This is a genomic window from Pedobacter sp. BG31 (genome assembly GCF_042464845.1).
Taxonomy (GTDB): domain Bacteria; phylum Bacteroidota; class Bacteroidia; order Sphingobacteriales; family Sphingobacteriaceae; genus Pedobacter; species Pedobacter suwonensis.
This window is the reverse complement of record NZ_JBHNZK010000030.1, coordinates 1-40,439: the sequence shown is the minus strand read 5'-3', so window position 1 is coordinate 40,439 and position 40,439 is coordinate 1. Positions and strand designations below refer to the sequence as shown.

At 38.7% G+C, this 40,439-nt stretch carries 24 protein-coding genes and 2 tRNA genes; 22 read left to right on the top strand and 4 right to left on the bottom strand.

Annotation, left to right across the window (positions count from 1 at the left end; genetic code table 11):
* Positions 1–1,013 precede the first annotated feature (1,013 nt).
* The 3 genes from ACFE6N_RS22470 to ACFE6N_RS22460 all read left to right on the top strand — a co-directional run bounded on the left by ACFE6N_RS22470 (position 1,014) and on the right by ACFE6N_RS22460 (position 5,666).
* The gene (locus ACFE6N_RS22470; RefSeq protein ID WP_378940093.1) at positions 1,014–2,426 is read left to right on the top strand and encodes a glycogen synthase; all 1,413 of its coding nucleotides are present in this window, start codon (positions 1,014–1,016) and stop codon (positions 2,424–2,426) included.
* An 8-nt stretch (positions 2,427–2,434) separates the two neighbouring features.
* The gene (locus ACFE6N_RS22465; RefSeq protein WP_378940092.1) at positions 2,435–3,703 is read left to right on the top strand and encodes a glucose-1-phosphate adenylyltransferase; all 1,269 of its coding nucleotides are present in this window, start codon (positions 2,435–2,437) and stop codon (positions 3,701–3,703) included.
* A 175-nt stretch (positions 3,704–3,878) separates the two neighbouring features.
* On the top strand, positions 3,879–5,666 hold the full coding sequence (locus ACFE6N_RS22460) for a glycoside hydrolase family 15 protein (RefSeq protein WP_378940091.1): 1,788 nt from the start codon (positions 3,879–3,881) through the stop codon (positions 5,664–5,666).
* 1,169 nt (positions 5,667–6,835) lie between these two features.
* Here ACFE6N_RS22460 and ACFE6N_RS22455 read toward each other — a convergent pair.
* From ACFE6N_RS22455 to ACFE6N_RS22445, 3 genes are all read right to left on the bottom strand, one after another.
* Positions 6,836–9,025, bottom strand: coding sequence for a bifunctional alpha,alpha-trehalose-phosphate synthase (UDP-forming)/trehalose-phosphatase (locus ACFE6N_RS22455; protein WP_378940090.1), 2,190 nt, complete (start codon positions 9,023–9,025; stop codon positions 6,836–6,838).
* Positions 9,026–9,109: 84 nt separating this feature from the next.
* Positions 9,110–10,465: a PAS domain-containing sensor histidine kinase gene (locus ACFE6N_RS22450; protein ID WP_145855740.1), complete on the bottom strand. Its 1,356-nt coding sequence runs from the start codon at positions 10,463–10,465 to the stop codon at positions 9,110–9,112.
* A 67-nt stretch (positions 10,466–10,532) separates the two neighbouring features.
* A complete protein-coding gene (locus tag ACFE6N_RS22445; RefSeq protein WP_378940089.1) occupies positions 10,533–11,903 on the bottom strand; it encodes a sigma-54-dependent transcriptional regulator in 1,371 nt (456 codons plus the stop codon).
* A gap of 236 nt (positions 11,904–12,139) precedes the next feature.
* Here ACFE6N_RS22445 and ACFE6N_RS22440 point away from each other — a divergent pair, with 236 nt between their 5' ends.
* The 19 genes from ACFE6N_RS22440 (at position 12,140) to ACFE6N_RS22350 (ending at position 39,501) form a co-directional block, all read left to right on the top strand.
* On the top strand, positions 12,140–13,384 hold the full coding sequence (locus ACFE6N_RS22440) for an efflux RND transporter periplasmic adaptor subunit (protein WP_378940088.1): 1,245 nt from the start codon (positions 12,140–12,142) through the stop codon (positions 13,382–13,384).
* A gap of 240 nt (positions 13,385–13,624) precedes the next feature.
* The gene (locus tag ACFE6N_RS22435; protein WP_090982122.1) at positions 13,625–14,323 is read left to right on the top strand and encodes an ABC transporter ATP-binding protein; all 699 of its coding nucleotides are present in this window, start codon (positions 13,625–13,627) and stop codon (positions 14,321–14,323) included.
* Positions 14,324–14,557: 234 nt separating this feature from the next.
* Complete coding sequence (locus tag ACFE6N_RS22430; RefSeq protein ID WP_378940087.1) at positions 14,558–16,927, top strand: ABC transporter permease; 2,370 nt, start codon at positions 14,558–14,560, stop codon at positions 16,925–16,927.
* Between the two features lie 88 nt (positions 16,928–17,015).
* A complete protein-coding gene (locus ACFE6N_RS22425) occupies positions 17,016–19,376 on the top strand; it encodes an ABC transporter permease (protein ID WP_378940086.1) in 2,361 nt (786 codons plus the stop codon).
* 88 nt (positions 19,377–19,464) lie between these two features.
* Positions 19,465–21,852 carry an ABC transporter permease gene (locus tag ACFE6N_RS22420; RefSeq protein WP_378940085.1) on the top strand — a complete coding sequence of 796 codons (2,388 nt, stop codon included), beginning with the start codon at positions 19,465–19,467 and terminating at the stop codon, positions 21,850–21,852.
* A gap of 76 nt (positions 21,853–21,928) precedes the next feature.
* Positions 21,929–24,307 (top strand): ABC transporter permease, encoded by a 2,379-nt coding sequence (locus ACFE6N_RS22415; RefSeq protein WP_378940084.1) that lies wholly within the window; start codon positions 21,929–21,931, stop codon positions 24,305–24,307.
* A 90-nt stretch (positions 24,308–24,397) separates the two neighbouring features.
* Positions 24,398–26,779: an ABC transporter permease gene (locus ACFE6N_RS22410; protein ID WP_378940083.1), complete on the top strand. Its 2,382-nt coding sequence runs from the start codon at positions 24,398–24,400 to the stop codon at positions 26,777–26,779.
* 77 nt (positions 26,780–26,856) lie between these two features.
* Positions 26,857–29,250 carry an ABC transporter permease gene (locus tag ACFE6N_RS22405; protein ID WP_378940082.1) on the top strand — a complete coding sequence of 798 codons (2,394 nt, stop codon included), beginning with the start codon at positions 26,857–26,859 and terminating at the stop codon, positions 29,248–29,250.
* Positions 29,251–29,343: 93 nt separating this feature from the next.
* A complete protein-coding gene (locus tag ACFE6N_RS22400) occupies positions 29,344–31,770 on the top strand; it encodes an ABC transporter permease (protein ID WP_378940081.1) in 2,427 nt (808 codons plus the stop codon).
* Between the two features lie 152 nt (positions 31,771–31,922).
* On the top strand, positions 31,923–32,606 hold the full coding sequence (locus tag ACFE6N_RS22395) for an ABC transporter ATP-binding protein (protein WP_378940080.1): 684 nt from the start codon (positions 31,923–31,925) through the stop codon (positions 32,604–32,606).
* 53 nt (positions 32,607–32,659) lie between these two features.
* Positions 32,660–33,463, top strand: coding sequence for a helical backbone metal receptor (locus tag ACFE6N_RS22390; RefSeq protein WP_378940079.1), 804 nt, complete (start codon positions 32,660–32,662; stop codon positions 33,461–33,463).
* 101 nt (positions 33,464–33,564) lie between these two features.
* The gene (locus ACFE6N_RS22385) at positions 33,565–33,867 is read left to right on the top strand and encodes a lipoprotein (protein ID WP_378940078.1); all 303 of its coding nucleotides are present in this window, start codon (positions 33,565–33,567) and stop codon (positions 33,865–33,867) included.
* Between the two features lie 150 nt (positions 33,868–34,017).
* Positions 34,018–34,102 (top strand) — tRNA-Leu (locus ACFE6N_RS22380).
* 449 nt (positions 34,103–34,551) lie between these two features.
* Positions 34,552–34,633 (top strand) — tRNA-Leu (locus tag ACFE6N_RS22375).
* Between the two features lie 161 nt (positions 34,634–34,794).
* Positions 34,795–36,147 carry a trigger factor gene (tig, locus tag ACFE6N_RS22370; RefSeq protein WP_378940077.1) on the top strand — a complete coding sequence of 451 codons (1,353 nt, stop codon included), beginning with the start codon at positions 34,795–34,797 and terminating at the stop codon, positions 36,145–36,147.
* A gap of 82 nt (positions 36,148–36,229) precedes the next feature.
* Complete coding sequence (locus tag ACFE6N_RS22365; protein ID WP_378940076.1) at positions 36,230–36,589, top strand: four helix bundle protein; 360 nt, start codon at positions 36,230–36,232, stop codon at positions 36,587–36,589.
* A gap of 53 nt (positions 36,590–36,642) precedes the next feature.
* The gene (clpP, locus tag ACFE6N_RS22360) at positions 36,643–37,350 is read left to right on the top strand and encodes an ATP-dependent Clp endopeptidase proteolytic subunit ClpP (protein ID WP_090982152.1); all 708 of its coding nucleotides are present in this window, start codon (positions 36,643–36,645) and stop codon (positions 37,348–37,350) included.
* Positions 37,304–38,572: an ATP-dependent Clp protease ATP-binding subunit ClpX gene (gene clpX, locus ACFE6N_RS22355; RefSeq protein WP_378940075.1), complete on the top strand. Its 1,269-nt coding sequence runs from the start codon at positions 37,304–37,306 to the stop codon at positions 38,570–38,572. Before clpP ends, clpX begins: the two co-directional genes overlap by 47 nt.
* A gap of 65 nt (positions 38,573–38,637) precedes the next feature.
* Positions 38,638–39,501: an AMP nucleosidase gene (locus ACFE6N_RS22350; RefSeq protein ID WP_378940074.1), complete on the top strand. Its 864-nt coding sequence runs from the start codon at positions 38,638–38,640 to the stop codon at positions 39,499–39,501.
* 108 nt (positions 39,502–39,609) lie between these two features.
* On the opposite strand, the gene ACFE6N_RS22345 is transcribed toward ACFE6N_RS22350, so the two are convergent.
* The gene (locus ACFE6N_RS22345; protein WP_378940073.1) at positions 39,610–40,269 is read right to left on the bottom strand and encodes an ATP-binding cassette domain-containing protein; all 660 of its coding nucleotides are present in this window, start codon (positions 40,267–40,269) and stop codon (positions 39,610–39,612) included.
* Between the last annotated feature and the right edge of the window lie 170 nt (positions 40,270–40,439).

Below are 40,439 nucleotides of genomic sequence, written 5' to 3'. Positions count from 1 at the left end.
CTGGCAATAGGTGAATATCATCGGTTGTCAAGAGATACTGTTTCAACAAACCGCTGTATACCGAACGGTACGTACAGTGGTGTGAGAGGACAGATAGGGAACTAATCCCTATCTTCCTACTCGATTATTGCATTTTCATATTATAGGGGGCTTCACGCTCAAATTATTTCAGGATCTCTAGCGTAAATAGCTGTTTGGAAAAATCTCTGCGTTTATCTGCTGGATAGCGGGAAATGATTAGCGGTTTGTTCCCGCAGAATTAAAAAGATCACCGCTGAAAATCTAATCTCAGATACGTGGCGTCATCTGAACTTGTTTCAGGGGCTGTTTAAGTAAATAACTGTTCTAAAATAGCTCTGCGTTTATCTGCGAGATCAGCGGGAAATGATTAGCCATTTGTTCCCGCAGATTTAAAAGATCACCGCTAAAAATCTAATCTCCGATACGTGGCGTCATACTGAACTTGTTTCAGGGTCTTTTTTTAAGTAAATAGCTGTTTTGAAAAAATCTCTGCGTTTATCTGCGAGATCAGCGGGAAATGATTAGCCATTTGTTCCCGCAGAATTAAAAAGATCACCGCTGAAAAGTCTAAATTAAAACTATGCGAACAAGGAGTAAGATCTCATCGTTTGCATTGCTCCAATCGAGACGACAATTTCCTCTCGAAAACTCAACAGAAAATTGTGCCCAATACCACATTTCCAGCGTTTCATGGGAAACCAACTTTGTTTATAAGCCTGATTGTAGCGGTAAGCCCGGAACGCAGTGAGGACTTATAGCGGAAAGCAGGGCTGCAGGCCGCCACAGAAAACAGAACATTCACTTGCTAATAAAACCTGAATTAATTTCTGAAGAACCGTCACCCGGGGCTTGTTTCAGGGGCTTTACAGGTAATAGATGCTGGAATAAATTTAGCTTGACGAAAGTAATAATCAACTAAAAATATAATTTTCATTATTTGCAAAACTCAAAACAATTAGTAACTTACTTCAGTTATCTACTGCAAATATTTGATGGAAATTATACATATAAGTGCCGAGTGTTACCCAGTTGCAAAGGTTGGTGGTTTAGCCGATGTAGTAGGGGCGTTACCAAAATACCAGAATAAACTTGGCCACATTGCCAAAGTGGTTGTGCCTGCTTACGATACCAAATTTATCCGCGAAAGTGAATTTGAGGTCACTTATGATGCCTGGGCAAATTACGGGAATAACCACTTTCAGTACCGTATTTTAAAAGAAAAAACCAATAAACTGGGATTCGACTTATACATTGTTCATATACAGGGCTTAACAGACCGTCCAAATGTATATGGATATAACGACGATACGGAAAGATTTATGGCTTTTCAGATTGCTACCCTCGATTGGATGGTGCAATGGGAGCATCGCCCGGACGTCATACATTGTCATGATCACCATACAGGATTGATTCCTTTTATGGTTTCAAATTGCATTAAATATAAGCCGATAAGTGTTGTACCTACGGTTCTAACTATTCATAACGCCCAATATCAGGGCCAGTTTGGATGGGATAAATTGTACTATTTACCCGCATTCGATTTATGGAAGGGTGGTTTACTGGGTTGGGATGATGCCATAAATCCCCTTGCTTCTGCTATTAAGTGTGCCTGGAAGGTAACTACTGTGTCGCCAACTTACCTGGAAGAAATGATGGGCAATGCGCGCGGACTGGAAAGTTTGTTAAGACAGGAACGTTGGAAATCAGTTGGGATATTAAATGGAATTGATAACGAAGTATGGAATCCTGAAACAGACCCCATGCTGAATAAGGGTTATACTATAAAAACTGTCGAAGCTGGGAAATTGGCAAACAAAAAAGCACTTTGCGATGTTTTTCAATTAGATTCATCTAAGCCCCTGTTTACATTTATAGGAAGATTGGTTGACGAAAAAGGTGCCGATATTTTGCCGGACATTTTTTATACCGCTTTGCAACAGCATGGCGACAACATCAATATTTTGGTTTTAGGCTCGGGAGATAGTTGGGTGGAAGGAAGGTTAAACCAGTTGAAGGATTTCTTCGGAGGCAGATACAATGCTTATATCGGTTATAATGAACAGGTTTCGCATCAAATATATGCAGGTGCGGATTTTCTGATCATGCCATCAAGAGTAGAGCCTTGTGGACTGAACCAGCTTTATGCCATACGCTACGGAACGGTTCCGATTGTGCGTAGGGTTGGAGGACTGAGAGATACCGTGATCGATATTGGCGACAACGGTTTCGGGATCTGCCATGACCAAACGAGTATTTGGGATGTTACACATTCTATTAACCGTGCAGTTGGATTTTACAATGATAAAAAAGCCTTTAAAGCTGTAAGAAAAACCATGATGAAAATTGATCATTCATGGGATAGGGCAGCCTTGAATTATATAGAATTATACCAAAATTTAAAATAAGCTTAAGCATGACTGACAAAGTTTTAGGCGTTATCCTTGGCGGTGGCCAGGGCTCTAGATTATCGCCACTAACACAAACACGTTCTAAACCGGCAGTTCCGATAGCTGGTAAATACCGTTTGGTAGACATTCCAATCTCGAACTGTCTCAATTCGGGTATCCACCGTATGTTTGTGTTAACCCAGTTTAATTCGGCATCCCTAAATAAACACATTAAAAATACCTATCATTTTAGTCACTTCAGTACGGCTTTTGTTGATATTTTGGCTGCCGAGCAAACGGTGCAAAACTCTGGCTGGTTCCAGGGTACTGCAGATGCTGTCCGTCAGTGTATGCATCACATCGTTTCTCATGAATTTGATTATATTTTAATCCTTTCTGGCGATCAGCTCTACCAGATGGATTTTAAAGATATGATTGAGAAACATATCGAAGCTGCTGCAGAAATTACCATTGCTACCATTCCGGTGACGGCAAAGGATGCTACTGATTTTGGTATTTTAAAGGCTGATGAAGAAAACATGATCACTTCATTTATCGAAAAACCGAAAACTGGTTTGGAGGATTGGGTTTCTGATACCGGCGAAGAAATGCAGGGCGAAGGACGTAATTTTCTGGCATCGATGGGGATTTATGTTTTTAACCGCGATTACCTGATCAATATCTTAAACGAAAACGAAGAGGAAAAGGATTTTGGTAAAGAAATTTTGCCGAGAGCTATTAGGGAAAGCCGGGTTTTAAGTTTCCAATATGAGGGTTATTGGACCGATATCGGTAACATTTCATCTTTCTTTGAAGCCAATTTAGGACTGACAGATGAAATACCGAAGTTTAATATGTTCGATAGCAACCATGCTATTTTTACCAGGGCAAGGATGTTGCCACCTTCGAAAATTTCGGGTACCACTTTAGATAAAACCATTATTGCTGAAGGCTGTATTATTCAGGCGAGCAAGGTAGAACATGCTGTTTTAGGGATCAGGTCGAGAATAGGAAAGGATACGGTGATTACCAATGCCTATATAATGGGTAGCGACAGGTACCAGACTTTAGAAGAGATACAGGAAGAAAACAGTAAGGGAAATTCTTTGATCGGAATAGGCGATCGTTGCTTCATCAATAATGCCATCATTGATAAAAATTGTCGTATTGGCAACGATGTTAAAATTAATGGCGGCGATCATTTGGAAGATGGCGATTTTGAGCTTTATGCTGTAAAAGATGGTATAGTGGTTATTAAAAAAGGCGCTGTTGTACCAAGTGGTACAGTTATTTAAGATATATTGTCATTCTGAGCGAAGCGAAGAATCTTTCAAGACCTTACAGATTTTTTAAATCCGTGAGGTCTTTTCAGTTTATTCCAGCGAAAAACCCTGGATATATAAGGTCTTTTTCTCTTTCTACCCAACATTTTCCCGATAAGCTTGTTAGTAAATAAACAAAAAATAGTTTATGACCGATCATCAACACCTTTATCAAACAGGAATTATAGGAAATTGCGCTTTTATTGCTCACGTAAATAAAAATACTGATATATCCTGGCTTTGCTGGCCACGTTTTGATAGCCCTTTTGTATTTGGCAGTTTATTGGATGAAAAAAAAGGAGGTGATTTTTCGATTTTGCCACAGGGCGAATTTACTTCTCATCAATATTACATCGAGAATACCAATGTTCTAAGAACGGAGATTACCGCCGAAGACGGAAAATACCGGATTACCGATTTTGCACCCCGTTTTCATTTATACGATCGCTATTTTAAACCACTGATGTTTATCAGAAAAATTGAGCCTTTAGAAGGTAACCCACGCATTACCATTAAGTGTGAGCCGGTTTGCGATTATGGAAAAGGTAAAATGAGATCAAGCAGGGGAAGCAATCACATCGACTATTTGGGCTGTGATGAAAATATCCGCTTAAGTACCAATGTATCACTTACCTATATTTTTGACCAGAAAGCATTTGTGCTGAACGAGCCAAAGTATTTGGTGATGACTTATGGACAAAATTTAGAAGCACCGATCGTTAGTACAGCCGAGAATTTTTTAAGGGAAACCATTTCTTATTGGCGCTTATGGATCAAACATTCATCAATAGCAGGTTTTTACCAGCCATTTGTAATCCGTTCGGCCCTCGTTTTGAAAATCCACCAATATGAAGACACAGGTGCCATTATAGCCGCAAGTACCACCAGTTTGCCCGAATCACCAGGTAGCACAAGAAACTGGGATTATCGCTATTGCTGGCTTCGCGATTCGCACTATGTGCTCACATCCTTAAACCATATCGGACATTTTGAAGAAATGGAAAGGTATTTTAATTACCTGTCCGATATTTCGCGTGCTGAAGATGTGCGTTACCAGCCTTTATATGGTATTGCGGGCGAAAGACAAATTACCGAACGGACTCTTGACCATCTGGATGGTTATAAAGGAGAACAGCCCATTAGGATCGGAAATCAGGCTTACGAACACATTCAGAATGATATCTATGGGCAGGTTTTGATTTCTATGCTGCCACTTTATACCGACCACCGTTTTGTTTTTTCGGAACGTGGTGATTCAGTAAAGTGGATTGAAAGTGTACTTTCTAAAATTGAACGTACCATTGATGAAAAGGATGCCGGAATATGGGAATTCAGAAACATTGCCAATGTACATTGTTATAGTAACCTTTTCCAATGGGCAGGCGCGCAGGCTGCTTTAAAAATGGCTAAAACCATTGGTAATGAAGATTTCGAAAGACGTGCAAATCTGCTGATTGAGAAAGCTTCAGCACATATTGAAGCCTGCTACGATCCGGAAAGAAAAGTGTATACCAATGCTGTAGGAAGTCCGCATTTGGATGCCAGCACACTACAGCTGATTATGATGAATTATCTTGATCCCGCTTCTGACAGGGCAAAGGACCACTTAACTGCTTTAGAAAAGGAACTCAAAACTGAAGATGGACTTTTTTACCGATACCTGCATGCTGATGATTTCGGTAAACCCAAAACCACATTTTTAATCTGCGCATTTTGGTATGTAGAAGCTTTGGCCTGTGTGGGCCGTACTGACGAAGCGATAAAGGAGTTTGAAAATATTATTAAATACTGTAACCACCTGCTATTGTTTAGCGAAGATGTTGACGCCAAAACAGGTAGTCAATGGGGTAACTTCCCGCAGGCTTATAGTCATGTAGGTTTGATGAATGCCGCTTACCGCATTGCGATTAAGCTGGACAGGCCGATATTTTTGTAGGATTATAGATTAAGCTTTGACAACTATGATATGTAAAACACATATTTGACGTTGTCAAAGCTATTTAAAAAAGGTCTGTGGGGACACAGAACCTGGCTTCGGGGCGGGAGAGATCTTTCCTGTAAAAAGCCCCTGAAACAAGTTCAGGGTGACGTTGCAGAGAGATTTAATGGATATGATAAAGTTCAATAGAAATAGTCGTCCTCTCGACTGAAATGCAGAGGAATGGAGAGATCTATTTGAAAATATCTTTCTAATAGATTTCTCGACTGCGTTTCGCTCCGCTCAAAAAGACGATATCTTACGTAAAAAATAGGTCTGTTAGGACACACACCTTCGTATTGGATTAATAGCTTTGGGCAAAAAAACTGCGGAAATCATATTGAATCTGCGGGATCTCTTTAAAATTATAGTTGAAAAAAAGGTCTGTGGGGACACAGACCCTGGTTAGGGACGGGAGAGAGATCTTTCCTATAAAAAGACCCTGAAACAAGTTCAGGGTGACGTTGCAGAGAGATTTAATGGATAGGATAAAGTTCAATAGAAAGCATCGTCATCTCGACTGAAACGCAGAGGAATGGAGAGATCTATTTGAAAATATCTTTCTAATAGATTTCTCGGCGTTTCGCTCCGCTCAAAAAGACGATATCTTACGTAAAAAATAGGTCTGTTAGGACACACACCTTCGTATTGGATTAATAGCTTTGGGCAAAAAATCTGCGGAAATCATATTGAATCTGCGGGATTCTTTAAAATTTAGTTGAAAAGAGGTCTGTGGGGACACAGACCCTGACTTCCGGTCGGGAGAGATCTTTCCTGTAAAAAAGACCCTGAAACAAGTTCAGGGTGACGTTGCAGAGAGATTTAAAGGATAAAATTCAATAGAAAGCATCGCCATCTCTACTAACATGCAGAGGAATGGAGAGATCTATTTGAAAATATCTCTCTAATAGATTTCTCGACTTCGTTCCGCTACGCTCGAAAAGACGATATCTTTCATAAGAAATAGGTATGTTAGGACACACACCTTCGTATTGGATTAATAGATCTGGGCATAAAATCCGCGAAAATCATATGGAATCTGTGGGATTTCTTTAAAATTATAGTTGAAAAAAAGGTCTGTGGGGACACAGACCTTGGCATTATGGTATTAATTAACTATATATTTATTAACCCCGTTCTATAAACTCTTCTTTAACTAAACTCCAAAGTAACTTTCTTACCTCTTTAAAATCATTTAAGTAATACTTTGCTTCTGAAATATTATTGCCAACTTTTATGGTAAAAGCATCATCTGGCAGTACTTTGAAAATGTCTTCATCGGTATGGTCATCGCCTAATGCCAGAATGAAATCAGGGTTTTTATCATATAACCAGTTTAAAGCAGCTTTTCCTTTATTAACTTCTATATTTTTAAACTCGATTACTTTGTTCCCTGGCATCAACTGCAGTCCTTTATCAGCAGCCAGAATTTTCATGTGGCTTACGATTTCATTGGCACGTAAATCACCTAATCCATCTTCTGCTTTTCGATAGTGCCATACCATTGAATAGCTTTTTTCTTCAATGAACGATCCCGGAGTACGGTCGGTATAGGTTTCTAATAAAGTCTTTATTTCCTGTTTCCATTGGTCGGTAAGCAGGGGCAGACTGTTCCATTTATCTCCATACGATTTTTGCCATGCGCCATGCTCAGCAATCAGATCTACCTTTAAATGCCCAAACCACTGCTCCAGTGTTTCATGTCTCCTTCCGCTGATGATTACCACTTTATTGGCATGATCAAGGGTCAGGTTTTCGATCAGATCATAAAGTTCGTCGTCAGGAGAGGCATCATCAATGTTTCCGGTAAAATCTACCAGTGTGCCATCATAATCTAAAAATAGAACCCTGTCGGTTGTTGTTGCATATTTAGCAGCAATTACTTCATTAATCGAATTTACTGCGTGTTTGGTTAATAATGATTTTTGAGAATCTTTCACTTCGTTTAATCTTAAAATAAAATTGTTAACCCAATGTTTAACGTTAAATTTTTCTACTATAGCCCGCATGGCTTTCATGCGTTGCTGTTGTTCTTCCAAAGGCATTTTTAATGCAGTTACGATGGCTTCCATAATGTCGCCTATATTATTGGGATTAACAATTACAGCATCAGTTAATTCTTTGGAAGCACCTGCCATTTCGCTTAAAATCAATACACCATCTTCGTGGTTCCGGCTAGCTACATATTCTTTACTTACCAGATTCATCCCATCGCGCATTGGCGTTACCAGGCAAATGTCGGCAGTTGAATAAAGTGCAGAGAGTACTTCAATAGGGAAAGAGCGATAAAAATAATTTACGGGAATCCAGTTTATGGAGCGGTACCTCGCATTTAAATTTCCAACAAACTGGTCAATCTGGTCTCTTAACTCGCTATATTGTGGTACGGTATCCCTTGAAGGGACTACAATCATGAAAAGTTCTATTTTACCAATATATTCGGGATGCTCCTGAAGTAGTAATTCCATGGCTTTTAACCTTTCGAGTATGCCTTTACTGTAATCTAACCGGTCAATAGAAAGGATTACTTTCATCTCTTCTTTACCAGTCCTGAAATAATCAATTTCTTTTTTTACTTTTTCAGTGACAGGTAGATCAGAAAATTTGTCGAAATCAATTCCCATTGGAAAAGCTTCTATCACAATTTGTCTTTCGTGGCTATTAAGTACGTTTGATGATGAATTTACGGGTAGCAAACGTGTAGCGGTGCTGATAAAATGGCGTACATCATCGTAAGTGTGAAAACCAATTAAATCGGCACCAATCAGGCCGTTTAATAGTTCTTCCCGCCAGGGGATGAGCCTGAAAATTTCGTATGACGGAAAGGGAATATGCTGAAAAAAACCGATTGTAGCATTCGGGAGTTTCTCTCTTAAAATGCCCGGCAACAGCAGCAATTGATAATCTTGAATCCAGATTTTATCCTTTCGATCCAGTACATGCATGGCACTTTTGGCAAATTTCTCATTTACCGATCGGTAGCAATCCCAATAACTTTGTTCATAATTTGCGTAGGTAACCAGGTAATGAAATACAGGCCATAACACTTCATTTGAAAAGCCTTCGTAATATAAATTAATTTCGTTTTGGGTAAGAAAAACCGGATAGAGGTTTAGTTCGGCAAGTTTTTGCGTAACTTCTTCCTGACGTTCTTCCGGAACCTCAATTCCGGGCCATCCGATCCAAATGGAGTTGCCTGATTTATATACATCGCCAAGGCCGGTGGCAAGGCCGCCCTCGCTGGGAATAAACGTGTATTCTTCGTTCTCTTCAATGATTTTAACGGGTAGTCTGTTCGATATTATAACTGTCTTCATGCTTTTATTCGATGTATCTATATCTTAAAAGCATTGTCATTCTTATTTTGTTTGAATTTTTAGGTCAAAAAAACATTCAGATGATTAAACGTAGTTAAATACCAATGAAAAAGTTGTACCACTTTCGGGAGTAGAAATAACTTCGATACTGCCTCTGTGCATTTTCATGATGTTTCGGCTGATGGTTAATCCTATACCCGATCCATTTTTCCTGGTGGTATAAAATGGAACGAATATTTTTTCAAGATCATCAGCGTCTATACCTTTTCCATTATCACTAACATCGATATATAGCTTGGTGTTTTCTAAACGGTAATTTACATTGATATGAGGCATATCCTTATTTTCGACCGCATAAATACTGTTGGTAATCAGGTTGATTAATACCTGTTCTATTAATTTCAGATCCAGCTGAATGGTGATTTTTGATGAAGTCTGTTCTACATCCAGCACCACATTTTTAACTTTAGCAAATGGCTGCATCAGTACCTTAATGTGCTTTAATATTTCTCCAATGGTATGCGGCTCAAGGTTTGGTGTAGGCAGTTCGGCAATTAAACGGTAATCTTTTACGAAATCCAGTAAACCTGATGAGCGCCTTTGGATCGTATGAAGTGCTGTTTTAAGGTCTTCCATTTCATCTTCAGTTAAGTCCTTTTTATCGGTTACCATTTTGTTGATAGTATCTGATAAGGAACTGATAGGCGTGATGGAATTTAAAATTTCATGCGAAATAACACCGACTAACCTGTTCCAGGCTTCAGTTTCTTTTTGCTCAATTTCATCTTTAATGTTCTGAAAACTAATGATGATATAGTTCTTCCCGTAAAGGTTTAAAGGAATCACTTCAGTAGATAACTGGGTTAGTTTATCCTGAATCTTAAGTTCCAGAAACCGTTTTCCACCTGTTGAAATCTGCTCTATTTCTGCTCCAAACGCTGGCAGATGCTCTTTTAACCGATGCCAGTATTTATAGGCGGGCACACCTAAAAGGTTAGAAGCGGCCTGATTGAAAAAGGCAATCTCGTTATCTTTTTCTGCTGTTGTATTGCTCACCACGATTACCCCAACCGGAACCTGCTCTAAAATGGTTTTGATCAGCTGAAACATGGCTTCCTGTTCCAGTTTAATTTGTTTGTGAACCTGTAAAATATCAGTAAACGATTCGTATAGCTCGGGGAAACTGCCTCTGGTTGTTTTGTTTCTGAAGTTTAAGGTATGATCTCTCGTTTTTACGGCCAAAATGAAACGGTTAATATCCGACCGGATCTGATTGATATAGTAATAAAGGGAAATAATGGTACCCAATAAAATCAGTGCAACGCCTGTAATGGTAAACCAGAGTTCGGTGTTTTTAATGAGGTAAAATAAAAGATAACCCAGCAGATTGATGGTCAGCAGGCGGAATATTAAACGGAAGGTAAAGCGTTGATAGAACATATTTTTAAAGCTAAAAGCTTAAAGGCGAAAGACTAAAGCTTTAAACTTTGGTCTTTTAGCTTTCAGCTTAGATTCCAAATTTTTCAATTCTTCTGTAAAGTGCTGCGCGGGTTAAACCTAATTCTGCCGCTGCTTTTGATATGTTTCCTTTGTGCTTATCAATGGCCTTCTGCACCATCATTTTCTCCATATCTTCCAGAGCCATTTCATCTGGTAGTGTGTTGTTCTGTGCGTAACGTTGCGGACTTAGCTGCAGATCATCTTCGGTAATATCAGCTCCATCGCTCATAATAACGGCTCTTTCCAACACATGCTGTAATTCGCGTACATTGCCTGGCCATTGATACTTTAATAATGCTTCCTGGGCCTTATTGCTTATTTTTTGCACATTTTTATGGTATTTGGCACTAAAGACCTGCAAAAAGTGATTGGCCAAAAGTAAAATATCTTCGCCACGTTTACGTAAAGCCGGCAACAAAAGTTCTACTGTATTAATGCGAAACAATAAATCCTGCCTGAATGTATTTTTTGCGACCATTTCGTTCAATGGCATATTGGTTGCCGTGATGAGGCGTATATTTACTTTACGCTCTTTGCTTTCGCCCAAACGGGTAACCGTTCGGTTTTGCAAAACACTTAATAACTTGGCCTGAAGTGGTAGTGTTAAATTTCCAATCTCATCTAAAAAAATCGTCCCCCCATCAGCTAGCTCAAAGCGGCCTGGTTTATCTTCTTTGGCGTCGGTAAAAGCGCCTTTAGCATAACCAAATAATTCACTTTCAAATAGATTTTCGTTTAGGGCACCTAAATCCACATGCATAAATACCTGGTTTTTCCGTTGTGAATTTCCGTGGATCTCATAGGCGAACACCTGTTTTCCGGTTCCGTTTTCACCCAGGATCAGCACATTTGCATCGGTAGGGGCAACTTTTAATAGCGTGTGCTGTAATTGCCTTATTTCGGTAGCCTGACCAACAATATTCTCAAATCCTCTAGTAAGATCTTTTTGAAGCGATGTGTGTATCTTTTCAAGCTTTTTAACCTTTTTGGTCGATTCACGAAGTTTTGATGCCGATGAAATGGTGGCAAACAGCTTTTCATTTTCCCAAGGCTTCAGGATGAAATCGGTAGCACCCTTTTTTATTGCTTTTACTGCAAGTTCAACATTACCAAAGGCAGTCATTAGTATCACCACATAATCTTTATCAATAGATAAAATATGTTCTAACCAATAAAGGCCTTCTCGGCCATCACTGGCACCTTTTTGATAGTTCATATCCAGCAAAATGATATCAATTTCATTTTTGCTCAGTAAAACGTTAATTTCTTTGGGCGATTTACATGTAATTACCTGCTTTACCTGTTGCTTTAAAAACAAACGGGCACTTAGCAGGATATCGTCATCATCGTCAATAATTAAAACAGTGGCATCTAACATAACCTTGCCTCTTCCAAGTTAGTATTTCTTATTTTTTGCTAATGTTATCCCTTCAATAAGGTGCTGAAAGGATGGCGCAAATTTAATAAAACTGTCCGCTCCCGCACATTAACTGTCCGATAACGAACATGTCAAAAATAAAATAATTAATTAGTATCTGGTAATCAGTGTTTTAAGTGTGTTTTGATGTTTTGGCACAAGCTTGGTTACTAGCAGACCAAACAGTAAACCAAACAATGGACAAGAAAATAGAGAAGAAGAGATTTAGCACTAAAACCCTGTTAATAATAGGTGGCGCAGTTGCTTTTGTAGCAATTGTAATTTATGGCTATACTTTGTCACTCAAAAAAGTTTATAGTGCCGATGCAGATAAGTTGACCATCAGTAAAGTAGAATATGGTGATTTTGAAGATGTAGTGCTGTTAAATGCCAGTGTAGTTCCCTTAACCTCGGTAATTGTAAGTTCATCAGAAGGAGGAACAGTTGCGGAAATTTTTACTGAAAATGGCGCATCCGTAGTGAAAGGTACACCACTGTTACGAATTGCAAATTCGAATGCCATGTTGGGGTATACCTCGCAACAGACGGCTGCTACCGAACAAATTAATCAGCTACGTAAATCGAGGTTGGATTTAGAACAAAATCAAAGAATCCTGAATCAGGATGTATTGGATGTGGAGAATAATTTACGTACTGCAACCCGTCAGTATCGATTGGACAGTGCACTTTTTGCCAAAAAGGTAATTACACTCCAGGAATTTAACAAATCTAACCAGGATTACGAATATTACCAGGGTAAATTGAAAATCGTTCGCCAGGCGATTAAACAGGAAAATCAGAGCCGTAAGATGCAACTGGCTCAGATTGACCAATCGATGGGGCAAATGAACGAAAGTTTGGAGATGATCCGCAAGAACATTGAAAATATGACCATTAAAGCGCCGGTTTCCGGTAAACTTTCTTCATACGATCCGGTAATTGGTAAATCTTATAATGCCAACGAAATGATCGGAAAGATTGATGTGTTACAAGGTTACAAACTGCAGGCAGGGGTTGATGAGTATTACATCAACCGTGTAAAAGAAGGACAAACCGCCAACTGTGAATTTAATGGTAAAACTTATAATTTAACCGTAAGCAAAGTAATTCCTGAGGTTACAGCGGGTCAGTTCCAGGTAGAAATGGTTTTTAAAGGTCCGGCACCTGAAGGTTTGCGACGTGGATTATCTTTACAAACAAAGTTAACTTTGTCTGATAATAGTAAATCACTGCTCCTTGCCCAGGGACAGTTTTTCCAGAGCACAGGTGGCTCGTGGGTTTTTTTAGTAAAGAATGGAAAAGCAACTAAGAAAAACGTTAAAATCGGACGAAAAAACTATCTGTATTATGAAATATTGGATGGTTTGCAGAAAGGCGACGAAGTAATTACTTCATCTTACGATCAGTTTAATCAATACGACCAGGTGGAGATTAGTAAGTAGGGCGTTTGGCGTTTGGCGTTTGGAGTTTGGCGTTTGGAGTTTGGCGTTTGGCGTTTGGCGTTTGGAGTTTGGCGTTTGGCGTTTGGAGTTTGGCGTTTGGCGTTTGGAGTTTGGAGTTTGGAGTTTGGAGTTTTTTAAGAAATGGGTTTAAAGTTAAACAAAAGATATAATCAGGTCTTGATACTTGCTACTAAATACCTGCTACCAAGTACCTGATACTAAATACTTGATACTAGAATTATGATTAAAATAGAAAATCTGGAAAAAGTTTACAAAACAGAAGAAGTAGAAACGACTGCACTCAATGGCATCAATCTCCATGTAGCAGCAGGAGAGTTTGTTTCCATTATGGGGCCATCAGGCTGTGGGAAATCTACCTTGTTAAATGTAATGGGTTTATTGGATAAGCCCGAAAGCGGAAGCTACAAATTTATTGATACAGAGCTTTTAACCCTCAACGACAGGGAGCGCTCAAATTTCCGAAAGAGAAACATGGGTTTCGTTTTCCAGAATTTCAATTTGATCGATGAATTAACCGTTTTTGAGAACATTGAATTGCCCTTAATTTATAACAAGGTTCCTGCCGGAGAGCGTAAGAAACTGGTAAACGAAATCATCGAGCGAATGAATATTGTAAACCGTAGCGGGCATTTTCCACAACAATTATCCGGCGGACAACAGCAAAGGGTAGCGGTAGCAAGGGCCTTGGTTACCAAGCCGAAATTGGTTTTGGCCGATGAGCCTACCGGAAACCTGGATAGCTCACATGGTAACGAAGTAATGGAATTGCTCTGCGAGCTAAATGAAACCGGAACCACCATTGTAATGGTTACACACTCCAGTCACGATGCCAGTTTCTCTAACCGGATCATTAACCTGAAAGATGGTCATGTGATTTCGGAAAAGATAAATAAAAGTAGAAACGAAGAACTGATATAGAGGTTTAAGGTAAAAGGTTTAGGGTGTAAGGTTAATCTTCCTTAAACCTTCAGCCCTAAACCTTACACCTAAAAAAAAGATTTTAGTTTAGTTAATGATAGCCGCCCAATAATCTTCCCGGATGGGAAGATCTGGGATTGGCAAATAAGGTAAAAGGTTCATAGGTAGAAGGCGTATGGTTTATGCGCTAAAACCTTCCAACCTTTTAACCTTCCAACTTTCAACCTTAGCAATATGTTCAAATTAAACCTGAAAATAGCCTTACGGAACCTTTGGAAAAACAAGGGTTTCTCTCTGATCAATATCGGTGGCTTAGCCATTGGCTTGGCCAGTTGCATGGTTTTGTTACTTTATGTGGCTTACGAGTGGAGTTACGATAAGCAATTCTCCAATCATGATAAGACTTATGTAGTTTATCAAAACATGAAGGCAAGCGGTAAAACTTTTAGCTGGGCCTGGACACCCAATGTGATGGCTAAAGAAGTGCAGGAAAAAATTCCTGGTGTTAAATATGCCGCTCACACTACTTATCCGAGAAAACAACTCGTTACTGTTGGCGATAATAAAATAAATAGCAGTGCCATCTTTGCTGATCAAAATTTCATTAAAATACTGGACTACAAATTTCTTGAGGGAAGCCCCGTTCAGGTTTTGAAAGATGTAAATACCATTATCCTCACCAAATCTTTTGCAAAAAAGTTATTTGGAAATGAAGATCCTATTAATAAAATGGTAAAGCTTGAAAATCAGGATGTATTAAAGGTAGAAGCAGTAATAGAAGATGTGCCTGCCAACAGTAGCCTGGCTTTTGAGTGCATTATGCCTTGGGCACTGTTAGAAAAACGGGAAAGCTTGGTAAAGGAGGGCAATTGGGGCAATAATATGTGCCTAACGCTTGTCCAGTTAAAGGATAACAACTTTTTCAGCGTTGCAAATAATTTGATGCATGATATCTATAAACGCAACCAGAAAGATAATATGTCTGAAGCTTTATTACATCCATTAAACAAATGGCATCTGTACGATGATTTTGTAAACGGCAAATCGGTAGGTGGCAAAATAGATCAGCTTAGGATATTTTTATTGCTGGCCTTTTGCATTTTGTTGATCGCCTGTGTAAATTTTATGAACTTATCTACAGCACGCTCAGAGCGCAGGGCAAAAGAGGTTGGCGTTCGTAAAGCAATAGGGTCAACGCGTAAAGCGCTTATCAATCAGTTTTTCTTAGAATCCTTACTCCTCACTTTTATCGCAACCGTCTTAGCTTTTATCTTAATTGAGGTTAGTTTGCCATATTTTAATAGCTTGTTAGATATTAAACTAACAATAGACTACCATAATGGCCTGTTTTGGTTAACCTTGTTGGGGTTAATGATTTTGACCGGATTGGTTGCCGGCAGTTATCCGGCCCTTTATCTATCTTCTTTCGAGCCTATAAAAGTTTTAAAAGGTTTCACCCTTAAAACAGATTCATCCGCTGCGGTAAGAAAAGTGCTAGTGGTGGGCCAATTCGTTTTTGCTGCAGCTTTAATTGTTTGCACAGCCGTCATTTATCAGCAGCTCAATTATGTTAAGAACAAGCCCATTGGTTACGACAAATCCAATTTGATTCAAATTGCTGTAGTAGGAAAAATAACCGATCCCGTTAAATTGGACTTGCTTAAAACCCAACTGTTAGCATCGGGCGCTGTAAGCAATGTTACCTCTTTCAGTACAGACTTTACTGAAGGAGGAGACAATACTACGGCTGTCTACTGGGAAGGCAAAAATCCTAATGAGGCTATTTCTTTCAACCATAGGGCAATAGGATATGATTTTGTTGAAACGATTGGCACTAAAATGATCAGCGGCAGGGAGTTCTCTGTGAAATTTCCTAATGATACCAATAGCGTATTGTTAAATGAAGCAGCAGTGAAAATGATGGGATTGAAAAATCCGGTGGGCAAGGTAATCACTTTCTGGGGTAGAAAACTAACTACTGTTGGTGTTGTAAAAGATTTTGTGGTAGAAAGTGCTTATCAAAGAGTGGCCCCGATGATTTTTAGGGCAAATACAAATGGCGACGCGAGGGTACTTATAGCAAGGTTAAGTCCAAATCAGAACATCAGCTCTTCTCTGGCCAAGATTGATGATCTGGTACAACAAATGGAGCCAAATTATCCTGTAAACCGAAAATTTGTGAACGAATCTTTTGAAGAGAAATTTAAAAATGAAAAATTATTGGGTTCACTTTCGAACTGGTTTGGTGGTTTTGCCATTTTCATTTCTTGTTTAGGCTTATTGGGTCTGGCGCTTTTTATGGCCGAACAACGCAAAAAGGAAATCAGTATCCGGAAGGTTTTAGGCGCGAGTACCGGCAATATCCTGGTGTTGCTGAATAAAGACTTTATAAAGCTGGTAGCCATTGCCAATATGATTGCCTTTCCTTTAGCTTATATCATTATCAATAAATGGCTGTCTGCTTTTGATTATCGTGTGGCTATTTCGTTTCTACCCTTTCTGCTCGCCATCGTCATCTCTGTTTTAATTGCAGTGTTAACGGTCAGTTTGCAATCGGTAAAAGTGGCAAAGGCAAATCCTATTGATGCACTTAAATATGAATAATGGAGAGAAGGCGAAAGGTCTTAAGTTAGAAGGCTAAAGTGTCCAAAACCTTACAACCTGCAACCTTTCAACATTTAAATTTAAAAAGATGTTTAGACTCAATCTAAAAATAGCCTTACGCAACCTTTGGCGCAACAAAGGCTTCACGCTGATCAATCTGGGCGGGTTGGCCATTGGTTTGGCCAGCTGCATGATTTTATTATTGTATGTAGCCTACGAATATGGTTATGATAAGCAGTTTACCAATTATGATAAAACTTATGTGCTTTACAATAAACAAAAAACCGCTTCTGAAACCTTTAGCTTTATGGCCTTCCCAGGTCAGTTGAGAGATGAAATCAAAGAAAAAGTTCCTGGTGTGGCCAAGGTAAGCCGTTTATCTTATGCTGAACCGATGCTTTTATCCTACAATCAGAACAACTTTAAAATGAACGCCGTTTTCGGCGATCCGGATCTTCTTAAGATGTTCGATTATAGGGTGTTGAAAGGTAATCCAAATACTTTTTTGAACAGTGTAGATGGGGTAATTCTGACAGAGACACTGGCTAAAAACCTTTTTGGTAATGAAGATCCGCTTAACAAGGTAGTTAAACTGGATAACAAGGAGAGTTTGAAAGTAGAAGGCGTTATTGCTGATCGCCCTAAAAATTCGACATTGGGACAAGATTATATCATGTCCTGGAGATTGTACGAAAAATTAAATCCATGGACTAAAGACAGTGGCTGGGGAAACAACTATTGTATGTTGTTTGCGCAACTTCAGGATAATTCCTTTTTTGCTCGTGCCAATAACCAGATGAAAGGCATGATCAAGGCCCACGATAAAGCAATTAATGGCGAACCTTTTATGCATCCTTTATCTAAATGGCATTTATACGATAAATTTGAAAATGGTAAAAACGTAGGCGGAAGGATAGATCAGCTCAGAATATTCTTTCTTTTGGCTTTTTGTATCCTGCTAATTGCCTGCGTTAATTTCATGAACCTTTCTACCGCCAAATCAGAAAAACGGGCACGCGAAGTTGGCGTGCGTAAAGCTATCGGCTCTTCCAGAAATAACCTGGTAAGCCAGTTCATGTTCGAATCCGTTTTATTAACCACACTGAGCATGCTTGTGGCTTTTGTTTTAATTGAAGTAAGCCTGCCGTATTTTAACAATTTATTGGGCATTACCCTTGGGATAGATTATAAAGATTATAAATTTTGGACGGTGTTTTTTGGCTTAACGCTGTTTACTGCGGTAATTGCCGGAAGTTATCCTGCTTTTTATCTTTCTTCTTTTGACCCGGTTAAAGTCTTAAAAGGGTTTAAACTTGCCGGAGGCTCTTCACTGTCAATTCGTAAATTCCTGGTTATTTTTCAATTTGTATTCGCAGCCTGTTTAATCGTTTGTACTGCAGTAATTTATCAGCAGTTAAACTATATTAAAAATAAACCTATCGGTTACAACAAAGCAAATCTGGTACAGATTTCTATAGAAGGTGAATTTTCAAAAAAGGAAAAACGCGAAATCCTCAGAGATGAATTGCTTAAATCGGGTGCCGTAACTGCCTATACCGAGTACAGTTTGTCGTTAACTAGTGGTGGTAACAATACTTATGGAATCAACTGGCCGGGTAAAAACCCAAAAGATCAAATCCTAATCAACTTTAGGTTTACCAACCTCGATCTCACCAAAACTACTGGTATGGAAATGTTAAAGGGAAGAGACTTTTCTAAAGATTTTGTAGATACCGCTCATGTATTGGTTAATGAGGCATTGGTTAAGGTGATGGGAATGAAAGATCCTGTCGGTAAAATGATTGAATGGGGGCAGCCAGTAAGGATCATTGGAGTGGTTAAAGATTATGTAATGGAATCTCCGTATCAGAAAGCAACTCCTTTACTTATTGCGCAAAATCCTGATAATGTTACTACCATTATTATGAGATTAAATGATAAAAACAACATCACCTCATCTGTTAACCAGATTAGCGAAACAGCGAAGAGACTAAATCCTGCTTATCCGGCCACGATAAGGTTTGTTGATGACAACTTTGAATTAAAATTCAAAAATGAAAAACTGTTGGGAACACTTTCTAACTGGTTTGGAGGTTTTGCTATTTTTATTTCTTGTCTGGGTTTATTGGGTCTGGCTTTATTTATGGCCGAGCAGCGCAAAAAGGAAATCAGTATCCGGAAGGTTTTAGGCGCCAGTACGGCAAATATCCTCACTTTATTGAATAAAGACTTTGTCAAACTGGTTGCCATCGCCAACCTGATTGCATTTCCGTTAGCTTATATCGTTATCAATAAATGGCTTTCAGCTTATGAATATCGTGTATCAATTTCCCCTTTGCCGTTTATCATCGCCATCGGATTATCGGTATTGATAGCCATTTTAACGGTTAGCGTACAATCGTTAAAAGTGGCCAAGGCAAATCCTGTTGATGCTTTGAAATATGAATAGAGATCGGAAGGAAGAGGGTAAGAAGGTAGAGGGCTAAAGCGTCCTAAACCTTCCAACCTTTAACCTTTCAACCTTCAACCTAAAAAATATGTTCAAATTAAATCTAAAGATCGCGTTGCGGAACCTATGGAGAAATAAAGGGATTACAGCCATTAATATTGGCGGGCTGGCCATTGCTTTGGCTGCGTTTATTTTGGTAACGCTCTATTTTACCTATGAAACCAGTTTCGATAAGGAAAATCCGAATTACGAAAATATATACATTGTTGGAATAACATACCCGGAATTTAAAACCAATTATGTTGCTGCCCCTTTTGCTGAAGCAATCAGGCAAAATTTTCCAGAAGTTGTGTCGGCAGGTGTGATAAAGGATAGTGCTTTTGAACTGACAATTAAAAACGGAAAAAATACGCTGTTTACTAAAAAAATTCTACAGGTAAGTTATGATGCCGCCAGAATTCTAAATATCCAGCCCGCTAATGGTCTCATAAAGCCGGCAGGAGAGCGCGAACGACTTACTTATCTGAGCACTGAAAGCATGAAAACGCTTTTTCCGAATAAACAGGATGATAAACCAGAAATGGTTGGTTTTGGAGCAAGCACTTCTGGAATAACCGGAGTGATTAATGGATCTATAAAAAATAACCAGCATTCCAACTTCTCTTTTGATGGTGTTAGTATTGGTAATGAACTTGGCAAGAATGATCATTATAACACGAACGATTACACCATCTATTTACAGGTAAAACCTGCAACAGATGTTGAAAATCTTGAACAAAAAATTACCGGTTTATACCGTGCTGAATTATTGAAGGACAAAAGTGAGAAAAAGTCAATAAAAGAAATAAAGGGTATCTCTACCTTTTTAGACCCATTGGCTAACCAGCATTTAAAGCCAAAAGCGGGTAACGATGCTCCCTATAAAATATTAATAGCAATTTCTGTCCTGGGTGTTTTGATTTTGGTGATTGCCTGTATCAACTTCACTAATCTGAGTATAGCACAAGCAGGTAAGCGAGCTAAAGAGGTCGGTATAAAGAAAGTTATGGGTGCTTATCGTTTCCAGTTAACCAAACAGTTCTTGGTAGAGATCTTGATGCAATGTTTAGGCGCTATTATTTTAGCATTAATTATGGCAGAATTAGCTTTGCCTAGATTCAACAGCCTGTTTCAGGTTCACTTGTCCATCTGGCATAGTGCGAATGGGTTATTCTGGAAAATACCTCTTATCTTAGCATTAATTACCTTTTGCGCAGGCATTTATCCGGCGATTGTTTTGTCAGGTTTTAAGCCATCACTCGTACTTAAAGGCAATTTCTCTACCAGTAAACAAAGTTATTGGCTACGTAATGCGTTGCTGGTTTTTCAATTTAGTATGGCAGTTATTTTCATTATTGGCTTATTCATTATCAATTCGCAGTTAAAATACATGCGAAGCGAAGATTTAGGCTTTAATGCCAGTCAGGTTGTTTATGTCAAAAATTTAACAATGTTTAATAATCCGGCCAAATTTGGCTCAATTAATTTCGAACCTGTCAGGCAAAAAATACTAAAAGTTCCAGGTATCAAATCAGCAACGGTAAGTACATTTATTCCTGGCGGCCCAAATGGAATAAACAGCTATACTGCAAATGGTATAAAAGCCAATATTGATTTTGTTAATGTAGAGTTTGATTATTTTGAAACTTTGGATATTAAGTTAAAAGCAGGGCGCTTTTTCTCAAGCAAATTTAAAACTGACACGATAAATTCGGCAATTGTAAATGAAAGTGCAGTTGCCAGGTATGGTATTAAAAATCCTGTTGGACAAATAATCAGGGGCTGCGATATCGATTATAAAATAGTTGGTGTAATAAAGGATTTTAAAACGCAAGGTTTTGAAAATGTAATTCAACCCACAATTTATACCATTAAAGATCCTTGCGGAAGCTTTAAAACAGAAATATTGCTCAAGATCGAACAAAATAAAATGGCCGATGCACTAGCTACATTAAAAGCGCAATGGCCTGAAATTAATAAACTTGATGGAGAAGATTTTCGCTATGCCTTTCTCGACGAACTTTACGGTAAGCTGTTCAAAAAGCAGGAACAATTGCAGTCGGTATTTTTCACTGCTGCTGTACTCACTATTTTTATTGCATTACTGGGTTTATATGCATTTGCCAAATACATTACCAATGGGCGCTTAAAAGAAATTGCCGTGCGTAAAATTTTGGGTGCAACTGATGTGCAGTTGCTTAAACTGATCAATAGTTCATTTTTTTACCTGGTCGTTGTTGCAAACATCGTTTCCTGGCCAATTGCCTATGTGGTTACCAATATGTGGCTCAAGACCTTTGCTTACCGGATCGATTTTCCTGTTTTGCCATTTGTAACTACCACATTGATAACGATTTTATTAACCATTATAACTGTAAGTATACAGGCCAAAAAAGCAGTAAATGCCAATCCCGTTGATGCTTTGAAATATGAATAACGAACTGCGATAGGCGTTTGGTGTTTAGCGGGATTCACCGCTAACCGCACAGCGCTTTACGCTAAACCTGACAAATATGTTCAAATTAAACTTAAAAATCGCCTTACGCAACCTCTGGAAGAATAAAACCTCTTCCTTTATCAACGTAGTTGGTTTAGCTATTGGTCTTGCAGCCTGTTTAATGTTGCTCCTGTATGTTACTTACGAATGGAACTTTGATAAACAGGCTAAAAACTGGCGGAATGTATATGTTGCCATGACTAATGTTCCTGGGGATGGTAATAAAATTGCTGCAACTTTTAATGGTACTACAACTGCTCTCGGTCCATTATTAAAAGCGCATTTACCAGAGGTGAAATATGTTGCCCGTATGGATTATGGCAAAAAAAGTTTAATTGCTAACGGACAAAACAGCTATAAAAAGGATTCAAAATTTGCTGAACCTGACCTGCTTAAAATGTATGATTATCAATTTATTTCAGGTGATCCGAAAACCGCGTTAAAGAATCCGCTTTCTGCGATCTTAACGGAAAGTACAGCAAAAACTTTGTTTGGAACAACCGACGTTTTAAACAAAGTTGTCCGTTATCAGGATAGGCAAGATTTGACCATTACAGGTATAATCAAAGATTTGCCAGAAAACAGTTCTAATCGTTTTGATTTCTTAATGCCCTGGTCGTTCTATGAAATTCTTGATCGCGATGTTAAAGATTTAAACTGGAATAATTACAGTTTCGTAACGATGGTATTGTTAGATCAGAATGCAGATATTGATTTGGTAAATCGTAAAGTTGATGCTTTGGTGAAGACAAATGCACCACAAAATGCACAATCACAACCACATTTTCTGTATCAAGCCAGCAAACTGCACTTGTTCGGGAAGTTTGAAAATGGCAAACCTATAGGTGGCGATATTGAGCAGATTTACCTTTTTATTGGTTTAGCATTTGGGATTTTACTGATTGCCTGTATCAATTTTATGAACATGGCTACGGCAAAATCGGAGAAAAGAGCAAAGGAAGTCGGTATTAAGAAAACCATTGGAGCAAACCGCTCGTCACTAATTCTTCAGTTTTTAACCGAATCGATGGTTCTTACATTCATTGCGGTTGTACTCGCCATTGCTTTACTTGAACTTTCGCTTCCGGCATTTAATCGATTACTGAACTTCAATATTGGTATTTCTTATTTTAGAGTGACGAGTTGGCTTGGGATATTGGGAATTGTATCAGCCACGGGGCTAATAGCAGGTAGTTATCCGGCTTTTTATCTCTCATCCTTTAATCCAATCCAAACATTAAAAAGAAAAATAAATGCCAAAGGATTTCTAAATATCAGTTTAAGGGAGGTTTTGGTGATCGGTCAATTCTGTTTCGCTATTATACTCATTATTGCAACGTTAGTTATCTATCGCCAGATTCAATACATCAAAAATAAGCCCGTGGGCTTTGATGTTAATGCGCTGGTCGAAATGCCCCAGGAGGGAGAATTGAAAACCAAATTCGATTTATTTAAAACTCAATTGCTAAAAGCAGGAGCTGTTACGTCGATGTATCAATCATCTGTTAGTCTTTCTCATCATGGCCGAAATTTTATGGATATAAAATGGGATGGAATGACCAAGCCTGAAAATACAGTTATGTTCAACCAAGTGGCTACATCATACGACTTTATTAAGACCAATGGCATTAAATTACTGGCGGGAAGAGATTTTTCAGAACGTTTTGCCTCAGATACCAGCGCAATAATGGTTAGTGCATCGGCTGTAAAAGTATTTGGCTACAAAAATCCGATTGGTAAAAAAGTAACGCTTTTCGGTACAAACGCACACATTATTGGTGTGTTTGATGATTACGTATGGGATTCTCCATACAAATCGAACAATCCACAAGTTGTTTTCATCAATTTAAAGCAAACCGGTACCATCACCATGCGTCTCAATAATGCAAATAGTTTGCAGCGTAATATCGAAACCATTAATAGAATTACAAAAGCATTTAACCCAGCTTACCCAACTGAGATCTCATTTGTAAATTCACTGTATCAGGAAAAATATAAGTCAGAACAAATATTGGGAATATTATCTAACCTTTTCGGCGGATTGGCCATTTTTGTTTCCTGCCTGGGTTTGTTTGGCCTTGTTGCCTATAGTTCCGAACAACGTACCAAGGAATTTGGTGTAAGGAAGGTTTTAGGCGCATCTGTAGCCAATTTAATGCAGTTACTATCACTGTCTTTCCTAAAAATGATCGCTGTAGCCATCGTAATTGCCATACCAATCGGTTATTTGTCAATGGTAAAATGGTTAAATAATTTTGAATATCATACAGAATTTAGCTGGTGGATTATGCCGCTAGCTGCTATTGGAACTTTAACTATAGCATTATTTACGGTGAGCTTTCAGGCTTATAAAACGGCGAAAGCTAACCCTGTTGATGCACTTAAATACGAATAATACAAGGTGGAAAGGTAGAAGGTAATGAGGCGGATGGTTTAAACGCCCAATCCCTCAACCCTCAACCTTTTTACCCTCAACCTCAAAAATATGTTCAAATTAAATCTAAAAATCGCCTTACGCAACCTTTGGAAAAATAAGGGCTTTACATTAATCAATGTTGGTGGTCTGGCCATCGGCATGGCTTGTTGTTTAATGTTGTTGCTCTACGTAAATTACGAGTGGAGTTTCGACAAACAGTATGAAAATGCCGATAAGGTTTATTTCGCAGCCTTAAACCTTAAATTTAATGGCAAACTGTCCACAACCATGGCGGTTCCAAATAAACTAGCTAAAGCCGGTGTTTCAGAACTGCCAGGCATTAAAAGTGCAGCCCGCATATCGATGAATAACGGAGAGAAGTTGTTCAGCCATAATCAGCATCATTTTAAACTTTCAGGGATGAGTGTTGATCCGGATTTTTTAAGAATCCTTGATCACAAATTTATCTATGGAGATCCAAATACGGCCTTAAGCGAGCCGCATAACATATTGATTAGCCAATCTACTGCCAATAAGCTATTTGGGGATGAAAACCCGATCGGACAAAGTATCAAATATGACAACAGAATCAGTTTAAAAGTTACTGCCGTTATCGAAGACCTTCCCAAAAATCAGAGTATGCAATACGATATATTGCAGCCCTGGACATTTTATGAACAGGAAAATCCGGGCGAGAGAGAAAACGGATGGGGCGCTATCACCTGTTTAACTTTATTCCAGCTAAAAGATAATGCCGATTTAACTGCTACTAATGTCGCCATCAAAAACTTTATCGTGAATAAAGAAGCTGATCTGAAAGAAATGACTTACCAGCTTTTTCTTTTTCCTTTGGCTAAATTTCATTTGTATGATCATTTTGAGAACGGAAAGTCGGCTGGAGGTAAAATAGATCAATTGCGTTTATTTGTTTTTCTGGCCATTTGCGTATTGCTTATTGCCTGCATCAATTACATGAACCTTTCTACGGCAAAATCAGAAAAACGCGCCAGGGAAGTTGGTGTGCGAAAAGCTTTGGGTTCCACCCGAAATACCATTATGGGACAATTTATGATCGAATCGCTATTATTATCAGTTATAGCGATGGCCATTGCTTTCATTACGCTCGAACTTTCCTTGCCCTATTTTAATAACCTGCTTAATATTTCCATTAATATTGATTACAGTTCTTACCCATTTTGGATACTGTTGCTGTCGATGGTATTGATTACAGGTTTGCTTGCCGGAAGCTACCCGGCATTTTACCTTTCTTCTTTTATTCCGGTAAAAGTGCTTAAAGGTTTTAAAGGTTCAACAGGTTCATTATCTATCCGTAAAACATTGGTAATATTACAGTTTAGCCTTTCCATCTGCATGATTATCTCTGCTATTGTAATTTATAAGCAGATGCAGTACATGCGAGATAAACCACTTGGATTTGATGTCGCTGCACTTGCTCAGATAGATTTGGAAGGTGTGTTAAAAAATCCCGGTAAACTGGAAGTCTTCAAGAACGAGCTTAAACGTGCTGGCGCAATCGAATCAGCTACAGAATATGCCAGCTCTTTTACAAATAGCGGAAACATTACAAGTGATATTTCTTGGCCAGATAAACCTAAAAACGATGTTTCTATCGTTAGTTATAGAAGCACAGGTTTTAATTTTGCCAATACAGCAGGTATTAAAATCGTTGCAGGAAGAGATTTCTCGTCAAAATTTCCTGCGGATACGGCGACCTCTTTGTTATTAAATCAGGAAGCCGTTAAGTTAATGAAATTGAAAAATCCCGTGGGAGCAGTTATTACCTGGGGCGATAATCCACCGTTAAAAGTGGTCGGTGTTGTACAGGATTTCTTTAACGAATCTTTAGGAGCCAGAGTTTCACCAACTGTTTATTATTATAATGCAAATAAAAGCGAGACACTTCTACTCAGGCTGAATACCAGGCAATCATTAACAGCTTCGCTTGAAGCTATTAAACAGGTCAGTCAACGTTTAAATCCGGCATATCCGGCAGAAATAAGATTAGTAAGCGATGGTATGGCTGAAAAAATAAAAAGTGAAAAGCTTTTAAGTGTACTCTCTAATATCTTCGGAGGTTTTGCCATTTTTATTTCATGCCTCGGTTTGTTAGGGCTGGCGCTCTATATGGCCGAACAGCGCAGTAAGGAAATTAGCATCCGTAAAGTGTTGGGCGCCAATCTTTCAGATATTTTAATTCTGCTGAACAAAGATTTTATGAAACTGGTGGTTATTGCGAACCTGATTGCCATTCCGGTGGCATACATCCTCGTAGCTAAATGGCTTGAAAAATATGATTACAAAATTTCAATAAATCCCTGGCCTTTTTTGCTGGCACTTTTAACATCGATACTGATTGCTTTGATTACAGTAAGCCTGCAAACGTTTAAAGTCGCCAAAGCCAATGCCGTCGATGCACTTAAATACGAATGAGGCAGAAGGTTTGGAGGTTGAGGGCGTAAGGTGAAAGCGCCCAGACCTTGAACCCTACACCCTAAACCTTAAACCATATGTTCAAACTTAATCTTAAAATCGCCTGGCGAAATCTTTGGAAAAACAAGGGGTATACATTGATTAATATCCTTGGCCTGTCTATAGGGATGGCTAGCTGTATCCTGATTTTCATTTTTATCCGTTTTCAGCTCAGTTTCGATGAAGGTTATAAAAATGAGGATCGGATTTATCGGGTAGTCACCAACTGGAAATACAGCGCCTATGAAGATTTTTCTTCAGGAGTACCCGTACCTTTTGCTGCGGCTGCCCGAAATGAAATTGCTGGATTTGAAACAGTGGGTTCAATTGTAAAAAGAAACGCTTTTCTACAGATAAACGATGCCAACGGAAAAGAGAAAATGAAAAGCCAGGAGGCTGTATATTATGCGCAACCCGATTTTTTTAATGTCTTAAGTGATATTAAGTGGATCTACAGTGCGCCGGAACTTGCCCTGGCAGAACCCAATACTGTTGTGCTGTCAGCAAAATATGCTGAAAAGTTTTTTGGTAGCGTAAAAGATGCGATTGGAAAAAACATCAGGCTTGGCGAAAAAATTAACCTAAAAGTAGCTGGCATTATTCAGGATATGCCACAAAACAGCAGTTTCCCTTTAGAAATTGTGATTAGTTACGAAACCTACAAAGGTCGGTTCAATAGTAACTGGGATTCAGTCAACTCCGCCTTTTGTAGTTATGTCCTGCTAAAAGAAGGTCTTAAACCTGACGATTTGCAACAATCAATAGCCAATTTTAATAAAAAATATTATCCGGTTGATAAAATAGCGGGTAATCAGGAAAATAAATTACAGGCATTAAGAGCTATTCATTTCAGCGATAAATACGATAATTTTGCAAATGCATCTATCAACCGTAGTCAGATTTATGGGCTGGTTATAATTGGTCTGTTCCTGATCATTACTGCTTGTATCAATTTCATTAATTTAAGTACTGCACAGTCGGTAACCCGATCAAAAGAGGTAGGCGTTCGTAAAGTAATGGGCAGCAAACGTAGCCAACTGATCTATCAGTTCTTAACCGAAACTTTTGTAGTCAGTTTAGCCGCTTTACTTATTGCGTGTGTAATTACTGAACTGGCCATACCGCCCATGCAGCATCTTTTCAAGGGCAGGATCGAATTCAGCCTTTTTGGTCATCCATCAATCTTTGCATTTATGGCATTACTGGTTCTATTCATTGCTTTTCTTGCAGGATTTTATCCGGCACTTGTTATTTCCGGTTTTAAACCTGCCCTGGCTATAAAAAATAAAATAGCATTGAATAAACGAGGGTTGAGCCTTCGGAAAATTTTAGTTGTAACTCAGTTTGCAATTACCATAGTGCTTATCGTCGGAACTTTGGTAGTGATAAGGCAGATGCAGTTTGTGCAGCAAAAATCACTGGGATTTAATCCGGATGCCGTTGCTATGGTTGGTATCCCTAATGACAGCTTAAGTAAAATCAAATACAACATTTTTAAAGAGCGGATAAGCAAACTTCCGGGTGTTGAGGATATTAGTTTTTGCCAGTCGCCGCCATTATCGGGTAACATCAACTCCAGCGATTTTACCTACAATGGCGTCAAAAACAAGGATTTCGAATTAAGGAATATTCGGGCAGATGAAAATTTCTTTAAGGTTTTTGATTTGAAATTAATTGCCGGGAAATTATATCATAAGAGTGATACCGCAAATGCCTGTGTGGTTAATGAAACCTTCCTAAAGAAAATGTCGATTACAAACCCTCAGGAGGCAATAGGAAAAGTAATTTATGCGAGTGGTAATACCGTGCCTATTGCAGGTGTGGTAAAGGATTTTAACGACCAGTCATTACGAGAGCAGATTTCGGCACTTGCCATTTTTCCCGGAAAAAACGATTATTGGAACGTGGCGGTGAAAATAGATAGCAAACAAATTGCCGCTACAATGAAAGAGATTGATAAAATATGGAACAATACTTTTCCTAACGGGGTTTTTGATTCAGCTTTTGTAAATGAAACCATCAACAGTTACTATGAAAGTGAACAGATTATGGGGGTGTTGTTTAAAATATTTGCCGGTGTGATTATTTTCATTTCATTTATCGGTTTGTTCGGATTAATCTCATTTGTGGCCACGCAAAGAACTAAAGAAGTTGCCATCCGGAAGGTTCTGGGAGCCTCAACGCTTGAGCTCGTAAAAATGCTGAATGGTTCTTTTCTCGTTATGGTCTTCGTAGCCAACATCGTGGCATGGCCTCTTGCTTATCTTTTTGTTTCGAAATGGTTAGCCGGTTTTGCCTATCGAATTGATATCAGCATCTGGCCATTTGCATTGGCTATGGCCATATCAATGGCAATTACGCTGGTCACGGTCAGTATCCGCTCATATAAAGCGGCCTCGGCAAATACTATTGATGTACTTAAATATGAATAATGGCGGGAAGGACGAAGGTATCAGGTTAGAAGGTTCAACCGTCTGAACCCTCAACCCTCAACCTTCAACCTTCCAACCCTCAACCTTACAACTATGTTCAGACTTAACCTCAAAATCGCTTTACGCAATCTTTGGAAAAACAAGGTATATGCCACCATAAATATTGTTGGCCTGGCCCTTGGACTAACTGCTTTTGTACTCATGATTTTGTATATCAATCATGAAGAAAGTTACGATAAATGGTCTCCGGAATTAAAAAACGTCTATCAGATTAGGGAAAAACATGATTTTTTTACCCCTGATAATAAGGAACACTGGAATGAGGTTTCAAACAGCCGCATCGCAAATTTGATCAGGACGAAATTGCCACAGGCAGTTGCAGTAACCAAAGTAGATAACGACTGGAGTTTTGGCAGTGGTTATTCGGTTAAAACAGACAACGCCGATCCGGTTATGGTGAATAAGATCAAAGATTCGGATAGCAGCTTTTTTAAGGTTTTCGACTATCAGTTTGTTCAGGGCAGTGCCGATAAAGCATTGGAAAACAAGAATACCATTGTTTTGAAAGAGGATCTGGCCCTGAAGCTTTTCGGTACGACAAGAGCCTTGGGTAAAACAATAAAAATCATACGCTGGAGGGATGATAAAGGCGATTTATTTACGGTCACCGGTATAGTCAGTGAGCCTAAAACGCCACAAAGTGTTCACTTTAGTGCCATTATGAGAACCGGAAATAAAGATAAAGACCCTGATGAACCAACTAATAACAATTACTGCCTGATGTTCACTAAACTGAATAAAGCCAGCGACACGTTGGTATTGAACCAGACTTTACAGAAGTTATATGTCGATTTCAGGAAAAACTTATTGAAAGGACAGGAGGAGGATTATGAAGATATGCAAAAACCTAAAAAGTTGCCTGGCTTAAAAGTCATCCCTTTAGCAACTGTGCATTCCAATCCGCCGTATACCCTGAGCTGGTTCGAAAAGTTAAAACCTGTAATGGCCATATCGGCATTTTTACTCCTGGTTTCGATCATTAATTTTATCAATCTGGCCACGGCACAATCTGTTCAGCGGGCCAAGGAAGTAGGGGTAAAAAAGGTACTGGGTTCTTATAAAAGCCAATTGACCGCTCAGTTTTTGGTTGAATCCGGGTTGCAGAGCCTGATTTCGCTTTTTCTCTGTATTGTTTTAATTGAAATGGTTTTGCCAGCTTTTAACCAGCAATTTAATGTGGCCTTAAGTTTTTGGCATAATGCCAGGTTATTGGTCCTGATTGCCCAGCTGTTAGGCCTGTTTGTGTTTGTAACCTTGCTTGCAGGTTTATACCCGGCCTGGGTTTTATCTAATTATAATCCTGTAGCTGTTTTAAAAGGCAATTACGAAAACGGTTTGCGAGGCGTAGTTCTTCGTAATGTATTGGTTGTCTTTCAGTTTGTTATTTCGGTAACGTTCATTATATCCATTGGTGTAATGGAAATGCAGTCCCGGTTTATGAGTAGCAAGGATTTAGGCTTTGAACGGGGAAATCTTATCAATATAAAGACTAATTATGAAGATAGCTTTGCCGAAAGGCTGAAGAAAATACCAGGTGTGCAGTATGTTGCAACGACTACACAGGTATTAGGCAATAGTTTTAATGTGCCTGAAGAAATTAAATACAAGGGTAAAACCATAAAGTTAAATACCGTTACCGTTACGATGGACGCACTGCCGGCGCTTGGTGTGAAAGTATTGCAAGGCCGGATTTTTTCCAGGGAATATAAAAGCGATACGGTTAATACTGTAGTTTTAAACGAAGCAGCGGCAAATTTATTCGGAAAAAAATTAATCGGGCAGACCTATCAAAAAACCGATTGGGAAGGTAAGAACAATATTTTCCAGGTAGTTGGCATTATTAAAAACTATCATAACGAAGGCTTTGATAAAGCAGTTTTGCCAACGGTTTATAAGGTAACCAGACTTGGAGGTACTTCAAATACAAACAATTTACTGGTGCGTTTCAATACTGCTCAACATAAAGAGATCATCAGAAAAATTGAAAAGGAGTGGAGAATGCTGTATCCGAACTTTCCAATAGAGTACAATTCTCTTGACGATGCTTTTTCGAAAATCCTCGAAGAGAATAGGCGGTTTATGAATATGATTGTATTGTTCAGCCTGGTTTCTGTCTCCCTGTCATTACTCGGTTTATTTGCACTCTCTACATTCGTGGCTAAGCGGAAAACCAAGGAGATTGCAGTAAGAAAAGTGCTTGGGGCATCAAACATCCAGATTGTAAGCTTACTCAACAAATCCTTTCTGATTCTGGTGGTTGTGGCAAATTTAGTCAGCTGGCCTATTGCTTATATTATTATAAAAAAATGGCTTGAAGGCTTTGCTTATCGGATAGAAGTGCCCTTTATACCTTTTGCCGCTGCTACGTTAGTTTCAATAGTTATAGCCATCCTTACGGTAAGTATACAGGCACGAAAAGCCGCTGTAACCGACCCGGTAAACGCACTTAAATATGAATAACACCCGCGCATAGCGTTTGGTATTTAGGGTAGATTTTTCACTCACCGCCAAACGCATTGCGCTCAACACTAAAAATATGAATAACGGCCTAAGGTTTTAAGGTAGTGAAGTAAGATTAATACGCCTAAACCCAATGCCTTAAACCTTAAAATATGATACAACTTACCAATATCGAAAAATACTACGCCAGCAAAGGCGTTAAAAATTATGTGTTACGTTTAGTAACCACTACCATTAATCAAGGCGAATTTGTTTCTGTTATGGGGCCATCCGGTGCCGGAAAATCTAGCTTGCTTAACATTATCGGCATGTTAGAAGAGCCCACTTACGGTAATTATCATTTTATGGGCGAAGATGTAACCAGTTTAAATGAACGGAAACGAATTGAGCTCTACCGAAACCATATCGGTTTCGTGTTTCAGGCTTACCATTTAATTGATGAGATGACGGTTTACGAAAACATTGAGGCGCCACTTTTATATAAAAAGGTGGGTAGCGCCGAACGCGCCAGCAGGATAGCAGATCTGCTCGACAGGTTTAATATCGTGGCTAAAAAAGATTTATTCCCAAATCAATTGTCGGGCGGTCAGCAGCAGTTGGTAGGTATCGCACGGGCCCTGGCTGCGCAGCCTTCCATTATTCTGGCCGATGAGCCTACAGGAAATTTACAGTCGGCCCAGGCTGAAGAAATTATGAGCCTGTTTAAAAAGCTCAATGAAGAGGAGGGTATTACCATTATACAGGTTACCCATTCAGAAAAAAATGCCCAGTATGGAAACCGTATATTACACATTGCAGATGGCCTTATAAAAGAAGATATCAAGGTTAAAGCTTAACATATTTCCAGTGGGAACAATCCTTTTTAACTGTGGTTAATTAACTTTGCGCTATGCAAAAAACGTTTACCGATCAGATGGGGCGGGCGGTTACCATTAATTTTCCACCCAAAAGGATTGTTTCTGTGGTGCCCTCTCAAACGGAGTTGTTGTTCAATCTTGGCCTTGATACGGAAATTATCGGTTTAACCAAATTTTGTATCCATCCGATAGAAAAATTTGCGGAGCGTACCAAGGTGGGCGGTACCAAAAAGCTGAACATTGATCTGATTAAGGATTTAGAGCCAGATCTCATTATCGGCAACAAAGAAGAAAACACACAGTCCGATATCGAAGAATTAGCCGAATATTTTCCGGTATGGATGAGCGACATCTTTACTTTGGATGATGCCATGAAAACCATAGCGCAAATAGGCGAGCTGGTAAACCGGCAGCCAGAAGCCGGTTACCTCAACCATTTAATATCAGCGGGATTTAATGACCTGAAAACACTTGCGCTTCAAAATAAAATTGATAAAAAGGTAGCCTATCTTATTTGGCGGAAGCCTTATATGGCTGCGGGAAAAAATACATTTATTGATGATATTTTGCTAAGCAATGGTATGATGAACATCATCCATCAGGATCGCTATCCCGAAATAACGCTTGAGGAACTGAAAACTTCGAACTGTGAACTGATTCTGCTATCGTCAGAACCTTATCCTTTTAGCGAAAAACATATAAAAGAAATAAATGAGGCCATTCCAAATACTAAAGTAATGTTGGTTGACGGCGAAATGTTCAGCTGGTATGGAAGTCGATTGGTTAAAGCAGTTCAATACTTTTTTGAATTCCAGAAGCAAATTATTGATCGTTAGACGCAATTTTTTATCATTTGTAGCACATCTTTAATTTGGATCGTTATCATAATTATAATAAGTTGTTATTCAATAATCAATATTGGTAAAAACATAATCATATGAAAAAGATATTAGTATTAGCCTTATTTGTAGCGGCAGTTTCTGGTTGCAGTTCAGTTAAAAATGGAGAAAAAACCAGTACGGTTACCGCAAGTGGAACAATAGAAAAGCCAGGGATCACTACTTTTCAATACGGTACGCATTTATTAAAAGCTGACCATAAAACTTATGCTTTGAAAAGTGGAACCATAAACCTGGATTCGTATTTAGATAAAAAGGTTACGATTAAAGGAAAAAAGGTTGCTGGTTATCCTGTCGACGGTGGTCCGGAACTGGTTGATGTAACGCTGGTAAGATTTTAATTAAATGGAATTGTAAGGTATTAAGCTGGTTTGGCTGGTACATTTCTTGGTTTGTGTATCACGCATCTTCCGGATCAAATTTTTATAATTAATAAAAGTTTGATTATTCAATTAAGTTTCTATCTTTGCAGTCCTTAAAACATCCTATCTGCGGAAGTGGCGTAATTGGTAGCCGCACCAGACTTAGGATCTGGCGCTTCACGGCGTGGGGGTTCGAGTCCCTTCTTCCGCACCATATATAAACCGTTCTGATATCCAGGGCGGTTTTTTTGTGATTAATGGTCATGTAGTCGACGACCTATCTATAATGATAATCGATTAAAAGAGATACCCATCGACTCCGTTCACGGTGACACCAATTTTATATTTTTTATAAGTCAGGGATATGTTTCGGTTTTGTTCAGAGGAACGTTTGGTGTTTTAAAGATTAAAGGAAGTTCTGTAGTCGCTCATTTTTAAATTCCTCTCAATGGTATCTTCGCCTGCTGAAATAGGTGTTGAAATAGGGGACAAAGCCGTTTAACGAGTACACTGACTTGTGGAAAATGCATTCGACCGTAAAATTTTCTCCTTAAAAATTAATGAGTTAGCATTTATTTTAAAGAATACGCACTAAAATATGGGTGATGCCTTTTGATTATCCAATCTTGTTTCTATCTTTGCAGTCCTTACAACATCCTAACTGCGGAAGTGGCGTAATTGGTAGCCGCACCAGACTTAGGATCTGGCGCTTCACGGCGTGGGGGTTCGAGTCCCTTCTTCCGCACAACAAGATAAAGGCCGTTCCGATGTTTACATCGGAACGGTTTTGTTTTTAAAAAACATTGATTAATAAAAATTGATGTACTGTTTCGGTTGTGTCGATATATGGTTTTATCATGTCTCAATGCCCCGATCTGAAGCACATCTTAATATATCTCAGAAAAAATGAATATTACACAGGAAAAAACCGGCAACTTAAATGCTGTTGTAAAAATCAAGATCGCACCTGCTGATTACACTGGAAAAGTAGATAAAGCTATTAAAGATCAAGCTAAAAAAGCACAATTACCTGGTTTCCGTAAAGGAATGGTTCCTGCTGCCCACATTAAAAAGATGTACGGCAAAAGTATCTTAGTAGAAGAGGTAAACAACTTGTTGAACGATACCTTATCTAACTATATCGCTGAGCAAAAACTGGAAATTTTAGGTCAGCCACTCCCTAAAATGGACAATGAACGTGAATTCAAATGGGATAATACCGATGATTTCGAGTTTGATTATGAATTAGGTTTAGCTCCGGCTTTCGACGTAAATATTTCATCTAAAGATAAGTTTACCGAATACGTGATTAAAGCTGATCAGGAAACGTTAGAAAGCCGTATCAAAAATATCCGTCGTAGCTACGGTAAAATGACCAATCCTGAGGTTTCAGCTGATGGTGACGTGCTTTACGCAGAATTGACCCAGGTGGCTGAAGATGGTACCGCTGTTGAAGGTGGCATTACCAGTACAGGAAGTGTTCGTTTAGATCAAATCAAAGATAAAAATATTCTTAAATCGCTAATTGGTTTAAAGAAAGACGATGAAGTAACGATTGATATCCAAAAAGCATTCGAAGATGCTGCTGTAATTGCAAAAGCTTTAAACATTTCAGAAGAAGAAGCTGCTGCGCTAAAAGGGGACTTTAAACTTCATGTTAAAAACGTTAACCGTTTAGAAGAGTCTGATTTAAACCAGGAGTTTTTTGATAAATTATTTGGTGAAGGTACGGTAACTGACGAAGCTGGTTTCAGGGCAAAAATCACCGAAGAAGTAGAAAGTATGTTTAAACAAGATGCTGAGCGTAAATTATCTAATGATATTTATGAAGCATTATTAGCTAAACACACATTTGAATTGCCTGATGAATTCTTACGTCGCTGGTTAAAAGCTACAAACGAAAAACTAACGGATGAGGAATTAGCTGAGGGTTATGATGATTTCGCTAAAAATCTGAAATGGACGTTGATCGAAAACAAAATCATCAAAGATAATAGCATTGAAATCAAGTATGAGGATGTTGTTCAGGCAGCTAAGGCTAAATTGGATGCACAATTCAGAATGTACAGCCCAAGTCCGCTTCCTGAAGATCAGTTGGCTCAATATGCTGTTCAGTTTTTACAGGAAAAGGAAAATGCAAACCGTGTTTTCGAGGAAGTAAAAGCATTAAAAACTTTCGAACAAATTAAATCTGTTGTTACTTTAGAACAAAAAGATATTGATTACGATAAGTTTGTCGCCTTGGTAGAGAAAAAATAAAAGCGGTTGGCGAGTCGCGCTAAGCGTTATTACAATTGCCTGAGGCGTTTTGTAAATTGTTGTGCTATTGCTATATTTAATTATGGCACAATTTAAATTTCAATCGCTCGAAATTTGGCAGTTATCAATTGTATTGACCGATAAATTATTGGATATAGCTGACCGATTGGCAGTTGATAAAAAGTATAGATTTGCAGAGCAGTTCAATGGGGCTGCTCTTAGCATATCTAATAATATCGCGGAAGGGTCTGGATCAGTTTCAAATAAGGAATTTGCTCATTATCTGAATATTGCACATCGTTCTACATTTGAGAATGCAAATATTTTAGTAGTTTTAGAACGGAGAAAATATATTTCTGACATAGAGTTGAATGATTATCTTGAAGAATTAGATAAATTGGCACGGAAATTAACCAACTTCAGAAAATATTTATTAAAGTAACTAGCGTTTTGGGCGGGCTTAACGCTCACCGCAAAACGCCAAACACTATAATCATGAACATAGACTCACAAGAATTCAGAAAATTTGCCGTTAAACATCAGGGAATTGGCGGTTTACACGTAGATAAATTTATTGCACAGGCTAATCTGAACCCTCAGAACATGACGCCGTATATTATTGAAGAACGCCAGCTGAATGTGGCCCAGATGGATGTTTTTTCAAGGTTAATGATGGATCGCATTATCTTTTTAGGCGATGCGATTTATGACCAGAATGCAAATATCATTCAGGCGCAGTTATTGTTTTTACAATCAACAGATGCCGATAGGGACATCCAGATTTACATTAACTCTCCAGGTGGCTCGGTGTATGCCGGTTTAGGTATTTACGACACGATGCAGTATATACAGCCAGATGTAGCAACAATCTGTACCGGTATGGCCGCATCAATGGGCGCTGTTTTATTGGTGGCCGGTGCCAAAGGTAAACGTGCTGCGTTGCCTCACTCAAGAGTAATGATTCACCAGCCGTCAGGCGGTGCACAAGGTGTGGCATCTGATATGGAGATCAACTTAAGAGAGATGTTGAAATTGAAAAAAGAATTATACGATATTATTTCAGAGCATTCTGGCCAGACCTATGATTGGGTAGAGAAAGCTTCAGATCGCGATTACTGGATGACAGCTGACGAGGCTAAAGGATTTGGTATGGTTGATGAAGTATTATCGAGAAACGCAAAAAAAGATGGCGAAACAAAATAAAGAATCCCGTTGCTCATTCTGCCATTCTGGCAAGCATGAAACGTTGATGTTGATTGAAGGTATGGATGCATTTATCTGCGATAAATGCGTTACCCAGGCCAATCAGTTGCTTGCACAGGAATTAGGTACTAAAGGCACGAAAAATATTCAGGAGGTAATTAATTTACTAAAGCCTCTTGAAATTAAACAACATCTTGATCAGTATGTTATTGGTCAGGATGATGCAAAAAAAGTATTGTCTGTTGCGGTTTATAACCACTATAAACGCCTGAACCAAAAGGTAGATAAAGACGAGATCGAGATTGAGAAGTCGAATATCATGCTGGTGGGCGAAACAGGTACCGGAAAAACCTTACTGGCTAAAACCATTGCGAAAATTTTGCATGTGCCCTTTTGTATCTGCGATGCTACGGTTTTAACTGAAGCGGGCTATGTTGGTGAAGACGTTGAAAGTATCCTTACCCGATTGCTTCAGGCAGCAGATTACGATGTAACCGCCGCTGAACGTGGTATTGTATATATAGATGAGGTAGATAAGGTAGCGCGTAAAAGCGATAATCCTTCTATTACGCGGGATGTATCGGGCGAAGGTGTGCAACAGGCCTTACTGAAAATTTTAGAAGGTACGGTAGTAAACGTTCCACCTCAGGGCGGACGTAAGCACCCGGATCAGAAAATGATCCCGGTAAACACCAATAATATTTTATTTATCTGTGGTGGCGCATTTGATGGTATTGAGCGTAAAATTGCCAACCGTTTACGCACCCAGGCAGTAGGTTATAAAGTAAAGAAAGATGAGATGGTATTAGATCTTAAAAATCTTTATAAGTATATTACACCTCAGGATTTAAAATCATTTGGATTAATCCCGGAATTAATTGGCCGTATACCAGTTCTTTCTCACTTAAATCCATTGGATAAAGAATCGTTAAGAAATATTTTAACAGCGCCTAAAAATTCACTCATCAAACAGTATGTTAAGCTTTTTGCCTACGAAGATGTGAAGTTGGTTTTTGAAGATGAAGTTCTGGATTTCATTGTAGATAAAGCGATGGAATACAAATTGGGTGCACGAGGTTTAAGATCAATCTGCGAAGCGATTATGTTAGACGCGATGTTTGATACGCCGACACAGACTGACGTGAAGGAATTGCACATCAATCTCGATTACGCGATAGAAAAATTTGAAAAAGCCGACTTTAAAAAGTTGCAGGCCGCATAAAATTCAAATCCTCTCGCGAAAGCGGGAGGATTTTTTGTAATACGCTTAGCGCTAAACTAATTGTTATGAATGAAGAAAAAGATGTTAAAAAAGACGAGGAGATTGTCGAGAAATCAAAAAAAATAAAAGAAGTTGAAAGTCCGGTTAAATCAGGATTAAAATCGAAAGAGGAGATTGTTAAAAACTGGTTGCCACGTTACACAGGCAGGCCATTAGATCAATTTGGTGATTATATCCTGTTAACCAATTTCAGTAAATATGTAAGCATGTTTTCCGAATGGAATGATAATGCTCCGATTATGGGTTTGGACAAGCCGATGCAAAGTGTTACCGCAAATGGTATTACGATTATCAACTTTGGTATGGGAAGTCCGCTGGCTGCAACCATGATGGATTTGCTAACAGCCATTAAACCTAAAGCAGTGCTTTTTCTGGGTAAATGTGGTGGATTGAAAAAGAAAAACCAGTTGGGTGATTTAATTTTACCTATTGCTGCCATTAGGGGAGAAGGTACCTCAAATGATTATCTGCCTGCAGAAGTACCTGCCTTGCCAGCTTTCGCATTGCAAAAGGCAATTTCCACAACAATACGTGACCATGGCAGGGATTACTGGACTGGGACCTGTTATACCACCAACCGCAGGGTTTGGGAGCATGACAAAGAGTTTAAAAAGTATTTGAAAACATTGCGTGCAATGGCAGTGGATATGGAAACAGCAACGATTTTTACCACAGCTTTTGCGAATAAAATCCCAGCCGGCGCCTTGCTTCTGGTTTCTGATCAACCGATGATTCCTGAAGGCGTTAAAACTGCAGAAAGCGATAGCGCCGTAACCGAAAGGTATGTGGAAACCCATTTACGTATTGGTATCGATTCATTAAAGCAATTGATCAATAATGGATTAACGGTTAAACACCTGTTATTTTAAGAGGAAGAAGTTGTCACCCTGAACTTGTTTCAGGGTCTTTAATTTCAATAGGAAAGATATTAGAACTTTCTGGGTACTATCAGATCAGTGTGAACTATATCCCGAAGTTTAAGCTGTAAATCCAGATAAGTAGCCATGTGTGATCAGGTCATCTGCATTATTGATGGTATAATTACATTTGTTATGCAGCAATACCACCCTGTCAGAAATATCCAAGATAGACTGGTAGTAATGATCGGTAATAATAAAGCCTTTTTTTGCTTTTGCTTTATTGATATGTTTTTTTAATTCTTCTATCCATAATGGAGATAATTGCGAGAATGGCTCATCAAGAAGTATATATTCCGTATCGCTGTAAATCATTAACAAACATTCCATAAATCTTCGCTCTCCGCCAGATAAATTATAGAATTTTGCACTCAAATGATTGGTCACAAAGTCAATTTGCTTTAATTCAGCTTTTTGCTTTTTGCAAAATGTATCAACAGCCTGCAAAACAGTGATCTGGTCTGGAATAAAATTATCTTGTGGTAAATACGAAAGATTCTTAGACTGGTAACCTTTTTGATATACTTTATTATTGATGCTAAGGTGTTTGAAATTTGCTTTTACGCTCCCAAAAATGATTTGCAACAAAGTGGATTTACCTGATCCGTTTCTGCCCAGCAAACCGACTGCTTCACCGATTTTACAGTTTAAGTAAACGCTGCTTAATACTTCGCGGTCTGAAAAAAATTGATTAACACTGTCGATAGAAAGTTCCTGCATATTGATGATACCACTAAGATTCCAATAAAAAAAATTAAATCATATATATAAAGTCTAATATATTTTTACAAATAAATAAAAAAATGTAACTTGCTTACATGAGCAAGAACGCATTAACAATAAAGAACTACACGTCAGAAGAACTTAGGTCCTTGTTGCGGAAAGACGAA

Excerpts from the sequence above, each read along its gene's own strand:
- ACFE6N_RS22470 (WP_378940093.1), top strand. The coding sequence starts at position 1,014 with ATGGAAATTATACATATAAGTGCCGAGTGTTACCCAGTTGCAAAGGTT.
- ACFE6N_RS22465 (WP_378940092.1), top strand. The coding sequence starts at position 2,435 with ATGACTGACAAAGTTTTAGGCGTTATCCTTGGCGGTGGCCAGGGCTCT.
- ACFE6N_RS22460 (WP_378940091.1), top strand. The coding sequence starts at position 3,879 with ATGACCGATCATCAACACCTTTATCAAACAGGAATTATAGGAAATTGC.
- ACFE6N_RS22455 (WP_378940090.1), bottom strand. The coding sequence starts at position 9,025 with ATGAAGACAGTTATAATATCGAACAGACTACCCGTTAAAATCATTGAA.
- ACFE6N_RS22450 (WP_145855740.1), bottom strand. The coding sequence starts at position 10,465 with ATGTTCTATCAACGCTTTACCTTCCGTTTAATATTCCGCCTGCTGACC.
- ACFE6N_RS22445 (WP_378940089.1), bottom strand. The coding sequence starts at position 11,903 with ATGTTAGATGCCACTGTTTTAATTATTGACGATGATGACGATATCCTG.
- ACFE6N_RS22440 (WP_378940088.1), top strand. The coding sequence starts at position 12,140 with ATGGACAAGAAAATAGAGAAGAAGAGATTTAGCACTAAAACCCTGTTA.
- ACFE6N_RS22435 (WP_090982122.1), top strand. The coding sequence starts at position 13,625 with ATGATTAAAATAGAAAATCTGGAAAAAGTTTACAAAACAGAAGAAGTA.
- ACFE6N_RS22430 (WP_378940087.1), top strand. The coding sequence starts at position 14,558 with ATGTTCAAATTAAACCTGAAAATAGCCTTACGGAACCTTTGGAAAAAC.
- ACFE6N_RS22425 (WP_378940086.1), top strand. The coding sequence starts at position 17,016 with ATGTTTAGACTCAATCTAAAAATAGCCTTACGCAACCTTTGGCGCAAC.
- ACFE6N_RS22420 (WP_378940085.1), top strand. The coding sequence starts at position 19,465 with ATGTTCAAATTAAATCTAAAGATCGCGTTGCGGAACCTATGGAGAAAT.
- ACFE6N_RS22415 (WP_378940084.1), top strand. The coding sequence starts at position 21,929 with ATGTTCAAATTAAACTTAAAAATCGCCTTACGCAACCTCTGGAAGAAT.
- ACFE6N_RS22410 (WP_378940083.1), top strand. The coding sequence starts at position 24,398 with ATGTTCAAATTAAATCTAAAAATCGCCTTACGCAACCTTTGGAAAAAT.
- ACFE6N_RS22405 (WP_378940082.1), top strand. The coding sequence starts at position 26,857 with ATGTTCAAACTTAATCTTAAAATCGCCTGGCGAAATCTTTGGAAAAAC.
- ACFE6N_RS22400 (WP_378940081.1), top strand. The coding sequence starts at position 29,344 with ATGTTCAGACTTAACCTCAAAATCGCTTTACGCAATCTTTGGAAAAAC.
- ACFE6N_RS22395 (WP_378940080.1), top strand. The coding sequence starts at position 31,923 with ATGATACAACTTACCAATATCGAAAAATACTACGCCAGCAAAGGCGTT.
- ACFE6N_RS22390 (WP_378940079.1), top strand. The coding sequence starts at position 32,660 with ATGCAAAAAACGTTTACCGATCAGATGGGGCGGGCGGTTACCATTAAT.
- ACFE6N_RS22385 (WP_378940078.1), top strand. The coding sequence starts at position 33,565 with ATGAAAAAGATATTAGTATTAGCCTTATTTGTAGCGGCAGTTTCTGGT.
- tig (WP_378940077.1), top strand. The coding sequence starts at position 34,795 with ATGAATATTACACAGGAAAAAACCGGCAACTTAAATGCTGTTGTAAAA.
- ACFE6N_RS22365 (WP_378940076.1), top strand. The coding sequence starts at position 36,230 with ATGGCACAATTTAAATTTCAATCGCTCGAAATTTGGCAGTTATCAATT.
- clpP (WP_090982152.1), top strand. The coding sequence starts at position 36,643 with ATGAACATAGACTCACAAGAATTCAGAAAATTTGCCGTTAAACATCAG.
- clpX (WP_378940075.1), top strand. The coding sequence starts at position 37,304 with ATGAAGTATTATCGAGAAACGCAAAAAAAGATGGCGAAACAAAATAAA.
- ACFE6N_RS22350 (WP_378940074.1), top strand. The coding sequence starts at position 38,638 with ATGAATGAAGAAAAAGATGTTAAAAAAGACGAGGAGATTGTCGAGAAA.
- ACFE6N_RS22345 (WP_378940073.1), bottom strand. The coding sequence starts at position 40,269 with ATGCAGGAACTTTCTATCGACAGTGTTAATCAATTTTTTTCAGACCGC.